At 64.9% G+C, this 51879-nt stretch carries 68 protein-coding genes and 1 pseudogene (2 of these 69 cut by a window edge); 20 read left to right on the top strand and 49 right to left on the bottom strand.

Annotation, left to right across the window (positions count from 1 at the left end; all coding sequences use genetic code 11):
- The 5 genes from tpiA to dnaN form a co-directional block, all read left to right on the top strand.
- Window positions 1–339 carry the end of a triose-phosphate isomerase gene (gene tpiA / locus T8T98_RS09670; protein ID WP_160733118.1) on the top strand. Its footprint begins 426 nt before the window's first position, so only the last 339 of its 765 coding nucleotides appear in the window; the start codon falls outside the window, past its left edge; its stop codon occupies window positions 337–339.
- Between the two features lie 75 nt (window positions 340–414).
- Window positions 415–1251: an LD-carboxypeptidase gene (locus tag T8T98_RS09665; RefSeq protein WP_251105330.1), complete on the top strand. Its 837-nt coding sequence runs from the start codon at window positions 415–417 to the stop codon at window positions 1249–1251.
- 26 nt (window positions 1252–1277) lie between these two features.
- Window positions 1278–2216, top strand: a complete 939-nt coding sequence (gene fabD / locus T8T98_RS09660; protein ID WP_251105331.1) for an ACP S-malonyltransferase — start codon at window positions 1278–1280, stop codon at window positions 2214–2216.
- Window positions 2216–2968, top strand: coding sequence for a 3-oxoacyl-[acyl-carrier-protein] reductase (fabG, locus tag T8T98_RS09655; protein ID WP_160733115.1), 753 nt, complete (start codon window positions 2216–2218; stop codon window positions 2966–2968). Before fabD ends, fabG begins: the two co-directional genes overlap by 1 nt.
- A 215-nt stretch (window positions 2969–3183) precedes the next feature.
- Window positions 3184–4311 (top strand): DNA polymerase III subunit beta, encoded by a 1128-nt coding sequence (dnaN, locus tag T8T98_RS09650; RefSeq protein WP_251105332.1) that lies wholly within the window; start codon window positions 3184–3186, stop codon window positions 4309–4311.
- A gap of 73 nt (window positions 4312–4384) precedes the next feature.
- Here dnaN and T8T98_RS09645 read toward each other — a convergent pair whose 3' ends face one another.
- Window positions 4385–5701 (bottom strand): FAD-dependent oxidoreductase, encoded by a 1317-nt coding sequence (locus T8T98_RS09645; RefSeq protein WP_251105333.1) that lies wholly within the window; start codon window positions 5699–5701, stop codon window positions 4385–4387.
- 259 nt (window positions 5702–5960) lie between these two features.
- Here T8T98_RS09645 and T8T98_RS09640 point away from each other — a divergent pair, with 259 nt between their 5' ends.
- The 6 genes from T8T98_RS09640 (at window position 5961) to T8T98_RS09615 (ending at window position 13889) form a co-directional block, all read left to right on the top strand.
- Window positions 5961–8609 carry an EAL domain-containing protein gene (locus T8T98_RS09640; RefSeq protein WP_251105334.1) on the top strand — a complete coding sequence of 883 codons (2649 nt, stop codon included), beginning with the start codon at window positions 5961–5963 and terminating at the stop codon, window positions 8607–8609.
- A 78-nt stretch (window positions 8610–8687) separates the two neighbouring features.
- The gene (gene lepA / locus T8T98_RS09635; RefSeq protein WP_251105335.1) at window positions 8688–10505 is read left to right on the top strand and encodes a translation elongation factor 4; all 1818 of its coding nucleotides are present in this window, start codon (window positions 8688–8690) and stop codon (window positions 10503–10505) included.
- 412 nt (window positions 10506–10917) lie between these two features.
- On the top strand, window positions 10918–11412 hold the full coding sequence (locus tag T8T98_RS09630; RefSeq protein WP_251105336.1) for a hypothetical protein: 495 nt from the start codon (window positions 10918–10920) through the stop codon (window positions 11410–11412).
- Window positions 11402–12100: a hypothetical protein gene (locus T8T98_RS09625; RefSeq protein WP_251105337.1), complete on the top strand. Its 699-nt coding sequence runs from the start codon at window positions 11402–11404 to the stop codon at window positions 12098–12100. Before T8T98_RS09630 ends, T8T98_RS09625 begins: the two co-directional genes overlap by 11 nt.
- A 174-nt stretch (window positions 12101–12274) precedes the next feature.
- A complete protein-coding gene (locus T8T98_RS09620; RefSeq protein WP_322295655.1) occupies window positions 12275–13336 on the top strand; it encodes a reverse transcriptase family protein in 1062 nt (353 codons plus the stop codon).
- Between the two features lie 49 nt (window positions 13337–13385).
- Window positions 13386–13889 (top strand): hypothetical protein, encoded by a 504-nt coding sequence (locus tag T8T98_RS09615; protein WP_251105339.1) that lies wholly within the window; start codon window positions 13386–13388, stop codon window positions 13887–13889.
- A 253-nt stretch (window positions 13890–14142) separates the two neighbouring features.
- Here T8T98_RS09615 and T8T98_RS09610 read toward each other — a convergent pair whose 3' ends face one another.
- Together T8T98_RS09610 and T8T98_RS09605 are read right to left on the bottom strand one after the other, a co-directional pair.
- The gene (locus T8T98_RS09610) at window positions 14143–15009 is read right to left on the bottom strand and encodes a hypothetical protein (RefSeq protein ID WP_251105340.1); all 867 of its coding nucleotides are present in this window, start codon (window positions 15007–15009) and stop codon (window positions 14143–14145) included.
- Between the two features lie 258 nt (window positions 15010–15267).
- Window positions 15268–15570, bottom strand: coding sequence for a hypothetical protein (locus T8T98_RS09605; protein ID WP_251105341.1), 303 nt, complete (start codon window positions 15568–15570; stop codon window positions 15268–15270).
- A 502-nt stretch (window positions 15571–16072) separates the two neighbouring features.
- Between T8T98_RS09605 and T8T98_RS09600 the strand changes: the two genes are divergently transcribed.
- A complete protein-coding gene (locus T8T98_RS09600; RefSeq protein WP_322295654.1) occupies window positions 16073–16432 on the top strand; it encodes a thermonuclease family protein in 360 nt (119 codons plus the stop codon).
- A complete protein-coding gene (locus tag T8T98_RS09595) occupies window positions 16422–16625 on the top strand; it encodes a hypothetical protein (RefSeq protein WP_251105342.1) in 204 nt (67 codons plus the stop codon). Before T8T98_RS09600 ends, T8T98_RS09595 begins: the two co-directional genes overlap by 11 nt.
- A gap of 55 nt (window positions 16626–16680) precedes the next feature.
- Here T8T98_RS09595 and T8T98_RS09590 read toward each other — a convergent pair whose 3' ends face one another.
- The gene (locus T8T98_RS09590) at window positions 16681–16962 is read right to left on the bottom strand and encodes a hypothetical protein (RefSeq protein WP_251105343.1); all 282 of its coding nucleotides are present in this window, start codon (window positions 16960–16962) and stop codon (window positions 16681–16683) included.
- 50 nt (window positions 16963–17012) lie between these two features.
- On the opposite strand from T8T98_RS09590, the gene T8T98_RS09585 reads away from it, so the two are divergent.
- Window positions 17013–17240, top strand: a complete 228-nt coding sequence (locus tag T8T98_RS09585; protein WP_322295653.1) for a hypothetical protein — start codon at window positions 17013–17015, stop codon at window positions 17238–17240.
- A gap of 32 nt (window positions 17241–17272) precedes the next feature.
- Window positions 17273–17878 (top strand): SOS response-associated peptidase, encoded by a 606-nt coding sequence (locus tag T8T98_RS09580; protein ID WP_322295652.1) that lies wholly within the window; start codon window positions 17273–17275, stop codon window positions 17876–17878.
- On the opposite strand, the gene T8T98_RS09575 is transcribed toward T8T98_RS09580, so the two are convergent.
- The 9 genes from T8T98_RS09575 to T8T98_RS09535 all read right to left on the bottom strand — a co-directional run bounded on the left by T8T98_RS09575 (window position 17875) and on the right by T8T98_RS09535 (window position 25808).
- Window positions 17875–18003: a hypothetical protein gene (locus T8T98_RS09575; RefSeq protein WP_322295651.1), complete on the bottom strand. Its 129-nt coding sequence runs from the start codon at window positions 18001–18003 to the stop codon at window positions 17875–17877. The two genes, T8T98_RS09580 and T8T98_RS09575, sit on opposite strands and share 4 nt — an antisense overlap.
- 73 nt (window positions 18004–18076) lie before the next feature.
- Window positions 18077–18355, bottom strand: a complete 279-nt coding sequence (gene lysC / locus T8T98_RS09570; protein ID WP_322295650.1) for an Rz1-like lysis system protein LysC — start codon at window positions 18353–18355, stop codon at window positions 18077–18079.
- Window positions 18285–18674: a hypothetical protein gene (locus T8T98_RS09565; RefSeq protein ID WP_322295649.1), complete on the bottom strand. Its 390-nt coding sequence runs from the start codon at window positions 18672–18674 to the stop codon at window positions 18285–18287. Before T8T98_RS09565 ends, lysC begins: the two co-directional genes overlap by 71 nt.
- Window positions 18671–19033, bottom strand: a complete 363-nt coding sequence (locus T8T98_RS09560) for a phage holin family protein (protein WP_251104921.1) — start codon at window positions 19031–19033, stop codon at window positions 18671–18673. Before T8T98_RS09560 ends, T8T98_RS09565 begins: the two co-directional genes overlap by 4 nt.
- 11 nt (window positions 19034–19044) lie before the next feature.
- Window positions 19045–19623, bottom strand: coding sequence for a glycoside hydrolase family 19 protein (locus tag T8T98_RS09555; protein ID WP_322295648.1), 579 nt, complete (start codon window positions 19621–19623; stop codon window positions 19045–19047).
- A 90-nt stretch (window positions 19624–19713) separates the two neighbouring features.
- A complete protein-coding gene (locus tag T8T98_RS09550) occupies window positions 19714–22329 on the bottom strand; it encodes a phage head spike fiber domain-containing protein (protein ID WP_322295647.1) in 2616 nt (871 codons plus the stop codon).
- Between the two features lie 278 nt (window positions 22330–22607).
- Complete coding sequence (locus T8T98_RS09545) at window positions 22608–24761, bottom strand: phage tail protein (RefSeq protein ID WP_322295646.1); 2154 nt, start codon at window positions 24759–24761, stop codon at window positions 22608–22610.
- The gene (locus tag T8T98_RS09540; RefSeq protein WP_322295645.1) at window positions 24748–25149 is read right to left on the bottom strand and encodes a DUF6950 family protein; all 402 of its coding nucleotides are present in this window, start codon (window positions 25147–25149) and stop codon (window positions 24748–24750) included. Before T8T98_RS09540 ends, T8T98_RS09545 begins: the two co-directional genes overlap by 14 nt.
- Window positions 25149–25808 (bottom strand): hypothetical protein, encoded by a 660-nt coding sequence (locus T8T98_RS09535; RefSeq protein WP_322295644.1) that lies wholly within the window; start codon window positions 25806–25808, stop codon window positions 25149–25151. Before T8T98_RS09535 ends, T8T98_RS09540 begins: the two co-directional genes overlap by 1 nt.
- Window positions 25809–25891: 83 nt before the next feature.
- Between T8T98_RS09535 and T8T98_RS09530 the strand changes: the two genes are divergently transcribed.
- Window positions 25892–26200 (top strand): hypothetical protein, encoded by a 309-nt coding sequence (locus T8T98_RS09530; RefSeq protein ID WP_322295643.1) that lies wholly within the window; start codon window positions 25892–25894, stop codon window positions 26198–26200.
- An 11-nt stretch (window positions 26201–26211) separates the two neighbouring features.
- Here the strand turns inward: T8T98_RS09530 and T8T98_RS09525 are convergent, their stop codons facing one another.
- The 35 genes and pseudogenes from T8T98_RS09525 to T8T98_RS09355 all read right to left on the bottom strand — a co-directional run bounded on the left by T8T98_RS09525 (window position 26212) and on the right by T8T98_RS09355 (window position 50007).
- The gene (locus T8T98_RS09525) at window positions 26212–26871 is read right to left on the bottom strand and encodes a hypothetical protein (protein WP_322295642.1); all 660 of its coding nucleotides are present in this window, start codon (window positions 26869–26871) and stop codon (window positions 26212–26214) included.
- Entirely contained in the window at window positions 26868–29618 is a 2751-nt protein-coding gene (locus T8T98_RS09520; RefSeq protein ID WP_322295641.1) for a phage tail length tape measure family protein, read from the bottom strand. The genes T8T98_RS09525 and T8T98_RS09520 overlap by 4 nt, the downstream gene beginning before the upstream one ends.
- Before the next feature lie 3 nt (window positions 29619–29621).
- Window positions 29622–29891, bottom strand: a complete 270-nt coding sequence (locus tag T8T98_RS09515; protein WP_322295640.1) for a hypothetical protein — start codon at window positions 29889–29891, stop codon at window positions 29622–29624.
- 110 nt (window positions 29892–30001) lie between these two features.
- On the bottom strand, window positions 30002–30415 hold the full coding sequence (locus tag T8T98_RS09510; RefSeq protein WP_322295639.1) for a hypothetical protein: 414 nt from the start codon (window positions 30413–30415) through the stop codon (window positions 30002–30004).
- A gap of 73 nt (window positions 30416–30488) precedes the next feature.
- Window positions 30489–31220 carry a hypothetical protein gene (locus T8T98_RS09505; RefSeq protein WP_322295638.1) on the bottom strand — a complete coding sequence of 244 codons (732 nt, stop codon included), beginning with the start codon at window positions 31218–31220 and terminating at the stop codon, window positions 30489–30491.
- Window positions 31221–31590: 370 nt separating this feature from the next.
- Window positions 31591–31965 carry a hypothetical protein gene (locus T8T98_RS09500; protein WP_322295637.1) on the bottom strand — a complete coding sequence of 125 codons (375 nt, stop codon included), beginning with the start codon at window positions 31963–31965 and terminating at the stop codon, window positions 31591–31593.
- A gap of 41 nt (window positions 31966–32006) precedes the next feature.
- The gene (locus tag T8T98_RS09495; protein ID WP_322295636.1) at window positions 32007–32237 is read right to left on the bottom strand and encodes a hypothetical protein; all 231 of its coding nucleotides are present in this window, start codon (window positions 32235–32237) and stop codon (window positions 32007–32009) included.
- 68 nt (window positions 32238–32305) lie between these two features.
- Window positions 32306–32752: a phage tail terminator-like protein gene (locus T8T98_RS09490; protein ID WP_322295635.1), complete on the bottom strand. Its 447-nt coding sequence runs from the start codon at window positions 32750–32752 to the stop codon at window positions 32306–32308.
- Window positions 32752–33195 (bottom strand): hypothetical protein, encoded by a 444-nt coding sequence (locus tag T8T98_RS09485; protein WP_322295634.1) that lies wholly within the window; start codon window positions 33193–33195, stop codon window positions 32752–32754. The genes T8T98_RS09490 and T8T98_RS09485 overlap by 1 nt, the downstream gene beginning before the upstream one ends.
- A complete protein-coding gene (locus T8T98_RS09480; RefSeq protein ID WP_322295633.1) occupies window positions 33195–33473 on the bottom strand; it encodes a hypothetical protein in 279 nt (92 codons plus the stop codon). The genes T8T98_RS09485 and T8T98_RS09480 overlap by 1 nt, the downstream gene beginning before the upstream one ends.
- 12 nt (window positions 33474–33485) lie before the next feature.
- Entirely contained in the window at window positions 33486–33713 is a 228-nt protein-coding gene (locus tag T8T98_RS09475; RefSeq protein ID WP_322295632.1) for an Acb2/Tad1 domain-containing protein, read from the bottom strand.
- Between the two features lie 137 nt (window positions 33714–33850).
- Window positions 33851–35059, bottom strand: a complete 1209-nt coding sequence (locus T8T98_RS09470) for a structural protein (RefSeq protein WP_322295631.1) — start codon at window positions 35057–35059, stop codon at window positions 33851–33853.
- Window positions 35056–35451, bottom strand: a complete 396-nt coding sequence (locus T8T98_RS09465; RefSeq protein ID WP_322295630.1) for a hypothetical protein — start codon at window positions 35449–35451, stop codon at window positions 35056–35058. Before T8T98_RS09465 ends, T8T98_RS09470 begins: the two co-directional genes overlap by 4 nt.
- The gene (locus T8T98_RS09460) at window positions 35448–35714 is read right to left on the bottom strand and encodes a hypothetical protein (RefSeq protein ID WP_322295629.1); all 267 of its coding nucleotides are present in this window, start codon (window positions 35712–35714) and stop codon (window positions 35448–35450) included. The genes T8T98_RS09465 and T8T98_RS09460 overlap by 4 nt, the downstream gene beginning before the upstream one ends.
- A complete protein-coding gene (locus tag T8T98_RS09455; RefSeq protein ID WP_322295628.1) occupies window positions 35714–36211 on the bottom strand; it encodes a DnaT-like ssDNA-binding protein in 498 nt (165 codons plus the stop codon). The genes T8T98_RS09460 and T8T98_RS09455 overlap by 1 nt, the downstream gene beginning before the upstream one ends.
- 72 nt (window positions 36212–36283) lie before the next feature.
- Window positions 36284–36571: a hypothetical protein gene (locus T8T98_RS09450; protein ID WP_322295627.1), complete on the bottom strand. Its 288-nt coding sequence runs from the start codon at window positions 36569–36571 to the stop codon at window positions 36284–36286.
- 26 nt (window positions 36572–36597) lie between these two features.
- Window positions 36598–37671 carry a major capsid protein gene (locus T8T98_RS09445; protein WP_322295626.1) on the bottom strand — a complete coding sequence of 358 codons (1074 nt, stop codon included), beginning with the start codon at window positions 37669–37671 and terminating at the stop codon, window positions 36598–36600.
- Between the two features lie 14 nt (window positions 37672–37685).
- The gene (locus tag T8T98_RS09440) at window positions 37686–38174 is read right to left on the bottom strand and encodes a hypothetical protein (RefSeq protein ID WP_322295625.1); all 489 of its coding nucleotides are present in this window, start codon (window positions 38172–38174) and stop codon (window positions 37686–37688) included.
- A gap of 3 nt (window positions 38175–38177) precedes the next feature.
- The gene (locus T8T98_RS09435) at window positions 38178–39317 is read right to left on the bottom strand and encodes a preprotein translocase subunit YajC (RefSeq protein WP_322295624.1); all 1140 of its coding nucleotides are present in this window, start codon (window positions 39315–39317) and stop codon (window positions 38178–38180) included.
- Window positions 39314–40708, bottom strand: a complete 1395-nt coding sequence (locus T8T98_RS09430) for an anti-CBASS protein Acb1 family protein (RefSeq protein ID WP_322295623.1) — start codon at window positions 40706–40708, stop codon at window positions 39314–39316. Before T8T98_RS09430 ends, T8T98_RS09435 begins: the two co-directional genes overlap by 4 nt.
- A 45-nt stretch (window positions 40709–40753) precedes the next feature.
- Complete coding sequence (gene terL, locus T8T98_RS09425) at window positions 40754–42166, bottom strand: phage terminase large subunit (protein ID WP_322295622.1); 1413 nt, start codon at window positions 42164–42166, stop codon at window positions 40754–40756.
- Complete coding sequence (locus T8T98_RS09420) at window positions 42163–43032, bottom strand: hypothetical protein (protein WP_322295621.1); 870 nt, start codon at window positions 43030–43032, stop codon at window positions 42163–42165. Before T8T98_RS09420 ends, terL begins: the two co-directional genes overlap by 4 nt.
- The gene (locus T8T98_RS09415) at window positions 43029–43496 is read right to left on the bottom strand and encodes a DUF2280 domain-containing protein (protein WP_322295620.1); all 468 of its coding nucleotides are present in this window, start codon (window positions 43494–43496) and stop codon (window positions 43029–43031) included. Before T8T98_RS09415 ends, T8T98_RS09420 begins: the two co-directional genes overlap by 4 nt.
- 22 nt (window positions 43497–43518) lie before the next feature.
- Window positions 43519–44097, bottom strand: coding sequence for a putative metallopeptidase (locus tag T8T98_RS09410; protein WP_322295619.1), 579 nt, complete (start codon window positions 44095–44097; stop codon window positions 43519–43521).
- A 47-nt stretch (window positions 44098–44144) separates the two neighbouring features.
- Complete coding sequence (locus tag T8T98_RS09405) at window positions 44145–44375, bottom strand: hypothetical protein (RefSeq protein WP_322295618.1); 231 nt, start codon at window positions 44373–44375, stop codon at window positions 44145–44147.
- On the bottom strand, window positions 44372–44554 hold the full coding sequence (locus T8T98_RS09400) for a hypothetical protein (protein WP_322295617.1): 183 nt from the start codon (window positions 44552–44554) through the stop codon (window positions 44372–44374). Before T8T98_RS09400 ends, T8T98_RS09405 begins: the two co-directional genes overlap by 4 nt.
- Window position 44555: 1 nt before the next feature.
- Window positions 44556–45305 (bottom strand): helix-turn-helix domain-containing protein, encoded by a 750-nt coding sequence (locus T8T98_RS09395; protein ID WP_322295616.1) that lies wholly within the window; start codon window positions 45303–45305, stop codon window positions 44556–44558.
- On the bottom strand, window positions 45302–46654 hold the full coding sequence (locus T8T98_RS09390; RefSeq protein WP_322295615.1) for a replicative DNA helicase: 1353 nt from the start codon (window positions 46652–46654) through the stop codon (window positions 45302–45304). Before T8T98_RS09390 ends, T8T98_RS09395 begins: the two co-directional genes overlap by 4 nt.
- Window positions 46654–46833 carry a hypothetical protein gene (locus T8T98_RS09385; protein WP_322295614.1) on the bottom strand — a complete coding sequence of 60 codons (180 nt, stop codon included), beginning with the start codon at window positions 46831–46833 and terminating at the stop codon, window positions 46654–46656. Before T8T98_RS09385 ends, T8T98_RS09390 begins: the two co-directional genes overlap by 1 nt.
- Entirely contained in the window at window positions 46830–47072 is a 243-nt protein-coding gene (locus T8T98_RS09380; protein ID WP_322295613.1) for a hypothetical protein, read from the bottom strand. Before T8T98_RS09380 ends, T8T98_RS09385 begins: the two co-directional genes overlap by 4 nt.
- A 76-nt stretch (window positions 47073–47148) precedes the next feature.
- A complete protein-coding gene (locus T8T98_RS09375; protein WP_322295612.1) occupies window positions 47149–47793 on the bottom strand; it encodes a hypothetical protein in 645 nt (214 codons plus the stop codon).
- A gap of 490 nt (window positions 47794–48283) precedes the next feature.
- Window positions 48284–48514 (bottom strand): annotated as a pseudogene (locus T8T98_RS09370) (DUF2312 domain-containing protein); the annotation flags it as partial.
- Window positions 48515–48660: 146 nt separating this feature from the next.
- On the bottom strand, window positions 48661–49035 hold the full coding sequence (locus T8T98_RS09365) for a hypothetical protein (protein ID WP_322295611.1): 375 nt from the start codon (window positions 49033–49035) through the stop codon (window positions 48661–48663).
- Window positions 49036–49037: 2 nt separating this feature from the next.
- On the bottom strand, window positions 49038–49556 hold the full coding sequence (locus T8T98_RS09360) for a hypothetical protein (RefSeq protein WP_322295610.1): 519 nt from the start codon (window positions 49554–49556) through the stop codon (window positions 49038–49040).
- 193 nt (window positions 49557–49749) lie between these two features.
- Window positions 49750–50007 (bottom strand): hypothetical protein, encoded by a 258-nt coding sequence (locus T8T98_RS09355; protein ID WP_322295609.1) that lies wholly within the window; start codon window positions 50005–50007, stop codon window positions 49750–49752.
- Window positions 50008–50165: 158 nt separating this feature from the next.
- On the opposite strand from T8T98_RS09355, the gene T8T98_RS09350 reads away from it, so the two are divergent.
- Complete coding sequence (locus T8T98_RS09350; protein ID WP_322295608.1) at window positions 50166–50453, top strand: hypothetical protein; 288 nt, start codon at window positions 50166–50168, stop codon at window positions 50451–50453.
- Window positions 50454–50525: 72 nt separating this feature from the next.
- Here T8T98_RS09350 and T8T98_RS09345 read toward each other — a convergent pair whose 3' ends face one another.
- Window positions 50526–50765 carry a hypothetical protein gene (locus T8T98_RS09345; protein ID WP_322295607.1) on the bottom strand — a complete coding sequence of 80 codons (240 nt, stop codon included), beginning with the start codon at window positions 50763–50765 and terminating at the stop codon, window positions 50526–50528.
- A 93-nt stretch (window positions 50766–50858) separates the two neighbouring features.
- On the opposite strand from T8T98_RS09345, the gene T8T98_RS09340 reads away from it, so the two are divergent.
- The 3 genes from T8T98_RS09340 to T8T98_RS09330 all read left to right on the top strand — a co-directional run.
- Window positions 50859–51197, top strand: a complete 339-nt coding sequence (locus tag T8T98_RS09340; protein WP_322295606.1) for a helix-turn-helix domain-containing protein — start codon at window positions 50859–50861, stop codon at window positions 51195–51197.
- A 29-nt stretch (window positions 51198–51226) separates the two neighbouring features.
- Window positions 51227–51709, top strand: a complete 483-nt coding sequence (locus tag T8T98_RS09335) for a hypothetical protein (protein ID WP_322295605.1) — start codon at window positions 51227–51229, stop codon at window positions 51707–51709.
- 82 nt (window positions 51710–51791) lie between these two features.
- Window positions 51792–51879: the beginning of a hypothetical protein gene (locus tag T8T98_RS09330; protein WP_322295604.1), read on the top strand. It continues 479 nt past the right edge of the window; the window shows 88 of its 567 coding nt (coding positions 1–88); the start codon lies at window positions 51792–51794; its stop codon lies off the right edge, out of view.

Here is a 51879-nt window from a genome sequence, read left to right as displayed (position 1 = left end):
GCCCAACTGCGCGCCTCGCTTCCCGACACGCTGGAGCGCGCGGGCGAGATGCTGACCGTCGCCTACGAACCGGTCTGGGCGATCGGCACGGGCCGCACCCCCACGGTGGAGGATATCGGTGCCATGCACCGCGAGATCCGCGCCCTGCTGGTCGAGCTGTTCGGCGAGGAAGACGGCGCCGCCGTGCGCATCCTCTACGGTGGCTCGGTCAAGGCGGACAACGCGCGCGAACTGCTCGGTGCCGACGAAGTGGGCGGCGCGCTGGTCGGCGGCGCCAGCCTGACGGCGGAAAGCTTCATGGGCATCGTCATCGCCGCTGCCGAAGTGCACGAGGCCTGACCGGATCCGCCGCGCGCGGCAGCCAGCCCCTGCCGGCGCTTGATGCGCGGTCCCGCTGGCCCTAGTCCGCGGGACATGACACGCATTGCCATCTGCGCGCCGGGCAAGCGGCTCGAGCGCGAACACGCCGATGCGGTGGCCGACCTCGCGGCCGACCGCGCGGGCGTCGAACTGGTGTTTCACAAGCAGTGCTTCGCCCGCCATGGCCATTTCGCCGGCGACGACGCCACGCGGCTTGCCGCGCTGACAGAATGTGCCGACGACCCGGCGTTCGACGCGGTCTGGTTCGCCCACGGCGGCTATGGCGCGAACCGGATCTCGGCCGATGCCGTCGCCCGCATGGGGCCGGCCGCGCGCGACAAGGCTTACCTCGGCTATTCCGACACCGGCTATCTCCTCGCCGCGCTCTACCGCGCGGGCATCGGCCGTCCGGCGCACGGGCCGATGGCGGCGGACATCCGCCGCGACGGGGGCGAAGGCGCAGTGATGCGCGCGCTCGACTGGCTCTGCGGCAAGGACGACGGCCTCGAAGGCGGACTGGAGCGGGGCGGCGAGGGGCCGCCCGCGGTCGCCTTCAACCTGATCACCCTCGCCATGCTGTGCGGCACCGAGCTGATGCCGGATCTTGCCGGGCACGTCGTCATGGTGGAGGAAGTGTCCGAACACCTCTACGCCGTCGATCGCCTGTTCTTCCACGTCACCCAGCACCTGGCTGGCATCGCCGGCCTGCGTCTCGGCCGGATCAGCGACGTGCCGGAGAACGATCGCCCGTTCGGTTCGAGCGAGGAGGATATCGCCCGCTACTGGTGCGACAGGGCCGGCATCCCGTATCTCGGTTTCGCCGATATCGGGCACGACGGCGGCAACAAGATCGTTCCCTTCGGGCTTGCCCGCGCGCCCGGCCGCGCATAGTTGCCCGCCGCGACAAGGAGATCGTTATGCGTGCATTCGTTTTTCCCGGGCAGGGTAGCCAGAAAGTCGGAATGGGGGCGGATCTCGCCGCGGCGAGCGGCGCCGCGCGCGAGGTTTTCGAGGAAGTCGACGAGGCGCTGTCGGAGGGCCTTTCCGCGATCATGCGCGAGGGGCCGGAAGACCAGTTGACCCTGACCGAGAATGCCCAGCCGGCGATCATGGCCAATTCGATCGCCACGCTGCGCGTTCTGGAGCGCGAGTTCGGCATCGTCCTGGCCGAGAAGGGCGACTGCGTCGCCGGCCACTCGTTGGGCGAATACTCGGCGCTCTGCGCGGTCGGGGCCTTCTCGCTTGCCGACACGGCCCGATTGCTCAAGCTGCGCGGGCGCGCGATGCAGGCCGCCGTCCCGGTCGGCGAGGGCGCGATGTGCGCGCTGCTGGGGGCGGATCTCGACAAGGCCCGGGCCCTGGCCGATGCCGCGGCCCAGGGTGAAGTGTGCCAGGTCGCGAACGACAACGATCCGGGCCAGGTCGTCCTCTCGGGCCACAAGGGTGCGATCGAGCGCGCGGTGGCCATGGTGAAGGACCACGGCATCAAGCGCGGCGTCCTGCTGCCGGTCTCGGCGCCCTTCCACTGCGATCTCATGCGCCCTGCCGCCGATGCCATGGCCGAGGCCCTGGAGAAAACCGCGCCGGGCCCGTTCGCCCTGCCGCTCTATGCCAACGTCACCGCCGGCGAGGTCAGCGATCCGGCGCAGGAACAGCGTCTGCTGGTCGAACAGGTGACCGGGCGCGTGCGCTGGCGCGAAAGCGTCCTGGCCATGCGCGCTGCCGGGGTCGACGGCTTTGTCGAGCTGGGCGGCAAGGTCCTGGGCCCGATGATCGGCCGGATCGACAAGGAAGCCCCGGCCACCAGCGTGATCACGATGGCCGATATCGAAGCCCTCGCGAAGGAGATCGGATAATGTTTTCGCTCGAAGGAAAGACGGCGCTGGTCACCGGCGCGAGCGGCGGGATCGGTTCCGCCATCGCCTATGCCTTGGCGCGGCAGGGCGCGCGCCTCGCGCTCAGCGGATCGAACAGCGGCAAGCTGCGCGCCTTCCGCGAACAGATCAACGACGAGGTCGGCGGCGACCACGTGGAAATCACCTGCGACCTGTCGAACCCCGAACAGGTCGAGGAACTGGTGCCGGCCACGGTCGACACCCTGGGCCGGATCGACATCCTGGTGAACAATGCCGGCGTCACGCGGGACAACCTGGCCATGCGGATGAAGGACGAGGAGTGGGACGCGGTCATGCGGATCAACCTCGAGGCCGCTTTCCGCCTGATGCGCGCGGCGGCGCGCCCGATGATGAAGGCGCGCGGCGGCCGGATCGTCAGCATCACCAGCGTGGTGGGCGCCACCGGCAATCCCGGCCAGATGAATTATTCCGCCGCCAAGGCGGGCCTCGTCGGCATGTCGAAGAGCCTGGCGCAGGAGCTTGCGAGCCGCGGGATCACCGTCAACTGCGTCGCGCCGGGCTTCATCCGCACCGCCATGACCGACCAGCTGCCCGACGCGCAGAAAGACGCGCTCAACGCCCGCATCCCGATGGGCCGGATGGGCGAGGGCGAGGACATCGGGGCCGCGGTGGCCTATCTCGCCAGCGACGAGGCGGCCTATGTCACCGGGCAGACGCTGCACGTCAACGGCGGCATGGCGATGCTTTCCTGACAGATTTATCCCCAAGGAATCGGGACGGCGGGGCTTTGGTCCTTGCCCCGTCCGGCCTCGGGACTAAGGATATTCGCAACATTCCGGCGCTCGCGGGCGATTCCGGCCGCGGACCCGTCCCCGGGGACCCTGGTCTCCGCCGACTTTCGCCCACCCGGGCGTCGGGCCGTCTGAGAGCGCGACGTCCGTGAGCGCAAAGGGGGAATTGATACGCGATGAAGGCCACTATCGAACGCGCAACGCTCCTCAGGTGCCTCAGCCACGTCCAGTCGGTGGTGGAGCGGCGCAACACGATCCCCATTCTCTCCAACGTGCTGATCGAGGCGGCCGACGGCGGCTCGCTGAAGGTCATGGCGACCGACCTCGACCTGCAGGTGGTGGAGAACATGGCCGCCGCCTCGGTCGAAAGCTCGGGCGCGATCACGGTTTCGGCGCACCTGCTGTTCGATATCGCGCGCAAGCTGCCCGAAGGCAGCCAGGTCAGCCTCGAGACGGCCGAGAACCGGCTGACGATCAAGGCCGGCCGCAGCCGTTTCCAGCTTCCGACCCTGCCGCGTGACGATTTCCCGGTCATCGTCGAAGGCGACTTGCCGACCAGTTTCGAGATCCCGGCCAAGACCCTGGCCGAGCTGATCGATCGCACCCGCTTCGCGATCTCGACCGAGGAAACCCGCTATTACCTCAACGGCATCTTCCTCCACGTGTCGGAGGAAGACAAGCCGGTGCTGAAGGCCGCGGCGACCGACGGGCACCGTCTCGCGCGGTTCACGATCGACCAGCCCGACGGCGCGCAGGGGATGCCGGACGTGATCGTGCCGCGCAAGGCCGTGGCCGAACTGCGCAAGCTGCTGGAGGAATCGCTGGACGGCAACGTCCAGGTGGATCTCTCCGCCAGCAAGATCCGCTTCACGCTGGGCGGCGAGGGCGGCGTGGTGCTGACCAGCAAGCTGATCGACGGGACGTTCCCCGACTACAGCCGCGTGATCCCGACCGGGAACGACAAGCTGCTCAAGCTCGATCCGCGCAGTTTCTACGAAGGCGTGGACCGCGTGGCGACCATCGCCACGGAGAAGACCCGCGCGGTCAAGATGGGGCTCGACCAGGACAAGGTGATCCTCTCGGTCACCAGCCCGGACAACGGTACCGCGGCCGAGGAAGTGCCCGCCGACTATTCGGCCGAAGGGTTCGAGATCGGCTTCAACGCCAATTACCTGAAGGACATCCTCAGCCAGATCGACAGCGACACGGTCGAACTGCACCTGGCCGACGCAGGCGCGCCGACGCTGATCCGGCAGGATGCCGGCAGCCCCGCGCTCTATGTCCTGATGCCGATGCGGGTCTGACGGCCCGCGCCCGCCCGCGGGGCGGGCGGCTCAATCGGGATTGGCGCCCGGGCAGGGCCGCGGGCAGCCGGGCCTATTCGCGGGCGCGGATCATCGCCTCTACATCGACGAATTTCTCGCGCGGGGCGCCCTCGCGCGCGGCGCGGGCCTCGGCCTCCTCGATCTTCTTCCAGTCGCGGAAGGTGACGACCTCGATCCCGCGCTCTTCGACGAGCCGGTCAAACCCGGCGCGCCCTTCCTTGCCGCGCGGTCCGAGCGCGCCGCCGTCCATGTCCTCGGCGATCTTCTCGACCACGCCGAAGCCGTCCGGGCGGTTGGTCCCGATCGTCCCGGTCGGGCCGCGCCGGGCCCAGCCCACGCAATAGAGGCCGGGCAGGATCCGCCCCTCGTCGTTCGCGAAGCGGCCCGCGCGCTCGTCGAACGGGACGCCGGGAATCGGCGAGCTGCGATAGCCGATGCAACTGATCACGAGATCGGCCGGGACGGTGTACGTCTCCCCCGTCCCGACCGCGCGCCCGGCCTCGACCCGGGTGCGCTCCAGCTCGATCGCCTCGACCCTGTCCTTGCCCAGCAGTCGCACCGGGCTTGCGAACATGTCGAAGTCAATCTCCACGCTCTTGTCCGCCCGCTCGCTCTCCGGGATCGCGGCGAAGCTGCGCAAGTGCGCGACGGACTTGCGCAGGCCGGGTTCGAGCAGCGCGTCATCGGCCTCGGGCGGAAGATCGGACGGTGCAACGCGGGGACTGGCGCGTTCCAGGTGCATCAGTTCGCCCAGTTCCTTGGGCGTCATCATGATCTGGTGCGGGCCGCGCCGCCCGACGATGGTAATCGTCGAAATCGCCGCGGCGCGCAGCGCGTCGAGCGCGTGGGCGACAATGTCGGACCCCGCGAATTCCGCCTCGGTCTTGGCGAGGATGCGCGCCACGTCGAGCGCGACGTTGCCCATGCCGATCACGACCGCGTGGCGGCCGGAAAGATCCGGCGCGAGCCCGGCAAACTGCGGGTGGCCGTTGTACCACCCGACGAAGGCCGCGCTGCCGAAGACATTGGGCAGCGCCTCGCCCTCTATCCCCAGCGCGCGATCGTTGGGCGCGCCGGTGGCGAACACGACCGCGTCGTAGAGCGATTGCAACTCGGGCACGGTGACGTCCCGCCCCACCGCGACATTGCCGACGAAGCGCACGTTCTCGGTCAGGGCCGTGGCCTCGTAACGGCGGCTGACGCCCTTGATGGACTGGTGATCGGGGGCGACGCCGGTGCGGATCAGGCCGTAGGGCACCGGCAGCATGTCGAAGATATCGACGCGGATCTCGTCGCCCCAGTGTTTCTGGGCAGCTTCCGCGGTGTAGTAGCCCGCAGGGCCCGAGCCGATGATGGCGAGGTGCCGCATCAGGTGGCGGGCCGCCCGCGGGCCGTGCGTGTCGCGTCTACCGGCTGCGCCCTGGCTGCCATGCACCCTCTTCTTCTTGCCCGTATCCGAGCGGGCGATTCATGCACGTGCCCACGCGCCTTGGCAAGCGCGCTCGCGCGGCAGGAAATTGCCGAATCCTGCCCTTCGATTAACCGTTTTTTCAAGGGGTCTGGCGCATGCGGGCGGCATGGTGGTGGCGTCAGCAAGAACCGCGAGTGAGCCCGAGGCGCCCGGTTCGATGCTTTCGGCCGGTCCCGCGACGCATGCCGATGCGCCGGACCGTGCCCAGCCGCCGCTGCGCGCCGTGCCCGAAGAACGCCGCCAGCGTCGCGACCGGCGCGAGGTCAAGCGCAACAAGGTTGCCGCCGTGGCGAAAGCGCCGCCGATCGTTCCGCCCCCCTTTGCCTGGATGAGCGTGGCGATCGCCGCCGCTTTCGCGATTTCCGGGGTGATCGCGCTCTCCGCGCCGCCTGCGGCCTGCATCGTCGCCGCGCTGCTCGGCATCGGGACCGCCGCGCTTGGCCGCCCGGTCAATGCCTGGGGCGACGGGGCGGCGCTGCCCGTTCCGGCCCGCCAGGGGCTGGCCGTCGCGCTTGTCCTCCTGTCGTCGGCCGGGGTCGGGTTCGGCCTGGCGGAGTGGATGTATTCGGGATCGCTCGACTGGCGCATCGGCGTCGCCGCGCTGGTCACGGTCAATATCCTGTTCGCCGCGCTGCTCAGCGACCGGATCGTGCTGGTCTTCATGAGCAAGCTCGGCTGCTGGGCCCCTGTGGCGCTCGTGGACGGCTCGTTCTATGCATTTTCCGGCCTGGCGATCGCCGCGATCACGAGCGGGCTCGTGGCCAGTTACCAGCTGCGTTTCGAGCGGGCGCGGGCCGAAGAGGAAGCCGCGCTCGCCCGCGTTCGCGACCGGGCGCAGAGCATTCTCCAGGACTACGAGGAAACGGGGCAGGGCTGGTTCTGGGAAACCGACCGCCGCGGACGGCTCACCTACCTCTCGCCTTCGGTCGCGCGCGCGCTCGGGCGCGCCGAAGACGAACTGGTCGGGCGCGCGTTCTCGCGCCTGTTCGATCTCGGCGACGAGAACCGCGAAGGCGAGCGGACGCTGACGTTCCACTTGTCCTCCCGCTCCTCGTTCGAAGGGCTGGCGGTCAAGGCCGCCGTTCCCGACGAAGAGCGGTGGTGGTCGATCAACGGGCGGCCGGTCTATGACGGTTTCCGCAATTTCTGCGGCTTTCGCGGTTCGGGGACCGACCTGACCGAGAAGAAGCTGAGCGAGGAAAATGCCAAGCGGCTCGCGCGGTACGACTCGCTGACCGGGCTGGCGAACCGTTTCCAGATGTCGCAAACGCTGGAAAAGATCGTCTGCAGCCCGCAGGAAAGGGAGCGCGAGTGCGCGATCTTCCTGCTCGACCTCGACCGGTTCAAGCACGTCAACGACACGCTGGGCCATCCCGCCGGCGACGCCTTGCTCAAGCAGGTCGCCCAGCGGCTGGAACGGGCCGTTGGCAAGCAGGGCCGCGTGGGGCGGCTCGGCGGCGACGAGTTCCAGGTGATCGTCCCCGGCCGGGTCGAGCACGAACAGCTCGGCCACCTGGCGCAGGAAATCATCCACGCCCTGTCGCAGCCCTATTCGATCGACGGGCAGCGCGTGGTGATCGGATCGTCCATCGGCATTGCCGTATCGCCCGATCACGGCGTGACCAGCGAGGCGCTGATCCGCAACGCCGACCTCGCGCTCTACGCCGCGAAGGACGCCGGGCGGGGCCGGTGCCATTTCTATTCGAGCGACCTCCACAGCGCGGCGGAGGAGCGCAATGCGCTCGAACAGGACCTGCGCGATGCGATCGCCCACGGCGGGCTGGAGCTGTTCTACCAGCCGGTGGTGGACGCGAGCAGCGAACGGATTGCCGGGTTCGAGGCGCTGCTGCGCTGGAACCATCCGCGGCGCGGCTGGCTCTCGCCCGACAAGTTCGTGCCGATTGCCGAGGATACCGGCCTCATCGCCGCGATCGGCGAATGGGCGATCCGCACCGCCTGCAGCGCGCTGGCCGAATGGCCGGAGGAAGTGCGCTGCGCCGTCAACGTCTCGCCGCTCCAGTTCGCCAGTCCGCAGCTCCCGGCGATCATCACGAATGCGATCGCCCAGGCCGGCATCGATCCTTCGCGCCTGGAGCTGGAGATTACCGAGAGCGTCTTCCTCAACGACGACGAGGGGACCGAGGCGATGTTCGCCGCGCTCAAGCGCATCGGGGTGCGCCTGGCGCTCGACGATTTCGGGACCGGCTATTCCTCGCTCGGCTATCTGAAGAAGGCGCCTTTCGACAAGATCAAGATCGACCAGAGCTTCGTGCGCGGCGCCACGCGGCCGGGGAGCCGGAACGGCGCGATCATCGCCTCGATCACCAGCCTCGCCCAGGCGCTGGGAATGGACGTCACGGCCGAAGGCGTCGAGACGCTCGACGAACTGGACCTCGTGCGCCAGCACGGCTGCACCCATGTCCAGGGCTATATCTACGACAAGGCGCTGAGCAGCCAGGCGGTGGAAGAACGGCTCGCGAACGGCCTCGCGATGGAAGCGGTCGGCCCGCGCGCGGCCCGCGCCCCGCGCAAGACGATGCTGCGCAAGGTCGTGCTCGAACACGCGGGGCAGCACTACGCCGGCACCGTCCGCAATGCCTCGACCGAGGGCGCGATGGTGGAGGGGCTGTGGAACGTCCCGGTCGGCACGCGCTTCCGCATTGCCCTGTCCGATACGCTGACGGTCGATGCGACGAGCCGCTGGTGCATCGACAACCGCATGGGCGTGCAGTTCGACCGCCCGATCCCGCTCGACATCGACGGCGCCCGGCCCCCGGCGGAAGAGCCGCGCAAGGCCCGCGCCTGACCGCCATTCCCGCTGCAATGGGGGCGAGCCAACGTCTCCGTCGTTGCAGCTTTCCGGCCGGGGTTATAAGGGGCCGCGATGACTGATCTTGGCCTTATTCGCAATTTCTCGATCATCGCGCATATCGACCATGGCAAGTCGACGCTCGCCGATCGGCTGATCCAGGTCTGCGGCGGGCTGACCGAGCGCGAGATGAGCGCGCAAGTCCTTGATAACATGGACATTGAGCGCGAGCGTGGGATCACGATCAAGGCCCAGACCGTGCGCCTCAACTACACCGCCCGGGACGGCAGGACCTACGAGCTCAACCTGATGGACACCCCCGGCCATGTCGACTTCGCATACGAGGTCAGCCGCAGCCTCGCCGCGTGCGAGGGCGCGCTGCTGGTGGTCGATGCCGCACAGGGGGTCGAGGCGCAGACGCTCGCCAATGTCTACCAGTCGATCGAGCACGACCACGAGATCGTCCCCGTCATCAACAAGATCGACCTGCCCGCGGCCGAGCCCGACAAGGTCAAGGCCGAGATCGAGGACATCATCGGTCTCGACGCCAGCGACGCCGTGCTCACCAGCGCGAAGTCCGGCATCGGGATCGAGGACACGCTGGAGGCGATCGTCGCCCGCATCCCGCCGCCCACCGGCGACCGCGACGCGCCGCTCAAGGCCATGCTGGTCGATAGCTGGTACGATCCCTACCTCGGCGTGGTCATCCTCGTGCGGGTGATGGACGGCGTGCTGAAGAAGGGCCTGCAGGTCCGCTTCATGCAGGGCGGCACGCAGCACCTGGTCGACCGGGTCGGCGCCTTCACCCCCAAGCGGGTGGACCTGCCGGAGATCGGCCCGGGCGAGATCGGCTTCATCACCGCGCAGATCAAGGAAGTCGAACAGGCGCGCGTGGGCGACACGATCACGACGGTGAAGGGCGGGGCGGACAAGGCGCTGCCCGGGTACAAGGAAGTCCAGCCTGTGGTCTTCTGCGGCCTCTTCCCCGTCGATGCCGCCGATTTCGAGAAGCTGCGCGAATCGATCGGCAAGCTGCGCCTCAACGATGCGAGCTTCAGCTACGAGATGGAAAGCAGCGCGGCGCTCGGCTTCGGCTTCCGCTGCGGCTTCCTCGGCCTCCTCCACCTGGAGATCATCCAGGAACGGCTGAGCCGCGAATACGATCTGGACCTGATTACCACGGCCCCCAGCGTCGTCTATCGCATCCGCCTCGGCAAGACGAAGAACGAGGAAGCGAAGACGATCGAGCTGCACAACCCGGCCGACTATCCCGATCCCAACCGGATCGAATGGATCGAGGAGCCGTGGATCAAGGCGACGATCTACACGCCCGACGAATACCTCGGCGCGATCCTGAAGCTGTGCCAGGACCGGCGCGGCATCCAGACCGACCTTACTTATGTCGGCGGCCGCGCGCAGGTGACCTACGAGCTGCCGCTGAACGAGGTCGTGTTCGATTTCTACGACCGCCTGAAATCGATCAGCCGCGGCTACGCCAGCTTCGATTACGAGCAGATCGGCCTGCGCGAGGGCGATCTCGTCAAGATGAACATCCTGGTGAACAACGAGCCGGTCGATGCCCTGTCGCTGATCGTCCACCGCTCGGTCGCCGAAGAACGCGGCCGCGGCATGTGCGAGCGCCTGAAAGACCTGATCCCGCGCCACCTGTTCAAGATCCCGATCCAGGCCGCGATCGGCGGCAAGGTGATTGCCCGCGAGACCATCGCCGCCCTGCGCAAGGACGTGACCGCCAAGTGCTACGGCGGCGACATCACGCGCAAGAAGAAGCTGCTGGAAAAGCAGAAGAAGGGCAAGGCGCGGATGAGGGAGTACGGCAATGTGAGCATCCCGCAGGAGGCGTTTATTGCGGCGCTAAGGATGGGGGAGGAGTGAAGCCCCGCGCCTAGCGCAGGCGTTTGCGCAGCAAACGGTAAGCTAGAAGCGAGAGGCTGTAACTCCGGCCAGCGGGTGCGCGTAGCGCAACCCGTATGACGTCACGTGGCGCATGGAGCGATTGCGGCAGCAATCGCGGAACGGCGCGTGACGGCGTGCTACCTTTCTGAGGCGCTGGAGCCGGCAGGCGGCCTGTCTCCGCGGAAGCGGGGAGGAATGTGAGCATTCCTTAGGAGGCGTTTGTTGCGGCGCTGAGATGGAGGTATCTTTCCCCACGTGAAGTTCTTTCTATGCGTATGACTGACTGAACGGGCTGTCCTGCGAAAGTCGAATTCCCCGTGAACCTCGCTCCCGAGATTTTATGAGAACACCACGGATTGCTCCGTCGCCCAACTGCGATTAATCCACGGGCATGGAGGTTGTGGGGAACCATCTAGAGGCCGAAGCGGCTAGGCGCGAGGCGAACCTAAATGAGTTCGACCTTTTTGGACGCTCGGCGTTCAATCGATATTATTACGCAGCCTTCTTGCTCGCTCGTGAAATGATGCGAAAGTTCAACCCTAATTGGAGGGGGAGTCATCAGGGCCTTCCGGATAATATCGTCACGTCAACTGCAAAGGTGTTAAAAGAAGCGAAGCGACGCGCTCGAAAAGTGGGTGATAAGGGTTTGGAAGATAAGTGTGGAGTCGGTGTTTACCATTCTCATGAACTTGCCGAACTCTTGAGAAATGCATATGCGATCAGAACGTTGGCGGACTACGAGCCTGAACAACTTATTCAGCGCAATGACAAAGGTGGAATTTCGTTAGGTTTGATTCGAATCAGTTCCGCCAAGCACTGGCCCTCGCAAGCACGTCGACACATCGGAGAAATCGAGGAGGCTTGGAGGGCGGCGAATGGCATTTGATGAGGCCATCATAACTGCTGCATCGAAGCAGGGGGTCATCTTGGCCGCGAGGCCATCCCTCGTTGCCGACGGGCGCACCTACCTCGCCATAGTGGATCGCGAGACGGATCGTAGGAAGCTCAACGCGTTTCTGAGACTTCTGAGAAATCAGGGCATCCCGATCGAAATCGGTTTCGCCACTGTGCGAGACAATGCTTTCGAGGCGGCGGTTCGAGAAAGCGTAGCGATGCGCTTCGGCGAGGTCATATATGACGTTAGTACCTCTAGGTCGCCTAGTGGAACATCTGTATCAATCACATACTACGAAAATGAGCGAATTTCTGCGAATGAAATTCGAGATCATGTTCAGGAATTGTCAGTACTTTTTGGCGTCAAACCGCTGAAAATAAATATAGGTGAGCGATCTGTTAAGCCCGGCGTGACAGAATTTCTACAATTAACCCGTGTATTTGCACCGGTTACCTGCGAAAGGATGCAGGAGCTAATTCATGATCGTGGTTATCCAATGCCTCCACTTGATTGGATTAATCACCAATTCGATCTCTTTCGAAAGAGGGGATTCCTGATCAGGAGAGAAGATCAATCCTACGTTCTTACGCTTCCGGGGCTTCTCGCTCTTGGTTCCGGTAAGAGCAGATACAGCCCCGACGTCCGCCGTGTCCTTGATCTCGCGCGCGCTAGGAAATAGACGGATGTCGTGGGAGCCTCAGGCGCGGGTGTGCATCACGCCCACAACGCCAAGACCATACACAGAAGGTGCCGACGGCTTCGCCGCCGCTCCTTCGAAACGTCGTCGAAGCCGTCGGCGCTCAATGAAAGCAAGCTTTGCTGTATGAGGCTCCCACAACCCTTCGTTGAGTCCTTGTGGTTCCAGCTCGATTCTTTGGACGAACTACGGCAAGCCTATCCGGCGTTGTCGAATGCTGAAGCGCAACTAATCGAAGATCTTAGCCAGCGCGGTTTGCCGCCCGCCACGTCCATTGAGGCGCTTGCTGCATTGTTCGGGTTGAATCCTGGGCTTCTCTGGGCGTTTAAGAATAAACCAAATCGCTATTATCGAACTTTCAAAATACCGAAAGGAAAAGAAAAACGAGAGATGACAGCTCCTAAAGTCGGGCTAAAAATGATTCAAAGTTGGCTAGGGTATCATCTAGCACGTCAAGAGGTTGCCGACCATGTTTTTGGCTTTGTGCCGGGGCGATCACACATTGATGCAGCTGAAAAGCACATTGGGGCTCAATGGGCGTACTCTTTTGATATATCGAACTTCTTTGTTTCCACGCCGCGTGCGGAAGTTGGCGGAGCGTTGCTCCAACTCGGATATTCTCCCGCCTCGGCTGAGTTGATCTGCGACCTTTGCACCCTGAATGGACGTTTGGTGCAGGGGTCTCCTGCCAGCCCCGCCCTTTCGAACATCTGTTTTAGGGGTGTCGACCAGGCTCTGCGAACCATTGCTCAGCAGAACGGGTTTGTCGTTACCCGATACGCCGATGACGTGGTTTTTAGTGGGCAAGGTGAACTTCCAGCCGAGCTTGAAAATCAAATTGTTCCGATTTTTGCTGCCACACCGTGGAAGGTTCACCCGAATAAGATATTGAAGCAGCCCATCAAGGGCCGCATTAAGGTTCACGGCCTTCTTGTGACCGATGATCATATCGCTCTTACGAAAGGATATCGGAACAAGATTCGGGCCTATCGGCACATCTACGCCACCAAAAAGCTTGCCGCCGAGGACAGACGGCGTCTTGCCGGTCATTTGAACTATGCTCGACAAGTAGAAATCCGTGAATCCGCTCTTAGCGAGTTTGATTGGGATGACTTTGAAATTTCGGTGGAAAAGGGCGCGAACTCGAATTGGCTCTCGCGCGTACGATCAGCGGGCTCGATATCAGCTATCCTAAGGCAATTTAGGAAGGCAACGTGAGACGCGTCTGATTATTGCGTGAGACTTGGGAGAGGGGGTGAGGGGGCTAATGCCGCACTGCGTGTTCATGCACAAAGCCGACTCGATCTACGACGACATTCCGGCTGAGCGCTATCAGTTCCCTGCAATGTATCTCAGCCGAGCCGAGCCGTGCATCGGGGACTGGATCGTCTATCTCGAGCCGCGCAAGGTCACGAACTCGCGCGGGTACTTTGCCGTCGCCAAGGTCGAGAAGATCATCCCCGATCCCACCGCGCCGGGCATGTTCCTCGCGCTGATCGAGCCGGGGACTTATCTCGACTTCGTCAATCCCGTTCCCTTCAGCGGCCCCGAAGGGCCGATCGAGCGCGGGGTGCTCAACGAGGCGGGGGCGATCTCGGGGCGGGCGCGGGCGGCGGTGCGGCCGCCGTTGCGGGCGGACTTCGCGCGGATCGTTAACGCGAAGGTGTCAGGCGATCATCAATCCGACGGGGAAGCTCAAGGCGCGGGAGATCGAGTCCTACCGGCCGCATCCCAGGTTCCTGTCGTGGCATCGCCAGTTCCACGGGTTTGATGCGTAGCGGCTGCGCTGCTTCGCGAGGTCTTTCCAAGTTTGGTTTTTTGTTTGCGCCCTCAAACGCCGGGCGGGGCGCATCCGCGCCCCTTGGGTTGGCGCTTCGCGCCGTCTCCGCCTTCGGCTTCGACTCCCTCCGCGCAGAGCGCTCCGGGCGCGCGGTCGCGCTTGCGGTCCGCTGGGCGCGGACCGGGGCGTTTCAGACCTGTGGGGTGGCGGCGGAGCGAGCCCTCCCGCTAGCGGATGGGGTGGGTCACCAATCGCCGTCCTTTAGTGTCCTGATGCGGGGGCCGGCTTCGGGGGGCGGGGGTTCGGCTTCGCTGTTCTCGTCGCCCGCCTCCTCCGCCGGGGGTGGGAGTTCGGGGAGCGGGGTGGGGGCTTGTGCGTTTCGCTCGATATAGGCCGGGTGTTCCGGGTCTTCGTAGGGGTTGTAGCCGTTGGCCTCGTCTTCGCGGTGGGCGGCTTCGTAGGCTTCGAGCAGGGCGCGGGTGCGGGGGCTCATGTGGAACAGGCGACGTTCGCGCATCTGGCCCAGCTTGCGGTCGATGCTGGCGAGCACCTCGTCCTCGTGCTCGTAAGTGCCCTCGCGCCGCTTCTCCTCCTCCCACTCGGCGCGCCACTGCTTCTTCAGCCGCTCCAGCTCCATCTTGCCGATCGCGTTCAGGCCTTTCGCCTTGCCTTCCGCAAAGCGGCCGGGGGCGCGGTTTCGCAGCATGAACATCAGCAGCCGGTCGTTGTAACTGCGCCGGGTGCCGACCAGCTTGCCGTAGGAATAGACCGGCACTTCCACCCCGTGCAGCGCGCGCTGCATCGCGACGTCCTCGATCCGCCGGACGCCGAGGTCGAGCGCGGCCTCCCACGCCTTGCGGAAGCTCTCGGCGCCGGGCTGGCGGCGCAAGTGATAGGCGCCGACCGTGCTCATGTTCACCGCGCGGCAGGCGGCATCGACGCTGCCGGTATCGGCCAGGGCCTCGATGAAGCGGCGCTGCCGCGCCTCGGTCCAGCCGTCGTGGCGGCGGCACTTGCGCGGAACGGGGGTGAAGGCGGGCAGCTCGCCCCCGCCGGCGACGATCTCGTCCAGCGGCAGGCGCGTCTCGCGGTTGTCGGTGCGGCGGGTCATCCGGCAGGGTGGAGCAAAATTCCGCCGTGTAGGAAAATGAATTTTTGCCCGCGCGGGGCAGGAGGGGGGGAGCGCCGGGGGGAGGGCTATGGTGCCCAGGGACGGAGTGAAGCAATGCCGGAATTTCAGGTGGATAGGATTGCCGAACCGCCTTGCGCGACCCACGCATTCCTGCGGCATCCGGCAAGATGATTGCCGAACCTTTTCGCGCGACTACCCGCGAGAATTGGGGGCTGCTGGCGCAGCCCCCAACGCGAGTTAAGCGGCGACAGTCGGATACCCGTTTGCGGCCATTCGAGCCAGGAGATCGGGATCGATCCATGCAGCGCTATCAGTTCGGGCGACCATCAATCGATCGTTGGGGTCGATGTACTGGCGGAGCCAGTTCCGAAGTTCCACTGCACTACCGGGCCATCGAACAAACCAGCATGACTGCTGAAATTTCGTGGCCCCTGGCAAAAGCAGCAGCGCGTCGTACAAGGCGTCATAGCTCTGGCCGGGAAGCCGCAGGTCGCACGTTACGATGAAGGTTTCCGTGGGAGGTTGGTCGAAGTACGACATTTGTCGTTCCTTTCGGTCGTACACTGACCGGAGCCCGGTCAGCATCAAGGGTCCGAAGCTTGTTGACGCGTCGCCCAGGCAGGCGCCATAACGGCACCTGCCCCTACTGCAGGAGCGACCTGTTCGAGGCAGCTTCAGTTGGCCCCGATCCAGGAGCGGGATGGTCGGGCCGCTAACCCGGCCATCCCCCTTGGTCTTTCGCACCCAGCGCACACGAAAAGGAATTCTGTGCACTGGGCTTGCCAAGCATAGTGAATCACGCGCCCCGCACTCGCAAGGTGCGTTTCCCCGATTTCGTCGCCAGATTTACCGTGATCTTGCCTTGTAGTTGCGACTCGCGCAAATCCGGCACTCAAGTCGTCGTCAAGAGCAGAAATATTCTTGGGGAGAACTAGCGGAGATCGGGGAGTCAGCCGAAATATCTAGTCAGTTCGATGTTCGCGAATCGTTCTTGAATAGATCGGGTTGACACCGTCCGGCATTTGCAGTGCACCTCACCGCAATGATCTTCGCCGCCATCGCCCTGACAATCTGCGCCCCCGGCCCGCGCGACAACTGCGTCGTCGACGGCGACACCTTCTGGCTCGCCGGCGAGAAGATCCGCATTGCTGATATCGACGCGCCGGAGATTTCGCGGCCGAAGTGTGCGGAGGAGCGGGCGACGGGTGAACGCGCAACGCGCCGGCTTCTGGTTCTGCTGAATTCGGGTCCGTTCGAGCTCCACCGGCGCGGCGAAGACCGATATGGGCGGACCCTGGCGGTTGTCGTGAACGACCGAGGCTCGGTTGGCGACCAACTGGTTTCCGAGGGCTTGGCGAGGACCTGGACAGGCCGTAGAGAGAGCTGGTGCGATGCGTCCTGATCTGCCCGAGCGGCTGAGTGCCGCGATCGGCGCCGACACGCCGCCTAAGCTGCGTCGTCTCCTCGAACGCGAAGTCGTCCCAGCGCTCCTCGAGTTGCGCGCGATCGACGACGACACCGTCATGATACCGCGCGTGTCGCTGGACCGGCCGGCGAGCGAGCAGGGGCTGGGAAGCGATGCGGACGCGGGTTGAGTTCGCGCTGCTGCTCGCGCTCAGCCTGATCGGCCTGCTATCGTTCCTGGTCTACCTAGCCCGCCTCGTGCTCGAATAACGTCGGCACCTCGGCCGCGGTCGGCCGATCATCTGTGAACAGCGGCAGGATCGAGCGGGCCACCTCTTCTGCGCGCGGCTCCCGCATCAACTCGTACCGGCGCAGCGCCGCGAACACGCGCTGCACGATCGTCTCGACCGCGCGCTCGCGATCGAACTTCCCGGCAAACACCTCGCGCAGCACATAGTTGGGCGCGGTGGTCACCGCGATGTGCAGGGCGGTCTCGATTTCCTCGTCACTGGCGCGAATCATTTCCATGCGCCATGGAGAACAGACACGGAACAAAACCGCAAGCCCGACAGTGCGATATGGCCGACTACTCCAGCCCCAAGCCGATCGATCCGATCGCGTTCCAGCCGCATGCGTTCCTGCGCATCCGCTGCCGGTGCGGCCGGCGCGCAACCTATCCGGTAGGCGAATTCACGCGCTTCCACCGCCTGCCCGGCGCGTTGAAATTCTACGAGCTGATCGCCCGGCTACGCTGCGAGATCTGCGGCCAGCGGCCGGTGAACGCCGACGTCGTGCGGCACCCGTAGCGCCGGGCAGGCGATCACGGTAAGCTGTGGCCATGTGCAATCTCTACCGGATCAAGAGCTCGAACGACGAGATCGCCCGGCTCTTCGACGTCGAAAACTCCGCCGGCAACGCGGCCGAGGAAGTCTATCCCGGTTACCCCGGGCTGGTGGTGGCCGAGGGCCAGCTGCGCTCGATGGTCTGGGGCTTTCCGCTGGTGCTCAAGAGCAAGAAGACCGGCCAGCCTCTCAAGCCCAAGCCGGTGAACAACGCGCGCACCGACAAGCTCGACAGCTTCATGTGGCGCTACAGCTTCGAGGAACGACGCTGCCTGATCCCGCTCACAGCCTGGGCCGAAGCGGAGGGGCCCAGGGGCGCCATGACCCGGACCTGGATGAGCCTGCCCGACCAGCCGGTTTTCGCCGTCGCCGGGATCTGGCGCACGAGCGAGGAGTGGGGCGATTGCTATTCGATGGTGATGACCGACGCCGCCGGTGGGGCGGCCGAGGTGCACAACCGGATGCCGGTGATCCTGCGCGCCGAGGAGCGGGATGTATGGCAGAACGCAGCGGCAAGCGAGGCGCGGCAGTTATGCCAGCCCTATTCAGGCGACATCGAGATCGAGCGCACAAGCGAGAGTTGGAGACGGAGCCGGGCCTAGCCGCCCATCGCGAGTAGGCCGATCAGCGCAAGCGCGCCAAGCGAGATCACCAGCAGGCCGATCAGGGCGAATTCTCCGCGGAACCAGCCCGCGCCCTCGCTGGGATTGCCATCTCGCTTGTCCATCGAGCGCTCCTTCCAGTGGGTTGAACGACGCAACGCCCGGAAGGGGGATAAGGTCCGCGGCGCGCCGACAATCTCAGTCATCCGCCGTTGTCGCCCGCGCCTCCGCATCATGCTTCCGGATTGCGTCGACCTTCGCCGCACAGGCCTCGAACCCTGCCTTGTACAGCTCGCGGCTCGCAACGAGATCGCCGACCGTATCGAGCGCGATATCGACCACCACACAGGGCGCCATCAGCCCCGCCGGGATGCCCCGGTAGGCCTCCCGCGGCGCGGACTCGACATCACCTCTGTTCGAGCACGCGCCTAAGATCAGCAGGCAGCCTGCGGCCCAGCAGCTCTTTGACTTCGGCATTCGACGCCTCCAGTTCCCTTAGTTGTTCGGATTGCGCGGCAGAGGCCTGCTCGATTGCGGCGAGCTGATCCTGCAGCAGGCGGGTGTTGCGCTGCTCCAGATCGCGCAGCTTCTGCTGCTGCGCGGCCCAGGCGGCCCATCGATTGTTGACCGAAACCAGATCGCCGATCCGCGCGTCTTTCGCCTCGATCGTCCGGTTCTGCGCCTGGATGTGCTGCCAGGCGATGATCGCGGCGCCGATGCCGCAGACGGCGAGGACGCCGACCATCGCGATGATGTGCGAGCGGAACGGCGCGAGTGCGTTGAAGATCATGCTCATAGGTCTGTCTCCCGGGCCTTGGCGGCCTCGACACGCTTGTCGGTATTCTCCCGCAGCTTGATCCCGAGTTTTTCGTAGACGAACCGCTCCAGCAGGCGGATCGAGACGTTCGCGCCCAGCCAGCCGAAGACGCCGACGATGAACCCGCTCCACAGCGGATCGAAGCCCATCGCGAAGCACAGCAGCATGACGAGGAAGCCGACGAACCCGGAGCCGGCCGTCTCGGCCGCCATCCGCCAGCCGTTCAGCGGATTGCCCTTGTCGTGCTCGCGCATGATGTAGCCGAGCAGCCCGCCCAGCGCGGCCAGCAGCGTATAGCCGGCCGAGGTCAGCCAATCGGACCAGTTGAAGTTTTCCATGCGTGCGCCCCCTACGTCAGCCAGCCCTTGAGCTTCGCCAGGTGCGCCCTGCGATCGGCGAGGCCGTTGGTGCCCCCGTTGATTTTTCGCGTGATCGCCACGACGTCATCGGCATCGGCCAATGCGTTCAGGTCACGGTCGCGCCAGTATTCGAGCGCGGTGTGCAAACCGATCGAAGGGATAGCCGCGATCTCTGGATGGCGCTCCAGGTCGATCCCGATGCGCCGGCCGAACTTGCGATAGTTCGCCCGGCCGGTCAGCTGGATCGGGCCGCGGCCCTTGAAGCGCTTGCCATCGCCGGGCTCGGTGTTGCCGAGATCCTCGCGACCTTCGTAGGCCTGCCCGCTGGCCAGCTCCTCCATGTACCGAAACGACGCGCTCTCGTGCATGAGCTGGGCCATGAAGTGAGCGAGGCGCAGCGCGCTGCCCATTATGTCGTAGGAGGGGAACAGGACGTTGGCCGCCAGCGCCAGTTCCTGTGCGCGATCGAGCGATGCGCCACACTTGCGGAACAGGGCGGTCAGGGTGCCGCGCCCGACAATGCCGTCGACCGGGACGCCAAGGGTGGCCTGCAGCTTACGGACGTCCATGGCATCGCCTCCAGACGAAGAACACTGACGCAGCGCTGCTGGCGACGGAGAGCGCCACCATCGCGAGCAGGGCGAGGGATTGACGGGTGCTCATGCCGGTAGCACCCGAGCCTTCGTCGGCTCGTTCAGCAGCCCGACCACGGCGACAATCTCCGGCTCCCAGGTGTCGGTCTCGCGCGCCACGATCACCCGGCTGTTGTCGGTGTCCGTGATGGCATAGAGGCCCTGCGAGATGACCGTCACACCGTTGGGGGCGTAGAGACCGGGCAGGCCGCGATACTCGACCGCGGCGGCCTCGATGATGCTCCCCGCCACGCGCCGCGCCAGCACATTGCTGCTGATGTGCCCGACGGGCGGCTCGTAGTTCGCGCAGACCTCCAGCCCGGCCATGATCGTCCGCACCGTACCGGTGGCCGGCATCACGCCGCGAATGCGATCGAGGTGTTCGTCAGCCCAGACGATTTCGCCGTTCGGGGCCTTGTCGAGGTCGTTCGGATAGTGCCCGTAATAGGTCTGGTCGGCAGGCCCGCCGGCCAGCGGATGTCGCTGCACCTGCCCGACGCAGCCCTGCGGGTTCGCCCCGGTCATCTTGGCGATCCACAGGTAGGAGCCGTCGATCAGCATGGAACGGGCAATCATGCCGGCGCCGGTGAAGTCCGCGAACGCCGTCCCCGCGCCGGTCGGCACGCCATTGGCGTCGAGGTCGAATATCCACGTCTCGCCGCTGGCCCCCCCGCCAATAATGGTGTTGACCACCATCTTCGTCCCGTTCGTTCGCAGGCCATAGATGTCGCCCGTCACACCGCCCGGCAGCGACCATTGGTGCTGAACCCGCCACTGGCGATCGACCCAGCGGATCGTGCGGAGGTCCGCCGCCCCGATCAGCGAATAGCCGGTCAGCGGGTCCACGTCGCACCAGCGCCCCTGGTGCGTGGTGTCGCGCCAGACGGTCGAGCCGTCCGGGTTCACGAGAAGCGCGCTGATGCCGCGGTTCTCCGCGATCAGCAGCGAGCAGGGCAGTTCGCCATAGACCACCACTGCCTGCCGCCCGGTCGGGCCGGTCGGCGTATTGCTGGTGTTCGGATTGAACCGGCCCTGTAGCGGATGGGCGGTCAGCGGCGCATCGGCCAGCGCCCGCGGCTGTTGCAGCGCGGCATACTTCTGCAAGTCTGCATCGCTCGCCGCGCTGTTCTGCACCATGATGCGCCGGACCTCGCCGTCGAGGTGCCCGCCGTTGAAGTCCTGGCCGAGCATGACGCGATTGAGACCCGAAGGACGGGCGAGCAGGGGGCCGCTCGCCGGCCCACCGTCCACCGAAACCCGGACGCTGCCTTCGTGCGCGGCCATCGCGATGCGGCACTGCCGCTCACCCGCCTTGTGGGCCGCGATGGTGAAACTGGACGCGTTGCCGTTGTCGATCAGTTCGAGCACGATGGCCCCGGTCGCATCGCGCAGGACCGTCAGGCGGTTGAGCGAGGCCCCGTCATCGACGCTGGCGACCACCTGCCGCCCGATCCGGTCGCGGAATTGCGCCTCGGCAACCAGCGTGAAATCGCCGGTGGCGGGCAGCGTGAAGCGCGCCACCTCGGCCTTGCGATCGAATGCAGCACCATTCGTCGTGACGATCGGGCTGGTCGCATTGCCGGTGCTTTCGATCTGCGCGTGGCTGATGAGGAAGTTGTCGCCTGCCGTCGCAGACAGTCCGACAAAGCCCACGAATGCGCGAAGCCCATCGTTCGCACTGACGCCGCTGGGCGGGGTCAGCTCCACGCGCCACCATCCGTTCGACAGGGGGACGGCTCGCGCCCCCTTCGTGCCCACGTAATAGGTGATTTGCCCGGTGTCGTAGTTGAGGCCGATGTTGAGCAGCGGCTGCCCGGTGGTCGAGTTGTTGAGCGCAAAGCGGTTGCCGATCGTCGCGCCGTTGCCCTTCTTGACCAGGAACCACGCCGTGTCGCCGTTGCCCGAGGCGGTGCCGGTGCCGTTGATCTGCAAGGTCGTTGCGCCCGTCGAAGCGGCAGTGACCCTTGTGGACGTGATGCCGTAGGGATCGAGCGGTCCGTCCGCGAAACTGGCGTTGGTGCTCGGCAGGTTCTCCACGTCGGTCGAATAGCCGACAGATTGGAACGCCTGCCGTTCGATCAGGAACCCGGCGTCGCTGATCCGCATGATGTTGGTGCTGACCTGCGCCCGGTCGCCGTTGACGATGTGCCAGGCGAGCGAATTGCGCGTGAAGGTGAACCCCGGCACGATCGGCGTGATGTTGTCCGGCTCGCGCAGGTCGGCGTAGCGCTCCAGGCCGTTGCGGTAATACCGTTCGGTGAAGTCGAGTTCGAAGGTATTGTAGGCGAACTGCTCGGCAGCGGGTGGGTCAAGAACGCCGTAAATGGCGGCCCGGCCGACGGCGGCAGTGATCCGCTCCATGGTGTCCGCTGCGGTCTCGGCCTCGTCAGCCAGCTGCTGCATCTCGTCCAGCATCGGTTGAACGACGCCAGCGACGGCATCGAAGTACCATGTGGCTTCGGCCCAGGTGCCCCCTGTGGACTGATAGACCGTATTGAGCGCCGCCGTCGCGTCGCCGTAGACATATGCCAGAGTGCCGTCAGGTTCCGTAATATCGGCGTCGAGAAGAGCCTTGGTTTCGAACCGAAGGAGGTTGTTGGCCGCGGCACTGATATCGCGCTGCATCTCAGTAAATGCAGCCAACAGGCCCTCTCGCGAAGGCTCCTTCCTCGGATCAGGCGGGCTTCCGAAAAGTGCGTCCCGAAGTGTGTCGATTGAGCTCACGCGGTCGCTCCAAGAAAGGAAATTGCAGCGATCATACCCGCGAGGGTTATTTTCTACAAGTCCGGCGCAACATTCAGAAAGCTAGGGTTCGGACTGCTCTTTCGGCTTTGGCTCCGGAACAGCCTCGCCATCCTTGATCGGAACGAGCCTGCCGTCCTGCCTGACGGCGCCTGCTATGCGCTTCGGACGGAGTGCCATCAGGTCACCTCCACGCTAACGCTGCCCAGCGGTGTCGAGGGTGTATCGTGCGCGTCGAACGCGACGACCCAGTAAAAGTAGTCGCCGGCCGCAAGGCTGTCGTCAGTCACGCTCATGACCTGGCCGAGGCCGCCGACAAGCTCGCCGGAAATGTCCGCAGCGGTCCCGAAGTCATCGACCGTGTTGCGGTACAGGATGACATAGGCCAGCGCCGCATCGGTCGGGTTGCGCCATGTGACTTCCGCTTCGCCCGCACCCCCGACTGCCGATATCTCGGACGGCGGCGACATCGGGTTCTCAGGCGTGATGACGGCATATTCCCACGCCGGCCCACGTCCGGACCCTGTGACGTAGCGATAGCGCACGGTGTAGCTGATACCGCCCAGGACGCTGCCGCTGACCGCCACGTTGATGTTGACCGTCATCGGCGCCCACGGATCGTTCTCGCCGCCCGTAATCTCATCGCTCGGGATGTACTCGGCAACATAGGATGCATCGCCGCGACTGAGCGCAGGGAAGTCGATCTTGATCGTGCCCTCGCTGTAATAGACATTCTCGCCCGTGATCGCGGGATAGGTGACCGTTCCGCCGAGGCCGTCGACCACGGGCTTGGGCTGCTCCTCGCCCGGCAGCAGCGTCCACCGGCTCGGCTCGATCGGTACGGCGCCGAACCCGGTGAAGATGCCGGCGCCGTCCATCTCGACCGGCGTGGCGATCTCGTAGTCGCCTGCGAAGGTGTTGTCGTAGTTGATCGTCACGATGCGCTCGTGGCGCGCCCGGAGCCCGCGCAGGTTCACAGTCGGGCCGATCTTGTGCCGCGGCTGCGAGCGCATGCCGATGCCCTTGGCGAGCCGCATGGCCTGGTTGTGGTTCTGGCAGGCTTGGATTGGGACCTTGAGAAACTTCGGCGTCGTCAGCGGATCGTAGTAGAGCGGGTTGATCCACGCCGCTGACGGTTGTTTCGTGTAGTTGGCCGCGGGCTCGATGTACTCGACGATCACGCCCTGCGTTTCGCTCTCGCCGTCCTGCGCCTCCATCGACGCCATCGCCATGATGTCGCGGTTGCGCGAGAACGACAGTGTCGGGTCGTACCAGTGGCCGACACGCACCCAAGACTTGCCGTCCTCGTCGAACACGATCTGCCCGTCGCAGGCGAGCAGGATTTCCTTCTCGGCATCGGCGCGGCGCTTGCTGTCGACGATCGCCACGCCGGCCTCGTAGCGCTTTTGTGTGCCCTCGATGCCCTCCACGTCCTGATCGCAGATGTCCGCCTGCTCGGCGATGCGATCCCAGTTGATGCTGCTCTCCGCCTTGTTGCGGCCGAACGGATGCGTGCGGAACCACGCCCAGACGATCGCGGCGTTCCGGCTCGGCTTGTAGGTCGTGCGGTCGCCGAGCACTTGGCTCGGGTCGCGCGGGTCGTACATGTTGTCCCAGTCGCCGACGACGCTCACGGCCGGCTCGCCCAGTCCGAACGGGCCGCGCCAGCGGTAGATCTTGAAGCGATGCTCGATCTCAAGCGCATCCATGCAGACGACGCTGAACGTCGTGCCCACAAGGCGGTGATCGCTGGTCCACTTCGTCGGGAACTCGGAGTCGAGCGCGGGAATGCGGGGCGGGGTAGGGTCCGTCTCGCTGTAGGTCGTGGTCCAGATGCGGACGTAGCCCTTGCCTTCGCCGTCGCTCTCGGCCGGGTCCTTGTCCTTGTTCGTCTTGAGCCGGAACTCCTTCTGAACAACGTAGCGCGAAGCATCGACGGTGACCGGCTCGTCGTCGAGGAAGTACTGGTACGGCGAGTGCAGGATGGAATCGCTGTGGACGATCAGCATCCACCAGCGGCCTTTGTCGTCAAATTCGCCGAAGAGGGCTCCGCCGCCTTGGCGGGCACGGCCGCCGTTGATCCAGCGCGGCGGGTCGGGGATCTTCACGTTGACCTTGCCGGCTTCCATGTCCGGTGCTCGGCCACCGCCGCCCAGAACGCCCATCACGGCGTATGAGCCCGCCGCGATGATGAAGGAGCCGATCAGGCTGGTGACGAACGCACTGGACGTGCCGATCGCGTTCGCGATGCCCGCGGCCCATCCACCGGGGCCCGCAAAGTAGGTCAGCGCCGCGATCGCGACCAGGCCCGCGATCTTCTTAACGACTGCCATGCCACACCCCAGCATGGCGAACGAACCGCAGGTTCAACTCAACCGTCCCGCGTTCGAGCCGAAGCGCCACGGAATCGCCGGTGCAGAGCCCGCCAATCGCAACATCGGCATCATCATCGCGGTACAGGACCTCAACGACGTCGCCGCGCACGGGCGGCCCGTCTTTCGGCACCGCTCCCGCAATTGCCATCAGGCCCGGAATGCCGCCGTGCGTGCGCATCATGGCGATCGCGCCTTCAGCCGTATCGTAGCGGCCGAGGAACTGCCCGGTCCCGTCCTCGTGGCCCGTGCGCGCCAGATATCGGCCGATCGAGAGCATGCAGTCGCTCTGGCCGTAGACGAAGGCGCCCGTACGCCACTCCCGCAGCGTCTCGTCGACGACGTCCATCAGGGCACCTGGTAGGTTCGGTTGGCGAGCAGCGCGAGGTATTCGGAGCCGCGGTCCACGGCCACGCCGAGCTGGTTCGCACGCCGCTTCTGCATTGTGTCGGCATAGGTGCGATCGGGCGTCTCGCTGCGGCCGTGATTGCTGTCCTTTGCCGTAATCGAGGCGGTATAGGTCTTGGTGATCGTTCCCGAGGACGACCGGGCGATGTTCTCCGAGAACTTCGGGCTGAACATCGTCAGCTCCTTGTAGAAGGAGATCGGCGTCCCGGGCCGCAGCCCCTCACCCTCGATGAACAAGACGATGTAGCAGGTCAGCTTTCGGCCGAAGACCTTGGACTGGTCGGCCTTCAGCGCGTTGTAGAGCTCGAGCGTGTTCTCTCCCGGTATCGACGGGATGTTGAGCGAGAAGGTGTAGGAGGCGCTCGTGCCGTCGCGGCCGTCCTGAAGCGAGGGCGTCTGGTGGATGTTGGCACCGCTGGGCGCGATCGTTCCCAGCCATTCGTTGCCGTCGCTGTCGGTGAAAGGTCCCTGTCCGTCCCACAGTCGAACAGGCTCGTCCTTGAAGTCGTAGAGCCAACACTTGCGGGCAGTGGCAACGATATCGGTAAGGTCCTCAGCGGCACCGAGCAGTTCGTCTATCTGATCGTAAAATGCGCTCATGGCCGGCTCGCTTTCCTGTCGGTCCGGATTGAACGCGCGGTCGATTCAGCATAGCGTCCCCTCTCGCTCGGTGGGGAGATGACATGAGATTGCTGGCGTTGATCTTGCCTGTCGCGTTGGCGGCCTGCGCTTCCACCCAAGACGTGCTCCACAAGGAGCCTGACAGCGTATTTCATTCGGAGAAGCCCGTGGATGAGGTGGTGAGATGCATCGCCCGGGTAAACGGGGCCCGCGTGCGCGAGGCGGCGGACGGTTCCAAATTCGTCCAGATCAAGAACGGGTGGCAGGGCATTACCCTGCTGTTTCTGGTCAAGCCGGAAGGCGAGGGGAGCAGGATCGAGCTGAAGAAATTCTACCCATTGGGCATGGCTGCGCACAAGCAGTGCTATTGACGGAAAGGCGCTCACAGGACCGCCTCCTGCAAGATGATGTTGCCGGGCTTCACATGGCCGAGGTTGTTGTAGGCGGCCCGGATATCGGCGCCGTTGCTGATCCGGCCCGTGAACCATGGCCGCAGGTAGCAATTGTCGCCGGGCGCGATGTTCCGGCGCAGGGGCGGGGTGACCGTCGCGGTCGCAACGCTGCCGGCATAGCTGACCTCGTCGATCAGGTAGCTGTCATAGTCGTGGCCGATGACGTGACCGGGCGAGACGATCGGGCCGACGCCGGCGAGGTCGAACTTGACGACAGTCGAGCCCTTCAGCGCATCTTCGGAATAGGTCGCGGTGAAATCCCCGTCCCACTCTTCCTGATTGGACCACGTCTCCTGATTGTCCCACAGGACGGCCATCATCCCGCGCTTGCGGCTGTAGGCAACCTGCGGGGATGGGGCCAGGCGGACGCGGAAAACCTGCCCGCTGATCTTCGACATGATCCACGACGCGAGCGGGAAGTCCCACTCGGTGTCTATGATGGCCGGCTGCATTTCGAGTACGCTGAAGCCCCCGGGCTCCGGCGTGATGAACTGCGCGCCGCCGGAGGTCAGGCCGCCATCGTATCCCGCCCCGGGTACGTGGAAGAGCTGCGTCTCGATGCGGAAGGTGGGGAACTGATGGATCTTCATGTCGCCACCGCTCCGCCAGTGTCCCACTCCTGAAGAAGCGCTTGCAAGTCGCGCTTCACTTGGTCGTAGGTAGCATCACCGCCCTGCTTGATCATCGCGAGGATCATGTCTGGCGTTACAGCGCCCTCGATGCGGTATTCGTTGTTGATGTTGATCTCTGCCCGGCGTGAGCCGCCACCGTGCGCCTGCACCCCGAGCGCGCCATTCGGGCCGCGCTTGAGCGGCATGATCGCCTCGGGCCCCGCCTCGCCCATCTCGCCCAGCGCAGCGCCATTAGCGAAGCGGAACAGCGTGGGCGTGCTGACGATGCTGTTCGTGAAGGCGCCGCCCTTGGCGAAGCGCTCGATGCCCCCTGGGCCGTAGGCACCACCTAGGGCGTTCGGACGCGCCGACGAGAGGTTCATCACTGCGCCGCCGAGCTCGCTCCCGCTACTGCCGCCGCCCAGAAAGCCGAGCCCGCCCGCGAACAGGTTGTCGAGGAAGCCGTCGAGCGTGCGATCGAGCAGCTTGTCGATGATGCGGTTGAGGCTGTTCACGACGCTATCGGCGAACTGTTTGAACAGATTTCCGCCCTCACGAACGCCGTTGATCCAATCGGAGAAGAACCCCCGCGTGACCTCGCGAGCGTCGGCGATGGCATCCGCCGCCTGATCGATGGCATAGCGCTGCTGCGCATACGCAGCGCCGGCTGCCTGGATCGCGGCGACTTCCTGCGGTGACAGCTCAATGCCCTCGCGTTTTGCTTCATTCAGGCGCTCGGCGATGAAGGCGTATTTGATCGCAGCGGCTCCGGTCAGGCCGAGGGCGCCGCGCTCCAGTTCCAGCGCGTAGGCGGCGTCCTCGGCGTCCTTCTTGAGATCGGCCATTCGCTGCAGTTCATCGCGGCGAGTCTCTGCATCGGAGATTTCGCCAGCTCCGGCTTTGATCGCCTGCTCGACCGCCGGGGAGAGAGTCTCACCTCTCGGCAATGCATCACGGGCGGCGTTGAGCAAGTCCTGCTCTCGCCGAGCTCGGGAGAGAGCATCGCCATACACGCCGATCAGCGCGATCTCGTCAGCGATGGCCCGTTTTTGCTCAGCCAGGTCATCGGTGACGCCCTGGATCGCCTTGGCGGTGTCGGCCGCAATCTTCGCGTCGGCGTACGCCTTCGATAGCCGATCGATCTCAGTGCGAAGCGCCGCGGTGATCGGGATACCGGCCTTCTTGACCTGATTGAGGATTTTCGTGCGCTGCTCGAGCTCTGCCGCGGCGCGCGCTGACATGCCAACCGCTTTGAGGCGGTTTTGCTCTACCGCAATTTCCGCCTCGGCGTCGCGCAGGATGTCGACCAGCCGTTCAGCGTCGGTCTTACCGCCGTTTTTCTTCTTCTCATCGCTAGCGCCGAGAGCCTTTGCCCATTCCCGCAACTTGTTCGCTGCCTGCGCCGCCAGATCCCGGACTGCAGCCACACCCCTTCCGACCCAGTCGACCTGCTGTGCTGCCGCGATCGCCCCCGTGACGATGCCATTGAAGCTAGCCTCCGCGCCCGCGAAGGGATTATCGATCTGTCCGAACGAAACATCGCCGATATTAAGTGACTTGCCCAAGCCGAATGGCAGTTGAGACGTAAGGCCGTTGATGAGGCTGATCGTCCCATTGACCATGTTTTCGACCGCGCGCAGCGTCGCGTTCGCAGCGCGGATAGCGATGTCGCCCAAGGCTGCAGGGAGCTGCCCCCATGCCTGCCTGATCCCGTTGTAGCCGCCGACGAAGACGCCGACGATATGGTTCACCCCGTCCTGCGCGGTCTGCACGATGTCGAAGCCGAAATACTGGGTCAGCTCGTCACGGAAGTGCACCGCTGCCGCGACGATCGCGGTCAGGCCTGCCACGATCAGAACCGGGATGGGGATCACGGCAAGCAGGCCTGCCGCCAGGCCATAGATGATCTTGGTGAGTGTGATGATGCCGGTCATGATCGCGGGCGCGTAAATGAGCGCGAGCGCTGCCGCAGCCGCGACCGCATAAGGCGCGATGTCGACTAGGATGTTGGCGAGACCGTAGAGCGCGGATTGCGCCAGAGCCGTCCAGTCGACCATCTGAATGAGCGCCGCCACCAGCCCGACGATACCGATCGTCAGCAGCGCCGCAGGACTGGCCAGTTCCCGAAATGCAGCGCCGAGGGATTTCAAGCCGCCGCCGGCAAACGCTGCCGATAGCTGCGTGCCCTGTTGCAGCGCGATCAGCAGCGGGTTCATGCCCATCGCGGCCGTTACGCCGATGTCCTGGAACTGCGCTGCGATGTTGCCAGGCGTCGCCTGCATGGCGCTTACGTTGTCGTTAAGAGCCGCGCGAGACCGCGCCGCCGCCGCAGGGACGAGATTGAGCGCCTGCAGGTTCTTATTGATGGCGACGAAATTGCTATTCAGACTGCCGGTGAGCATGTCCCACCCGCTGGTAGATGCGCGCGCTGCAGCACCCGATGAAGATGCAGCCTGCGCCGATCGCATAGCGGCCTGAGCGGCCTGCACCGCGCTCGCAGCCGCACCGCTGGTGGCGCCCGCATATCGATCGACGGATGCTGCCGCCGTGACGGCATTCTGCGCCGAGCGCGACATGCCTCGCGACATCTTCTCCGCGCCGTCGTTCGCAGCTCTCCCCGCCGTGGCCCCAGCCTTGCTTGCGGCAGTCGAGAACTTGTCGAGCTCGGCGCTGGCCCGAACTAGGTCGGAGCTATCGATCTTGAGGGCTAGCGCGGCGACGTCCATGGCCTACTTCCCCCTGCGGTTCGTAGTCGCGCCGCGGAAGGCCTCCATGGCCGACGCCGCGATCGGTGGGTTGTCGCCGCTCTTGTTCTGCGTCCTCATGTACAGCCCATCCATTTCGCGGATGCAGAACTCGAAGACTTCCACATCGTCGTAGCTCCATCCCGCGACGTGCCGGTCGATCGCGCTTTGCGGGATGGGGCCGAGGCCGAAGCCGAACTGGCGTTCGGTCGAGAGGCTCCAGAAGTCCTCGTACCAACCGCCGTAGCCGTCCATGATCTCGGGCGGCTCGAATGTGTCCGGGACTTCGGTCCCAGTTGCCCTGGCCCACTCCTTGGCCGCTTTCCACGCCTCAGCGTTGTCCAGCGACCAAGCGAGGACATCGGTCAGTTTCCCGCCGCTTCCTTGGCGCGCTCGGCGATGCGATCGGCCACCTGGTCGCCGGCCCACTCCACGCCGCGCCGGAACTTGTTGCCGATTCCGTAGTCGTCGTCCGCCGTCAGGATCGCGAGCGCCTTCTTGCGGTCGAACTTGAGCGGCTTGCCGTTCTCGGTGACTCCATCCCAGTCGGTCAGGATATGCTCGGCGAGCGGCTTGCCGGTAGCGACGGTGAAATCCGCAACGCCCTCGTCGGTGTTCAGCTTCTTGCCGCTGCGGCGGGCGAGGCCAGCGGTCGCCGTCCGGAAGGGCTTGTAGTTCGTGCTGCGAACCTTCAGGCGGATGCCGTCCAGGTCCGGGATTTCGTCGACCCACTCGCCTTCGCTGAGGTCCACCTTCTTGCTGATGTTGCCGATATCCATGACTTCGATCTCTCTCGGGTCAGTTCGGGTCTAAGGGCGGTGACCGGACCCGACGGCCGCCGCCCTTAGCTGGTCAGACTTCGATGATGTTCGTGTTGGGCTTCACGCTGACGCCCAGCGAGCGAGGGGTGTTCGCTTCGCCCGCATTCTTTGTGCGCGACAACACCAGCCCGTAGAACATGTCCGTTTCACCGGCAGGCTGCGCAGTCGCGGTGATCGAGGTCGCGGTGCCCCCGGCGGTCGTCTCGATCGCTGCACCGCCGGGGGTCTCGGCAACGCTGAAGGTGGTCGGCGTCAGGCCGGCCTCGACCACGTAGTAGACCGTGTCCGCCTCGAGGCCGGTGGGGAGGTCGCCGCCCTCGGGGGTGAACATGACCGGCGCGCCCGGCTCGAGGCCGTGGCCGCCCGGCCAAGTGACGACGCCGGGCGCTGCAACACTGATGGTCACAACGTCCTCGGCAGCGCAACCCGCGCCCCATTCGATCTTGAAGGCATAGTTGGCGCAGTCGCTGAGCGCCTGACGCAACCGCTGCTGGCCGGGATCGTTCGCGATCGGCGAAAAGCTGTTGTCGAGCGCCGGTGCGTTGGCCGTGCCCTTGATGCTCACATCGCGGCCCGCACCGATGAACGACTGCGTGATCTCCGCGCGCTGATCGCCCACGGCGCCAGCATTGGTCCAGCCTTGGATTTCGAGCCACTCGGGCTCCTGCGCGGCGAAATCCGCCAGCGTGACAGTGAGGTCCGAGGGAAGCGCAACTCGCGTCCCGATGTAGATCTTCGACCCTGCGACAGCCTGCAATGCCATGGTCCGGCTCTCCTGTTGCCCATAGCCGGGCGGTTCCGATGGGACAGAACATTACAGAGAAGATCGACAGGGCGCAACATTCATGCGGCTAGAAGAATTATTCGATCATCGCGCGGGGCGTCACCGCAGCGATCATTGCTCACGTTAGAGGCGGGGACGCGATCGGCGCCTTCGTGCTGGGCTTTCTGTTAGGACCATTTGGCGTCGTCTGGGCGTACTTCCTGCTCGCGGATGAGGACTCTCACGACTCGCGAATGATCGAGACCGGATACCGGAAGCTATGCCCGTCCTGTCAGGAGGTGGCGCGGCCGAAGGCGGAAGTTTGCCCGCACTGCCGGCGTGACTTCACGGCGCTGGACTTGCGGCAGGCCTAGGCGGCCACCTTCAGGCACCGCTTCTCCGCATTCCTCAAGACCCGTGCGATCCACCGCTTGTTGACCGGGTGGCGGTACAGCGCGCTCAGTGTAGTCGCGTCGTCATCCTCGCGGATCTGGAAACGTATCCACGGCTCACCCACGGCGCCGCCGAACATCGCATCGGAACTGAAATCGATGTCGCTTCCGCCCTCGGCCGGGACAATCAGTGCCTCACCCTGCCGATCGAGCTCGCGCGCCATGCATGCGGTCGCCTCGGTCGCCGTCATATCGAGCGCGAGGGTCTGGCCCCAATCGCGGTGAGGATAGTCGGGACCGGCGATTGCAGCTGTGGAGGTGAGGGCGGCGAGTAGGGTCAGGGCGCGGGTCATGGGGCGAGAAGTTGCCATCGAATGACCAGCTTGGCCAGCATCTATCCGAACATGGATCGGTGGGCTTCCTTTTCGCTTAGGCCGAGCCGACGCTGCACGAAGTCGAGCAACTGCTGACCCGCGGCAGTCGGCGCGACCTTGTGACCCTTGCAAGTGGCGCAGTTGAGGCTGGTCTGCATCTCGCCAGGCCTTGCGGGCGGCGCGTCGCCAGTGCCTCCGCAAGCCGTGCATGGCTCCTCTAAGGGCGGCAATTGTGAGTTGTGGCCATGCATTCGTCGTCTCCTGACGGATTTCACAGTGGCCGCATACTAGAGGCGAAGGGCCGGGTCTTCTACGGACATTACATCGACGACCAAAACGCCCGCACCACCGCCACTCGGTAAGCCCCGTCGATGTAGGGCTGCAACGCCGCCGCATCCTGCGTCACCCGCAGCCGGGAAGGTCCGAAGCTCATGCACGTATCGGCGGGGAAATGCGCTGCGATCTGGCCCGCGATCTCCTTGAGCTGGGTGTGGGAGACAGCCCGTGCAATCGGCCATTGCACCGTCAGTATGAGGGTGCCGGTGCGGATGTGGTCGACGCCGGCAGCGCCGCGCCGCGAGATGCCGACACGCTCCGGATCATTCGCGGTGTCCGATAGCAGGATAAACGGCAGCGGATTGTTGCTGCCATCCTTCGGCGGCGTGACGATCGCGCCCGGTTCGAACACCGGCATGGCGGGGTCTGTAACGAGCGTGTCGACGCGGCTCTTGAGCGCGAGCCAATCTGTGGTCTCGATCGATGGCATCACCTGCCTCCCAGCTTGGCGGCCTGCGCCTTCACTATGCCATCCCACTTGCTGGCCGCGGCCTCCGCAAAGCCGAACCCGCTCTGATTGTAGGTCCGGCCGAGGCTGTCATCGCCGACGAAGCCGTAATTCATTCGGCGCGCGTAAATCGCGGTCCAACCGATATATATCGTGTCGCCCGGCTTCAGGCCTGCAACGCCAAGTGAGAAGTCGGCCGACATCGTGTGAACGACGCCTTCTGCGTCCCGCACCGGGGGCTTGTTATCCACCACCACAGACCGCGCGAGGTTGCCTGTCCTGACCGGCACGCGCCCGCCGTTGGGGATCGTGCTCCCGGCTTCCTTCGCCAGCTCCTGCACACTGTTGCGCAGCAGCGCGGTCAGGAGCTTGTCCTTGTTCTCCGCCCACCTGGACGGGTCCACTCCTGACCACCCGGTGGCCATTACGCCGCGACGAGCTCGCGCTTCGCCTCGATGGCTGTGACGATCTCAGCGTTGGTGGCCCCATCTTCGACTTCGACGCCTTCTGCGGACGCGATGGCGAGCAGCTCGGCCTTCGTCTTGCCTGAGAGCGAAGGGAGTTCAGTTGCATCGACCAGCGGCTCTCCCGCGGTCAACAGCCCCACCTTCTCGCGCAGCACCCCAACGGTCAGCCCGGCCGCCTCGGCCATCTTGCCGTGCAAGATCGCGCTGCGGATCTTCCTGCAGTTTACGCACGCCATTGTCGTTCTCCTCTAGGCAGTGATGTGCTTGACGGCCCACATGACCGCCTCTTCAGTCTTGGTCCGCGCAATCGAAAGCTCGCGGCTGTTGCCGGCGGCGGCGATCAGGTTGAGCAGTTCGGCGCCAGCATCCTTGATCGCGACCATCTGCGCTTTCTCGGCATCGCTCAGCACGCGATACTGGTGGCGGACAGCATTGTTGGCGGTGCGGTTGTCGGATGCGCTGTCGACCTGTGCCATTACGAGCCCCTCCTGATTCCGTAGACGATGACGCAGCCTAGAATGGCGGCGACGAGAACGGTCGCGAACGGCCATCCCATGTGGAGAATTTCGGTCATCTGTCGGCTCCTGAATCATCGGTCATCGTCGTTCTCCTTCTACAACCCGTAGGCCCAGTCGATGTCCTGATCGCCCCGGCATCGGCACGAGACGTTGTGCTTGGCGCCGCCGGCCGGGTCGTGCGGGTGCAGCATCAGCGTGCCATCCGGCAGGATGAAATGGGTATCGATGCCGATCACTTCCTTGCCGTGCATGGCCAGATGCTGTGCGCGCGCGTTCTCGATCCCGCCGCTGTGATACCAACCCTTGGTGACCGCCTCGCCGGGCAGTCCGGCCCTGTTGAGCGCCTGCTTGGTCGCTTCGGCCCGTGCCATTTCGACGCCGCTTGCCGTCTCGGTGCGCGCGATGTCCTCAGCCCGGCGCGCCAGTAGCCGATCGGAGTACCTCGCTGTCATTTCGTCGACCTTGGCGCGGGTCAGCGGGTTGCGCTTGCCGGCAGCAACGTCGCGGATTGCACGCTTGATCTGCGCATCGAAGCGCCGGTCGCGCAGGGTCAGGCCCGTGCCTTCGATCCACTCCCCGTCGTCGCCGAAGCGGCCGAGCACCTTCATCATTTCCTCTGGATCGTCCGATAGGAGCCGCGCGCGCATGCTCTCGACGTAGCCTGCCTGCGGGTCAGACAGGCCGATGATCCCGCCCTCGCGCCGCTTGCTGATCGGGTTGATGCGACCTGCGATGTCGGTGGCGATGTTCTGCGGGCCTTCGCCGCGAGCGAAACCATCGGCGATGACGCGGCGCGCGGTCTCGATCTGCTCTTCGACATAGCCCGCCACGCGCGCAGCTGCCTCGGTCCTGATCTTCTGCTCGGCGCGCGGGTTCGTCATGTCGAAGCGGAAGATGACCTTGCCGCCGCCCGGTGCGTCGAGCGTCGGAGGGTTCCGCGGCGGTTCGCCCGGGCCAGAGGGTCCGGTGGCGTCAGGATCGGCAGGCGGCGTCAGAACAGGCGAGCGCAGGGCAGGGTAGGAAGTATCGCGCTTGGGCCGCGCTCTTGCCCGGCTCTCGGTGAGCAGCTCGGCCGTCTTCTCACCGGCCTTCGCGAACCCGTTCTGCTTTTCCATGACGTAGACCGTGAAGGCGCCGCGCTCGATGTTGAGGGCGTCGATGGCCGTCTCGATGTCACCCTCGCGCAGAGCGGCAACGAGCAGCGGGAAGTTGATGCCAGAGCGCAGGATAGCAATCGCAGCGAGGAACGCGGCGGCAAGCGCCGGCTCCAGTTCGTCGATCAGCGATTGCAGGTCGTCGTTCATCGCCGCACCAGGAAGCGCACCGCGCAGACCGTGCCGACAGCGGGGATGTTCTCGATCTTGAGGACTGTGACGGGCGCGCCATCGAGCTCGAGCACGTCAGCGGGCTCGTAGGCACCGCCCCATGGCGCGACGATCACCTGCAGGTCGGTGGCGACGATCTGGCCTCCCGTTTCGACGGGGAGGCCGACAAGGTCCTTGCTGACGCCTCGCGCGGCGCCGTCGAGCGCGGTTCGCGTGTAGGTCGGGGGCAGGGGAGGGTCCCATGGATTCGGCCCCGGTCCTCCGGGTACTTCGCGCACGATCTCGATCTTGCCCTGACCCAAGCCACCTTCGTCGGTGGGTGCGAGCAGCTCGCGGGCCATCTGGGCCATATCGGCGTAGAAGTCGCTCACGGCAGCCTCACCAGAGGCGAAGTCTCGATCAGATGGCGATCGGCGCCGACGAGATAGGTGTTCTCGATCGTCGTCTCGACCCCATAGGAGGTATAGCCGTCCGGCGCGGCTGCCTCGGCCTCTTCTCGGGTGAGATAGATCGAGCCGCCGGGATACTCCTCGCCGGGGTTGCGTGGATGCGGGCCGCGTCCGAGCTTCATCGGCTGCCGTTGCTCGCGGAAGAAGCGCTCGTAGTTCTCGCGGTGGCCGATGGTGTAGAGCATCAGCAGTTCCCCAACGTCCACATGAACGCGCCATCCTTGGCGTCGCAGATGAACTGTGAGAGCAGGCCGTCGATCGTGCTGTCGATGAATGACGGGCCGCCGCCGACCTCTGCCTTGCCGTCGTCGAAGAACTCTCTTTCGATGACGTCAACCTTCTGCCGCTTCACGCGCGATCCTGCGGTGCTGGTCGAACCAGCGAGGATCCCGGGCGTCTCGGCGTCGAGCCACGCGGCGCGGTAGGAGGCATGCACCACGGCCGGCGGGATCACGTCATCGGGAATCTTCACGGTGCATTTCATGGTCGCGCCGGTGCGGGGCCATGCAAGCTCCTGCACCACGCCGCTTGCGCGGGTGCCGGTCCAGAATGCCTCGTAGCCGTCGACGTAGGCACTGCCCCGAGCGCGCAGGACGGCGGGTGTGGGTGCGCCATCGGGCAGGGTATAGCCCTGCTCGGCGAGCCAGGTCGTAAAGCCTTCGTCGGTGCCGTACGCTGCCATATCGGTCCTTACGAAAAGGGCCGCCGCCCGGTGTGAGCAGCGGCCCCGATATCTGTCTCAAACCCTCGCGGTTCAGGCCTTGGCGGCTTCCTCGCGGGCAAGCTCGATCGCCGAGACAATGTCCGCGTTGGTCGCGCCTTCCTCGATCTCGACATCCTCGGCCTTGGCGATCTCCAGCAACTCGGCCTTGTTCTTGCCGGTCAGGGCGACCGCTTCGGGTTTGGCGGCTTCCTGCACGACCTGGTAGCGGCCAGCCCAGCCTGCGGGCGGATCGCCATCCATATCAAACTCGGTGCCAACCGGGAGTTCACCCTTGGCGCCGTAGATGCCGCCTGCGATGATACGGATGCGTTGCTTCATGGGTCTTCTCCTTCGCTACCCGATGATCAGGCGTTCACGACCACCGAGTAGAACACCCCGGACTTGCCGTTCACGTCCGCGCGGATATCGAGACCCAGCGCGCCCATGATCAGGAAGTTGTAGTCGTCGACCGGGTTGAGGCGGACGGCAGCGGTCGTCGAAACGGCCATGCCGATCAGCGGGCGAATGTAGTCGGCGCGCGGCACGAACCCGAAGAACTCGTTGCCGCTGAGTTTGTAAGTCACCTTGATCTGCTTGATCCGGCGATTGGTCAGCAGGAAGTCCCAGATACGGCCGCCCTTGAAGCCCGCCGAACCGCTGTACTGGCGATCCCAGTTCCGGGCAATCTCCGGCGAGATGTACAGGTTAACCGGCTCGGTGATGAGGTTCGCATCCAGCATTGCGCCGAACGGCCCGGTGAAGAACGCGTCGATCTCGTCCGCCGTGGTGGTCGGATCGGTGAGATCGATATTCGCACCGCCGACTGCCGAGCCGAGGTTGATCGACTTGGCGTAGGGGTGGTTCTTGATGCCGTAGCCGGTCGCACCCTCGAAGGTGAGCGAGGTATCGCCGTCGAGGACGTAGTCGGCCATGTCCTCGCGGATCGCGGCGGCATGCGCTTCCTGGTCGTCCGCCAGCGCGTCGAAGTTCTCCGACTGCAGGCTGTTCCACTCGCGCCACGAACGCCCGTAGCCGGTGTTGAAGATCGGAACGAGCGTGTTGCGGTAGTCGTAGTCGACCTTGCCGAGAACTTCCGGCACCTTGCCGCTGATCGAACGGCGGACCAGGCCCGCGTCGCCGCTGACACGGTGGCCGAACACGATCTTGCCGATGTGGATCGGCCGGGCGAGCGGCATCAGGTCGGCCATGTAGGCCTGACCCTCGTCGTCGCGCATCACACGGCAGGTGATGGTGTCCATCTCCAGCCATGCATCACGCGGCAGGACGGCCGCGGCGTTCGTGACGCCAGCGGCGCTGCCCATCAGCGGCGCGAGGTTGTCCTCGGTCGCGTGGAAGGCATCGCGCTGGGCGTTGACCTCACCCCACCACGCCTGATGCGGGCGGCTGTGGGTGAGGAGGTTCTGAGAGAAGTAGCGCATGTTCGTGGCCCCCGTTATGCCGCTGCGGTCAGGTAGCTTGCCGAAGCCGCGGGGCGGATACGGACGAGCTGGGCGCTGCCGGTGTCGTTGTTGTAGATCTCGTCCGAGTAGGCGACGACGAGGTCACCAAGCGCGGCGATAGCGAGAGTGCCGTTGGCGCCGGGGGTCAGGGCGGTGCCGACAGCGTCGATGTTCACGCCCGTCGCGACGCGCGCGGCGTAGTGCGTGTCGTCCTCCATCTCGAGGCCGAGAACGGTGTCGCCGCGCACCTCGGGAGGTCCGGCCGCATAGGCGGTATAGGCCGCGTCGACGCTCTTCTGCGCGAGATAGTTCTCCTGCGCGAGCCAGACCTTACCGACCGTGGTGGCACCGGCCAGCGTGAACCGGCCGGCAGTGAGGACCATCAGCGAGCCCGGCGTGATCGCCGCACCGGCTTCGGCTTCACGAACCTGCGGATCGTTGCGGCGGGCGGGACCGAGATGGATGCGAGTGTAGCGTGCCATGAATCAGTCCCCCTCGGGCGCGGTGTAGGTCGGCTTGCCGCCGTCCTGCTTGAACGCGCGGTTGACGCGGTACGCCGCGGCGGGCGTCTTGTGCTTTTCGAGCAGCGCATTGAGCACCGAAGCAGTCGCTTCCTTGGCGACGGTCTCCTCGAGCAGACCCGCTTCGATGACCTTGTTGGCCAGTTCGAGGCGATCGGCTTCGGCCTTGTCGGCGGCATCCTTGGCCTGCGCTTCGAGCGCATCGGTCAGCGGCTTCACCGCGTTCGCGACTGCGGTGGCGATCGTCTCGGGAATGGCGGCGACGGTGTCGGACAGTGCCTTCACCTCCCCCGACAGTGCATCGAACTGAGCTTTGTCCATGGCGTCCTCGTTCGTGGTCAGGGCGTCGCCCTTGTTGATTTCGGGCGTCGGGTCGCCCTGGATGAGCCGAGTGATATAATTTTTAGCTTGTTCAATCAAGCCTAGACGTTCTTTTCTTTCAACCGCACGCAACATGCTTTCGATGGACCAGCCCATATCACGGTCGATGTCATCCTCGAGCGAGCAGTTGATGACGTCGATCTTCTCGCCGTCCGGGGCGGCCGCGGCGTTCACCAGCAGGCCCACGCCCTGCTCAGGAGTGGCAGCACCTTCCTCGCCGAGAAGGATGGCGTCGTGGTCGAACACGATGTCACTAGCCTCCCAGTCGGCTTCGTCGTCGTTCTGCACCGCGGTCAAGATGGCATAGAGGCCGGTCGAGGAATGGATCGGGTCGCCCTCCTCGATCGCCTCCAGCACCGCCTTGCCGCCGTCGAGCTGGTTGGCAGTGGCGACGTCGATCACCTTGTCGAGCCAGACCCGGCCGTTCTCGCGGCGGACGTTCTTGTTCCATGCGCCGATCCACCCGCGCGCGAGGCCTTCGGGGTCCTTGGCCGACACGAAAGCGCCCTCGATCGTCGGGTGGCCGAGTGGGGCGGGGGTGTTCTCCAGCGACCCGAACGCCTTGGCGATTTCGTCCGCGGGGTAGCGCACCCGGTTCATCACAATTCCGTCCGGCATGGTTGCGCTCGGGACGACGATGTAGTCGCGACCATCGCGGCGTTCGCGGCGGATGGCCGCGTTGTTGATCGCGTGACGGACGTTGATGCGGACTTGCTTGGTCATGGTTCTACCTCATCGTCGGGCACGATCTCGGTCTGCCCATCCTCGGCCGTCTGCCGCTTCCGCTCCTCGCGCTCGGCAAGGAACTCGTCGAAGCCCTCGACCTCATCGGCCGGCGCATACCCCGCCTCTTCCCGGATCTCGTCGGGCAGGAACACGGGCTCGCTGCCCTGCTCCTTGTTGATCTTCGACATCTTCTCGGCGCGGGCGAGCTTGTCGTCGGGCGAAGCCTCCAGCAGCGAGGCCCACCCCACGGTCCAATCGCGCTTCTCCAGCACGCCCCATTCGACCAGACGATCGATGAACTCGTTGAGGATCGGCAGGACGCGGTTCTCGCGGCGCGACATGCACGTCTCGGCCCACTCGACCTTGTCCTCTGTGCTCGCGCGCTCCCCGGTAATGTTGCCGACGAGGATCTTGAACGGGATGCTCATGGACGCCGCGAACGACTGCACGCACGGCTCCCAGAATTCCTTGGGTTGCGGCAGGGTGATCGTCATCGGCTTGGCCGAGAAGCCGCCGAGCATGAGCGCGTTGTCGAAGCCGGCCTGGAACTGCTCGACCTTGTCGTTGAGTTTGTCCTTCACGTCGTCGACCGAGGCTGCGTTCATGCCTCGGCGCAGGTCATCGGGTGTGACGCCTTGCGGTGCCTCGATGATCGGCGCGCCCCGTGCCGACTTCCAGAACCCTTCCCCGCCAGCACCCTTGATCTTCTCGGCGTCTGAAACGTCGTTGTAGCCCGGCTCCAGCGCGGATCGGCAATTCAGCGTGCCATCGTCCGACCAGATGAGCATGCGGTCGCGGTGGACCCGAACGTGGCTCTTCTTCGCGTTCAGCGGGTCGCCAACGGCCTGCTCGTCGAACTGGAACCAGAGCGGCTCGCCATAGGTCTCGCTAAGCTCGTCATCGTCCCACTCGGCCACGGTGAGCTGCCCCTGCCAGGCCGGAATAATGCCGGCGACGTTCTCGATCCCGCGCGCCACGCGGTCGACCGGCTCGTCGAGCTTCCTGCCGTCCCGCAGGAGGATGATGGCACCGGCGTACTCGCCGACCATGCTGCGGCGATCGGCGTCCATGAACGCGCGCCAGATGTTGCGCTTGGCGAAGTGCCGTCGGATCGCTTCCTCGGCTGCGCTCTCGGCCGGCTTCTCGCTCTCCCACAGCGCAGGTATCGTCTGCCACGTCTTCGCGATAGTCTTGTCGACGGCAGCGGCGGCGAGACCGGAGCGGCAGTACATGCGGTAGAAGTCGTCGAACCCAAGATGCTCGGGCCAGCCATAGTCTTTCGCGTAGTTGTGTTTGGTGCTGAACCCGTAGGCGTACGGGAAGAAGCGCTGGAGTACATCGCGCGCCCGGTCGTAGGCATTGGCCATAAGGGAACGTTGTGCCGCCATGGCATATCGTTACCGGATGCTGCGCAGATGCGCAATAATGTTGCGCTAGAGGAACCAGCCAGTCTTTTGGTTGAGCGACACGACTTCGAAGGCGCGCGACGTGCTGTCCGCCGTGTCGTCGTGCTTCGCGGTCGGAAATCCTTCGAGGTTCGTGAACCAGCGTTCGTTCCAGTCGCCGCGCAGCACGTCGACATTACCCGCCTCGCATTGTGCCGAGAACGGCCCGAAGCGCGTCACCTTGTCGCCCGTCTCGGTCGATGACCGCACATTGTAGCCAGCGAGCATCTTGACCATCTGCGCGACCTGGCTCTTGCCTGCCTGGCCGGGATCCTGCGGGAGCGAGATTTCGACGTCGTAGCCATCCTGCGATGCGGTGTTCTGAATGAAGCGCTCCACACCGGCAGGGGTCGACTGCGTGTAGTCGTTGTCGACCACGATGTAGCGGCCCTCCGGGGTCCGCCCGATCTTGGTCGTGTCGGTCGCGTCCGGATCCGGGTTCTCGGCAGTGGGCGGCGTGGCAGCAAGGTCGTAGCCGCGACCGAACACCGTCCCGGCCGGAACAGCATCTACCACGCGGCACCATGAGCGCTGGAAGTAGAGCCCAGCGGCCGGCCTGATCTTCCAGTTGCCACCGAGAAGCCGCTCGCGCTCGACCAGCGGCAGGGCAAGCAGCGAGGCCATGTAGCCGGGATCAGCCGCCATGAGCGCCTTGTTGTCGGTCAGCTTGGCCGGGATGAACGTCAGCGACTTGGGCGGGATCGGAACGCGGTTTCCGGCCTCGTCGAGCATGGTGTATTCGGCGAGGTCCTGAGGCTGATCCGCCCACTTCAGGTCTTCACCAACACGAACGAACCAGCGAAGCACGCCCGACCGTTCGGGAATCGGCAGGCCGGTGTCCTGGTCGATCCACCACGCGATGAGGTCCGCGACCCAGCTATCCGCGTCCGGGTTGCAGGTCGCGCGGATGTAGGGCCGCACGCCGCACATCGAGCGATTGCGGCTGACCATGTACCAGAACTGCGTCGGCGTGAAATGCGTCAGCTCGTCGAACTTGATGAGCGGGATCTGCGATCCCTGCCAGTGCAGCCGGGTCTTATCGTGCTCCAGGTGGGCGAAGCTGGACGTGGCACCGCTCGGCCACTTCCACGTCAGGACGTGCTCTTTCGGCTCCCCTCCCGCGAGCGGGTAGAGCCCCATGCTCTCGTCCCAGAGGCCGCCCTCGTTGCGAATCTGGACAGTGGAGCGGCGGAACGTGACCGAGCCGAAGCCGGGGTTGCCGATGTGGCGCAGGTCTTCGAGCAGCAGCGCCCATGTCTTCCCGCCGCCTGCCGAGCCGCCGTAGATGGCGATGTCGGCCGGCGAGGCGAGGAAGGCGGTTTGCGGGCCGGGCTGGGGCTTGATCGTCTCGGCGGTGATTGCCGGGCCGCCATTGTGGCCGATCTTGGCGGGGGCGTTCATGCTGCCTTGTCGTGCGTCATCGGCTCCAAAGTGGCCGCAGCAGCGCGCACCGACCGCAGGGCATTCGCAAGTGCCTGTTCGACACGCTGCACACGCTCGTCGGCGCTGCAATCCGCTTTGAGCTCCGCGATACGGCGGCGGATAGCGAAGACGCTGACGCCATCATCCAAGCCGAGCCATTCGATCAGTTCGCGCTTGGCCGTCTCGTACTCGGCAGCCTGCTGCTTTGCCTGCTGAATGAGGGATTCGCGGTGCGCGGCGGCCTCTCTCTCGATCCGTGCCCAACGTTCACGACGCGCATCAGCGGCCAGCCTCGCGTCATCCTCGGCGGCGGCAAGGTCGCGAGCCGCCTTCGCTACCGCGTCACCGAACTTCTTGCGGACGGCCTCATGCTCGCGCCACAATTCGGCACGCCTGGGCTGAGGAACGGGCGCGGTCACTGTCCGATTCACCCCATCGATGAGCAGCTTCATGCAGGCATCCATCGGAAGGCTCACCGGGTTGCGCGTGGCCTTCCGAACATGCCGCCATGTCGCCGCCTTCCGCACGATCAGCCCGCAGCTAGGCGGGATGTCGGCGGCGGTACAAAGGCCATCAGGGACGGCGAACACGACGGCACCAGCGAACTGCAGGTACTTCTGCCACTTGCCCGACGTCGTGTCGCTGCGGAGGTCCGATCGGCTGATCTTGCACTCGTAGGCGGTCGGCAGAGGTCTGCTGTAGCTGCGATCGAGCGTGTAGACGTCGGGACGGGGCGAGCCGCTCGGACCAAGTTGCATGTCGGTCCAGACCATGCGCTTGTCCGAACGGAGGTGCTGCGCCAGGTCGGCCGCGAGCTCGTCGTGCTTCCATCCGTGGTCGCTCACCCATCCCTCCCATTATCCGGCAGCGCAAAGATCGCGACCGGCGCGGCAGGCGCCGGCAAGTCCTTCCCATCCTTGCCCGTCAGCTCACGCCGGTTCGTATAGGCGTTGCCCATCTCCTCGGCGGCCTGCTTGTGAAGCTGCGCGGCGAGCGGGAAGTTGCCCTTGGCTTCGGCCTTCGCCGCCATGCGCTGGAGCGCGCGCAGGCGGGTGCTGCGATGCGCGATGGCGATCTGTGACGAGTCCTCGATGAACGACTTGCGCGCCTGCTCGAACATCGCCCGCCACTTCGGCGCAAGGTTCTTGCCCGCCACCTTCGTCGGGTCGTACTTCTCGACGTTCTGGCGGGTGACGGTCACGCCGAATTCCTGGTTGACCGCGTCGACGACCTGCGACGGCGTGTCGAAGCACGCAAGTGCTTGCACGATGAAGGTTTTCACGTCGTCGGTCAGTTTCGATCTGGCCATGTTATCGTCTCTCCAAGGTCAACTAGGCCGCGGCGCGCAGGCAAGTGCCGCAGACGCCATCGAGGTCGGCACCATCGATCAGAGGCTTTGCGTTCGCGGCGTCGACGAGCGTCCTCACCCCGGCAGCGTCAGCGCCGTACCTGCGGACGACACCGGTGAACTCCTCGACGTCATGCCCGCGGATGGCGAAGATCGGCTTGCCCGTCTCGCGGTGGAATGCCGGCATGCCATACTGATCGAGCTTCTGCGCAGCGTGGTAGAGTTCATGCTCGACGAGCGCGCAGAACGTCGCATCGTTCATCCCGTCGCATGCGGGCGCGGAGAAGGTGATCAGGAAGTCGGGCATGGCACCGAACCATTCTTCGATCTGCTGAATTGCTCGGGCCCGCTGCCATTTACCCATGGCCATCGGCGGCATCAACTCGGTCTGGCCGAGGACTTGGCGCATGTTCCGGGTGTTGTCGCAGTTGGTCCACAGGATTCCGAGATGCGCCTCGGCGAGGTGTGCGTGCTCCTCGTTCACGAGCGGGCCGTCACCGGTGATGAAGGTCTCGGCGATCCAGTCGCGCAGGTCGGGCGCGGGCTCGAAGCGGTCGAGCATCTCGAGGTTCGACAGGTCGACCAGGTGGCGGGGCGGGAGAGGTCGCGTCACAACCCTGGCCCCTCAACATCCGCCCAGTGCGTCGCACCCGCGACGACACGCCCCACGGCGTCGAGCCATGTGCCGCACCACGAGCACAGCGCGGGATAGCTGCCCACCCAGAGCAGCACATCGCGGCCATCTTTCCGATCATCAGGAACGGCCTCGATCGACCGCCACGCGATTGGAGTGCTGCTGGCCGGGGCGTTGTCCTGCTCAATCGTGGCTACGGCGTTCATGGCGTTGCCTCCTCGGGGCTGATGCTGGCGATGTTGTCGAGATAGCGCTGGCGGCGTTCGGGCGAGAACTGAGCCAGGCGGCGATCGCGATATTCCGGGTCAGGCCGCAGCGTGGCGCGGAGGGCGCGTTCGGTGCGGGCCTTGCGGATCCGGGCGATGAGGTCGGTGAGGATGGGCATGTCAGGCTCGGTGCTGTTGCAGCTGGTGATCGAGGAAAGATGGTCCGGTCACGCTCGGCGGCGCGCGCTGGTGGTGATCGTCGACGACCCAGGCGGCCTTGAAGCCCCGCCATGAGCGGGCCACGCACTCGGTGAGCGCGTCGTTCATCCGCCATCCCGCTTTCCCGGCCTCCTTGCGGATCGCGTTGAGCGCGGTTTCGGTGATCGGGGCCTTCTGGCGTTCGCGGAGCTTGCGGAAATCTCGCCACACCGTCGGATCAACGTCCTCCGGACATTCGATGGGCGCGCGCTCGCGCGCGCTAGAACCTTTAGGTTCTTTGTTCCCTTGTTCTTCTTTGCCCCGCTGTTGCCCCGCTGTTGCCCCGGACGTTGCCCCGCTGTTGCCCCGCGCGCCGTTTTCGGGGTCTTGATATTTCTCGTAGTTACAAATGGTTATGATGCTTTGGCCTTGCCCCGCTTTGTGTCCGGCGGTTGCCCCGTTTTTTGAACGCGTCGCGATCATGCCTTCGGCGCGCAAATCGGCGAGGAAACGGTCTACCCGGCTCTTCGACATGCCCCATTTCTCGGCCAGAAATCGCTGTGAGAACGACAACTCGCCGCGCTGCAGCGTGATCGTTTCGCCCTTAATGCGTGTCGTCGTCGGTTTCCATGCCGCGTTGGCGATGAGCCAGAACCACGCGCGGAACCGCTCCGCGTCCTGCAGGAGCGGGTGGTCGAGCGCTTCGCGCTGCATGGCGATGAAGCCGCTCATCCACGCACCGCCTGATAGGCGCCATGGAACTCTCCATGGGCACTGCCCTCAACCCCATTCCGGCGCTTGGCGACGATGAACTCGATCTTGTTCCGAGCCTTCTCCATCGCCTCTTCCCAGGCAATGCGCTTCGGGTCGGTTACCAGCGGCTCCTCCTTGCGCAGGTAGTACTCGGCCCGCATCAGGAACATGACCGCGTCGGCGTCCTGTTCGATCTGACCGCTGTCGCGCAGATCCGATAGCTGGGGGCGTTTGTCGGGGCGCTTCTCGACCTCGCGGCTGAGCTGAGCGAGCGCAAGGATTGGCACCCCGTGGTCTTTCGCCATGGCCTTGAGCGCGCGCGACACCTCCGAGACGGCCTCGTAGTTCGATCGCGGCCGGGCGTCGGGAGAGAGAAGCTGGAGATAGTCGATCACGACCAGTTCCAGCTGCTGCCCCTTGGCTTCCATGCGGCGCGCGTGACGGCGGATGAGGGACGAAAGCCGCCCGGTGGTGAGGCTGCCGGCGTCGATCACTTGGAACGGCAATTCGCGCATGTAGTCGCGTGCTTCGTGCAGCAGTTTGTGCTGATCGGCCGTCAGCCGAGCGTCGCGGATCGCGGCGAAGGGGATAGGGTCGCGGTCGAAACAGAGGTCGGATGCGAGACGCTGCGCCAGTTCACGGCTCGACATTTCGAGCGAGACAAACAGCACGCCGTGGCCATTCCTGGCCGCACCGAGCGCGTAGGAAAGCGCCACGGCCGTTTTGCCCATACCGGGGCGACCGGCGCCGATGACGAGCTGCTTGGGCCTCAGGGGGCCGAGAACGTCGTCCAGAGACGGGATGGACCGGCAGGTGACGCCAATCGACTTCTCGGAGAAGCCGCTGATCAACTCGTCGAAGCACTCTCCACCAGTGGGCTGGTGGAGGCTGTCCTTGCCGTTCTCGGTCAGCGCCTCGTCGGCGTGGGCAATGATCTGCGCGTGCGTCGCATCCATGTCGCCGCAAAGCGCTTGCGCTTCGGCGAGACCGTCCCTGATGCGCCGACGACGCGAGAGATCTGCAATCGAGTGCGCCAGGTCTCGAGCCGAAACTGCAAGACTCGCGCCTCCCGTGAGCTCGGCAAGATAGCGCGCGCCGCCGAGTTGCTGCAGATCCTCGTCGCGTTCGAGGTAGGGTTTCAGAGTGACCGGGTTTGCGGCGCGGCCTGCCGAAAATTCTGATACCGCCAGGTCGAATATTCGCCCGTGAACCGCATGCGAGAAATCGCCCGCGGTCAGCCTGTCCGCGATCGCGTCGATCACGCTGTTCTCGAACAGCATCTGGCCGAGCAGTTCAGTCTCGGCCTCGAGGTTCTCCAGCGCTGCCATTACGCGACCACAAAATGCTTGTGCCATCGGGCATAGGCTTCATCGCGAAGCCGCCCCCAGGCGCGGTTGTCGAAAAGGGCGGGGTTCGCGCGCTGCTGCTCGAGCATCGCGCGGTACGCATCCCACGCCTCACGCTCAGCGCGCGCGTGCACGTGGATGACGGGGACCGCCTGCCTCATTGGCGCTCACCTGCAGCCGCGACGTCGCTGCCGACTGAGGAACTGGCGCGATCATCATTCGCGTTCGTGCAATCGGCACGCGATACCGCGTGGTAGAGGCGCCGGCTCTCGAGAAGATCGGCCATCCCATACCGCCGAGCCTCGCGATAGAGCCCTAGCAGCTTGCGCTCGGTTGCCTCGATCATTTCAGGCATTCGACGCATGCGCTGGTAGGCGTACTGCTGCTCGGACGTCGTCATTGCGACCTCCGATCCGCAAGCTGTCGGGGGTGACAAGCAGTAGGCGCTACGGTTTTGAGGAGGCGGACGGCCGAGCTCATGCCGCGGCGACCTCCGGATAGTCGCTGGGGCGCTCCAGGCGCTTTCGGCAGGGCGGGATCCACTCGCAGTAGGTCTCGCCGTTATCGCCTGCGCCGCCGTCAAGCCACACAAGCCATGCATAGGCGGTCGCCGTCGAGCCTTCAGGCGCGAGACGGCCTTTGTGCATGACGACGCGCTCGGAGAACTGAAGAACATGGGAAGGTGGGTTCTTCGAGAACAGCCGCTCGAATCGGCCTTGGCCTTCGAGAAATGCCGCGCGCACGAGGACCGCGAAGCCGAATTCGCTCGTGGCCGCCATGCGCTCGATGAACTGCTCTGCGAGGCGGAACGGCGGGTTGGTGATCGTGTAGTGGATCAGCTCAGGTTCTGGACCGAACAGGTAGTCTCCGACCGGAAACCCCACGCCATAGTCATGGACATCGCTCGCCTCGACGCGCCGGAAATACTCTCGCAGCGGCGCGACCATGTGGCCCCGGTTTGCGGTAGGTTCCCGCACGTTGAAGTGCGCCGTCTCTTCGCCACGCGCATTGAGCCATTCGCACAGCGCCCGCGTCGCCCAAGGAGGGGTGGGGAAGTCGTCTAGGCTGTCGTGCGGCTCGCTGCGCTGCTGCATCACAGCCGAGGAGCGATTCTGGCTCATCCCGACACCTCCACAAACGTGATCTCGATCCGTCCAGGCGGCTCTGGCGCAGCGAATTCGTATGAGGGCAAAAAGCGCCGGTCGTTGACCTTCAAGGCGTCGGCAATGCCGTCGGCTATTGGTTTGATCCGATTAGGGAAATTTAGACGGTCGGAACGCCTGTCGGGCGGCACGAACCGAAAATGGACTGGGATGTCGCCTCCCGCAGGAACGCACGGCCTTGCGGCCAATGTCGCTAGCCGTGCGTCTTCGCGCCACCTGCGCGTCACGGCGGACCTACCGCGCCACCCGCCCTTCGCATGGCCGGAAAGGCTTGCAGGAGGGAACCCCATTACGATCATGCCGCCGCCTGTCGGCGAGCTGTTTCATTAAGCGGGTGCATCGGGCCATCGCCAACGCCCATCGAAACACCGATGCCCTTGGCGTCCATCGCGCTGAGATGCTCGTCGTACTCGCTGGCCGCACGGCCAAGCGGAGTGCTGTCGAAGCCCATCCCGAGCGCGCATTTATAGCTCTCGAGGATGGCTTCCATCTCGGCGCGATCGTCCGGCGTCATCTTCCGAAGACGCACGACCTGGCGCATGATCTTGGTGTCGTAGCCGACAGCCTTGGCCTCGGCGTAGACATCGCGAATATCGTCGGCGATACCCTTCTTCTCTTCCTCGAGGCGTTCGATCCGCTCGATCAAAAGGCGGAGCCTGTCATCGGTCACTTCGGCCATATTCAGTTCCTTTCGAATGCTGTGTGGCGGGGGAGGATTCACGCCGGCGGCTCAGGTCGAAGGAGCGGCGACCACCGCCCGGGCGGCGCGACAGGCATGAACGACCCATCCTCCCTCTCTCGCGGCCGCCACGTCCCGCGCCGGGATCACTGTGCGGCGACCTTGGCCTTGCGGCGCTTCTGCGCAGCGGCCTGCGAAGCGCGGAGACGCTGCTGCTGGGCGGCGATGGCCTTGTCGGCGAGGGGCTGGAGCTTGGCGATCTTGTCGCGCAGCGTGTTCCGCTCGGTGGTCAGCTCGGCGTTCCTGACGCGGAGCTCGCTGAGGCGATTGCCGTCACTTGCCGCCTGGTTCTCGAGGCGGTCGATCTGCGAAGCCCGCCGGTCGGCGAGCTGCACCGCCTGTCGCATGAAGCGCTTCGATTTCCGGTGGCGGCTACGCTCGCGAAGCCAGAGGATTGTGGTGGCAAGTGCCACACCGCTCGACAGAATGATGACGAGCGCGGCGATGATGTGCGTATTCATGGTCAGTTCCTCTCGGCTTTCGTGGGGGAAGGGCGGTGGATCGGAAGCGTCACCACGCCGCGCATCGCGTCGAGGCGATGAAGCCAGCCGCCGATGATGCCGTGCACCCGGCGCAGACGAGGCTCGTCCTTCTGGCGAAGTTCGTGATCGGTGGTTTTCGACCCGCCGTGGCTGGTCGGGCACTCGTGCTCAGCGACCTCCTGCGCGACCGAGATCATGTCGAGCGTCAGCGGATCGGTGGTGCAGACCGCGGCCTCGTCGACGTTCTTCACGCCGAACGCAGCATCCAGTTCGTCATGTGCCGAGGCGTCGTAAGCCAGCAGGTTCCAGATCTTGTCGGCGCTCGGGAGGGACTGGCCGCTCTTGAGGTTTCGCAGGTGACGCTCGGACACGCCAAGCCAGAGCGCGACCTGGTCGTCGCCATGCGCGCGGCAAAGTCGCGCGAGGGCCACGAGCCAGTTGGCGCGGAACTGCGTTTCCGACAGCGGAGTGCGGTTCGGAACGACAGGGCTATCGGTCACGGGCGATACTCCGATCATGCAAGGAGGAAGGACCAGCCGCGTCGCTCAGCTCGATCGGAGGCACGACGCCGTGAAAAACGAGATCACTGTGGGCGCAGGTGTTCTGTCCGCAGGCCGCGCAGCGCGGACCCTCGGGGTTGCGCGCGTTGCGCCAGGAGCCGGGCGGGGACGTGTCGATGGTGACGGTGGGCATTCAGGTGGGCTCCCGGATTTCGATGTCGATCGCTCGCGCGTCCGGCAGTTGGATGCGCATCGTGTTGCTGACGATCATGCCTTCGCCGACGAACTGACGGCGGGATCGCACGTCATGGATTGCGGCGATGACCCGCGAGCCAAACGCGTGTTCAAGGGTCGGCTTGGGACGACGAGCGCCGCGGCCGATGGCGAGACCGAGGAGGAACGGCACCGCAAGAACCATGCAGGCGTAGATGGCGGTTGCGACGTCCTCCACGGCTCACGCCCTCCCGTCGTTCGCGGGACGCGCGAGGCGCGACCACTGGAAGAAATAGCGGCGGCCGGCGAGAATGAGGGTCGCGCGGATCATGCTGCTTCATCCCGGTGGTGGGGGGAGGGCCGGCTTGCTATCGATCCGTCGAAAGGAGAACCGGAATGGCAACGCCGGAAGATTTTGCGACCACAGATCAGATTTTCGGCAGTCTCGCCGCGCAGAATGCCGCGACCGCGCACCTTTGGGCGTTCGTCGTCATTCAGGCCGGTTACTCGGAAGCGCAGGCCCGAGAACTGTTCGATGCGATCTTGCGTCAAACCGAGAAGTCCGACGCCATGCCAAACACGATCGGGGCAGACCGCGTGTATGCGATCAAGCAGCATTGTCAGATTTTCCTTGAGAAGATTTTTGACGACGCGATGGCGCATCTACGGACGAACCGTCGCTGAGCAGGATGTGGCCCGCCGTCTCAGGGACGAAGAGGCTCGGGGCACCCGTGCCGACGACGTAGCGAGGCCCGCTCATGCCGCCTCGTCCCGCTGGTCGGGGGATTTACCGCGATACGGCTCGACCTCTTCGAGCACGTCGATCTGCTCGTCGCTCAAGTCGGCGAGGATCGGATGCCGCCAGCCCGTCTTGCGGAGGATGTGGATCGCGAGAGGGCGCGCAGGCACCCGCGCGCCACTGAGGATCATGCTCGCATACGACGGACTGATGCCAGTGGCTTCCGTCAGCGCTTTTGGTGAAGGTGTGTTCGACATGCCGTCTTGTCACATATTGTGACTATAATGGCAAGCGCGATTTGTCACAGTCTGTGCGGAGACGAGATTTGTCCGTCATGGCATATTGTGAACATGCCCGACGACCTCAGCGAACAGCCAAAAAATGGCGGCCCAAATCACCTCCGGGCGTGGCGTGAATATCGCGGTTTGACGCAGGCGAAGCTGGCTGAGCTGGTCGGGACCAACGCGAACATGATTGGTTATCTGGAATCGGGTGAGCGGGGGCTATCAGCCAAGTGGCTGCGGAAGCTGGCACCAGCGCTTAATCTGACGCCCGGCCACTTGCTTGACCATAATCCGAACGATTTGCCGAGCGACATTCTGGAAATTTGGATGAGCGCCGATAGCTCGGTGCGGCGACAGATTTCGGAGGTTGCCAAAGCACTTTCGCGAACGGGCACTGACGACTGATCATTTTAGGGGCAACAACAGGGGGAACTATGAAGAACGTTATCATCTCGATCGCTGCGGCGATCGTGCTTTCCGCGTGCGCAAACAGCGCGCTCACGGTCGAATCCGCGGATCGGTCCAACTATCGGTCGAGCACTGCAAAAGTGGAGCGCGACCGTGAGATGATCGTGCCCGTCGATGCAGAGAACCTGGCCTACACGCAGGAGCAGCTTGAAGAAGCGCTATTCTCTGGTGATGCACCGATCTTCGCACGCGGCGACGGGCTGACGGTGCGCTACCGCTACGTCGGCTTCAATGAGGGTAGCCGCGTGGGTCGCTATCTAACCGCCGGAATCACAGGCGGGTCCAAGGTCGTGCTCGAGGTCGATTTCGTCGGTCCGGACGGCACCGTGCTTTCGACAGTGCGCGGTGAGGGCAGCGTCAGCGGCGGCTTGTTCGGCGGGTCGAACAAGAGTGGCATCGACAAGGCGGTTGATCGCGTCGCTGAATACGCCGCGATGCACTACCGTTGAGGAAGTATCGGCGGGTGGGCCTGGAACAGCGACCCGCCCGCCTTTGCCGCCCACCCCGATAATTAGCTGCCAGAGCTGATCGATGCCCCTACCGGATAATGAGCGCGCCCGCATGTCGTCCCCGCACGATCTTGTCTATCGCGAGGTCGGCGAGTGCCTGCACGCCTGGT

Origin of the sequence: Pelagerythrobacter marinus (assembly GCF_034375205.1) — a bacterium.
In the GTDB taxonomy this organism is placed as follows: domain Bacteria; phylum Pseudomonadota; class Alphaproteobacteria; order Sphingomonadales; family Sphingomonadaceae; genus Pelagerythrobacter; species Pelagerythrobacter marinus.
This window is presented reverse-complemented; position numbering and strand designations above follow the sequence as displayed.

What these genes read in the sequence shown, in the direction of transcription:
- T8T98_RS09665 (WP_251105330.1), top strand. Translation starts at nt 415, where the DNA reads ATGACACGCATTGCCATCTGCGCGCCGGGCAAGCGGCTCGAGCGCGAA.
- fabD (WP_251105331.1), top strand. Translation starts at nt 1,278, where the DNA reads ATGCGTGCATTCGTTTTTCCCGGGCAGGGTAGCCAGAAAGTCGGAATG.
- fabG (WP_160733115.1), top strand. Translation starts at nt 2,216, where the DNA reads ATGTTTTCGCTCGAAGGAAAGACGGCGCTGGTCACCGGCGCGAGCGGC.
- dnaN (WP_251105332.1), top strand. Translation starts at nt 3,184, where the DNA reads ATGAAGGCCACTATCGAACGCGCAACGCTCCTCAGGTGCCTCAGCCAC.
- T8T98_RS09645 (WP_251105333.1), bottom strand. Translation starts at nt 5,701, where the DNA reads ATGCGGCACCTCGCCATCATCGGCTCGGGCCCTGCGGGCTACTACACC.
- T8T98_RS09640 (WP_251105334.1), top strand. Translation starts at nt 5,961, where the DNA reads ATGCTTTCGGCCGGTCCCGCGACGCATGCCGATGCGCCGGACCGTGCC.
- lepA (WP_251105335.1), top strand. Translation starts at nt 8,688, where the DNA reads ATGACTGATCTTGGCCTTATTCGCAATTTCTCGATCATCGCGCATATC.
- T8T98_RS09630 (WP_251105336.1), top strand. Translation starts at nt 10,918, where the DNA reads ATGGAGGTTGTGGGGAACCATCTAGAGGCCGAAGCGGCTAGGCGCGAG.
- T8T98_RS09625 (WP_251105337.1), top strand. Translation starts at nt 11,402, where the DNA reads ATGGCATTTGATGAGGCCATCATAACTGCTGCATCGAAGCAGGGGGTC.
- T8T98_RS09615 (WP_251105339.1), top strand. Translation starts at nt 13,386, where the DNA reads ATGCCGCACTGCGTGTTCATGCACAAAGCCGACTCGATCTACGACGAC.
- T8T98_RS09610 (WP_251105340.1), bottom strand. Translation starts at nt 15,009, where the DNA reads ATGACCCGCCGCACCGACAACCGCGAGACGCGCCTGCCGCTGGACGAG.
- T8T98_RS09605 (WP_251105341.1), bottom strand. Translation starts at nt 15,570, where the DNA reads ATGTCGTACTTCGACCAACCTCCCACGGAAACCTTCATCGTAACGTGC.
- T8T98_RS09600 (WP_322295654.1), top strand. Translation starts at nt 16,073, where the DNA reads ATGATCTTCGCCGCCATCGCCCTGACAATCTGCGCCCCCGGCCCGCGC.
- T8T98_RS09595 (WP_251105342.1), top strand. Translation starts at nt 16,422, where the DNA reads ATGCGTCCTGATCTGCCCGAGCGGCTGAGTGCCGCGATCGGCGCCGAC.
- T8T98_RS09590 (WP_251105343.1), bottom strand. Translation starts at nt 16,962, where the DNA reads ATGGAAATGATTCGCGCCAGTGACGAGGAAATCGAGACCGCCCTGCAC.
- T8T98_RS09585 (WP_322295653.1), top strand. Translation starts at nt 17,013, where the DNA reads ATGGCCGACTACTCCAGCCCCAAGCCGATCGATCCGATCGCGTTCCAG.
- T8T98_RS09580 (WP_322295652.1), top strand. Translation starts at nt 17,273, where the DNA reads ATGTGCAATCTCTACCGGATCAAGAGCTCGAACGACGAGATCGCCCGG.
- T8T98_RS09575 (WP_322295651.1), bottom strand. Translation starts at nt 18,003, where the DNA reads ATGGACAAGCGAGATGGCAATCCCAGCGAGGGCGCGGGCTGGTTCCGC.
- lysC (WP_322295650.1), bottom strand. Translation starts at nt 18,355, where the DNA reads ATGCCGAAGTCAAAGAGCTGCTGGGCCGCAGGCTGCCTGCTGATCTTA.
- T8T98_RS09565 (WP_322295649.1), bottom strand. Translation starts at nt 18,674, where the DNA reads ATGAGCATGATCTTCAACGCACTCGCGCCGTTCCGCTCGCACATCATC.
- T8T98_RS09560 (WP_251104921.1), bottom strand. Translation starts at nt 19,033, where the DNA reads ATGGAAAACTTCAACTGGTCCGATTGGCTGACCTCGGCCGGCTATACG.
- T8T98_RS09555 (WP_322295648.1), bottom strand. Translation starts at nt 19,623, where the DNA reads ATGGACGTCCGTAAGCTGCAGGCCACCCTTGGCGTCCCGGTCGACGGC.
- T8T98_RS09545 (WP_322295646.1), bottom strand. Translation starts at nt 24,761, where the DNA reads ATGGCAGTCGTTAAGAAGATCGCGGGCCTGGTCGCGATCGCGGCGCTG.
- T8T98_RS09540 (WP_322295645.1), bottom strand. Translation starts at nt 25,149, where the DNA reads ATGGACGTCGTCGACGAGACGCTGCGGGAGTGGCGTACGGGCGCCTTC.
- T8T98_RS09535 (WP_322295644.1), bottom strand. Translation starts at nt 25,808, where the DNA reads ATGAGCGCATTTTACGATCAGATAGACGAACTGCTCGGTGCCGCTGAG.
- T8T98_RS09530 (WP_322295643.1), top strand. Translation starts at nt 25,892, where the DNA reads ATGAGATTGCTGGCGTTGATCTTGCCTGTCGCGTTGGCGGCCTGCGCT.
- T8T98_RS09525 (WP_322295642.1), bottom strand. Translation starts at nt 26,871, where the DNA reads ATGAAGATCCATCAGTTCCCCACCTTCCGCATCGAGACGCAGCTCTTC.
- T8T98_RS09520 (WP_322295641.1), bottom strand. Translation starts at nt 29,618, where the DNA reads ATGGACGTCGCCGCGCTAGCCCTCAAGATCGATAGCTCCGACCTAGTT.
- T8T98_RS09515 (WP_322295640.1), bottom strand. Translation starts at nt 29,891, where the DNA reads ATGGACGGCTACGGCGGTTGGTACGAGGACTTCTGGAGCCTCTCGACC.
- T8T98_RS09510 (WP_322295639.1), bottom strand. Translation starts at nt 30,415, where the DNA reads ATGGATATCGGCAACATCAGCAAGAAGGTGGACCTCAGCGAAGGCGAG.
- T8T98_RS09505 (WP_322295638.1), bottom strand. Translation starts at nt 31,220, where the DNA reads ATGGCATTGCAGGCTGTCGCAGGGTCGAAGATCTACATCGGGACGCGA.
- T8T98_RS09500 (WP_322295637.1), bottom strand. Translation starts at nt 31,965, where the DNA reads ATGACCCGCGCCCTGACCCTACTCGCCGCCCTCACCTCCACAGCTGCA.
- T8T98_RS09495 (WP_322295636.1), bottom strand. Translation starts at nt 32,237, where the DNA reads ATGCATGGCCACAACTCACAATTGCCGCCCTTAGAGGAGCCATGCACG.
- T8T98_RS09490 (WP_322295635.1), bottom strand. Translation starts at nt 32,752, where the DNA reads ATGCCATCGATCGAGACCACAGATTGGCTCGCGCTCAAGAGCCGCGTC.
- T8T98_RS09485 (WP_322295634.1), bottom strand. Translation starts at nt 33,195, where the DNA reads ATGGCCACCGGGTGGTCAGGAGTGGACCCGTCCAGGTGGGCGGAGAAC.
- T8T98_RS09480 (WP_322295633.1), bottom strand. Translation starts at nt 33,473, where the DNA reads ATGGCGTGCGTAAACTGCAGGAAGATCCGCAGCGCGATCTTGCACGGC.
- T8T98_RS09475 (WP_322295632.1), bottom strand. Translation starts at nt 33,713, where the DNA reads ATGGCACAGGTCGACAGCGCATCCGACAACCGCACCGCCAACAATGCT.
- T8T98_RS09470 (WP_322295631.1), bottom strand. Translation starts at nt 35,059, where the DNA reads ATGAACGACGACCTGCAATCGCTGATCGACGAACTGGAGCCGGCGCTT.
- T8T98_RS09460 (WP_322295629.1), bottom strand. Translation starts at nt 35,714, where the DNA reads ATGCTCTACACCATCGGCCACCGCGAGAACTACGAGCGCTTCTTCCGC.
- T8T98_RS09455 (WP_322295628.1), bottom strand. Translation starts at nt 36,211, where the DNA reads ATGGCAGCGTACGGCACCGACGAAGGCTTTACGACCTGGCTCGCCGAG.
- T8T98_RS09450 (WP_322295627.1), bottom strand. Translation starts at nt 36,571, where the DNA reads ATGAAGCAACGCATCCGTATCATCGCAGGCGGCATCTACGGCGCCAAG.
- T8T98_RS09445 (WP_322295626.1), bottom strand. Translation starts at nt 37,671, where the DNA reads ATGCGCTACTTCTCTCAGAACCTCCTCACCCACAGCCGCCCGCATCAG.
- T8T98_RS09440 (WP_322295625.1), bottom strand. Translation starts at nt 38,174, where the DNA reads ATGGCACGCTACACTCGCATCCATCTCGGTCCCGCCCGCCGCAACGAT.
- T8T98_RS09435 (WP_322295624.1), bottom strand. Translation starts at nt 39,317, where the DNA reads ATGACCAAGCAAGTCCGCATCAACGTCCGTCACGCGATCAACAACGCG.
- T8T98_RS09430 (WP_322295623.1), bottom strand. Translation starts at nt 40,708, where the DNA reads ATGGCGGCACAACGTTCCCTTATGGCCAATGCCTACGACCGGGCGCGC.
- terL (WP_322295622.1), bottom strand. Translation starts at nt 42,166, where the DNA reads ATGAACGCCCCCGCCAAGATCGGCCACAATGGCGGCCCGGCAATCACC.
- T8T98_RS09415 (WP_322295620.1), bottom strand. Translation starts at nt 43,496, where the DNA reads ATGGCCAGATCGAAACTGACCGACGACGTGAAAACCTTCATCGTGCAA.
- T8T98_RS09410 (WP_322295619.1), bottom strand. Translation starts at nt 44,097, where the DNA reads ATGCTCGACCGCTTCGAGCCCGCGCCCGACCTGCGCGACTGGATCGCC.
- T8T98_RS09405 (WP_322295618.1), bottom strand. Translation starts at nt 44,375, where the DNA reads ATGAACGCCGTAGCCACGATTGAGCAGGACAACGCCCCGGCCAGCAGC.
- T8T98_RS09400 (WP_322295617.1), bottom strand. Translation starts at nt 44,554, where the DNA reads ATGCCCATCCTCACCGACCTCATCGCCCGGATCCGCAAGGCCCGCACC.
- T8T98_RS09395 (WP_322295616.1), bottom strand. Translation starts at nt 45,305, where the DNA reads ATGAGCGGCTTCATCGCCATGCAGCGCGAAGCGCTCGACCACCCGCTC.
- T8T98_RS09390 (WP_322295615.1), bottom strand. Translation starts at nt 46,654, where the DNA reads ATGGCAGCGCTGGAGAACCTCGAGGCCGAGACTGAACTGCTCGGCCAG.
- T8T98_RS09385 (WP_322295614.1), bottom strand. Translation starts at nt 46,833, where the DNA reads ATGAGGCAGGCGGTCCCCGTCATCCACGTGCACGCGCGCGCTGAGCGT.
- T8T98_RS09380 (WP_322295613.1), bottom strand. Translation starts at nt 47,072, where the DNA reads ATGACGACGTCCGAGCAGCAGTACGCCTACCAGCGCATGCGTCGAATG.
- T8T98_RS09375 (WP_322295612.1), bottom strand. Translation starts at nt 47,793, where the DNA reads ATGAGCCAGAATCGCTCCTCGGCTGTGATGCAGCAGCGCAGCGAGCCG.
- T8T98_RS09365 (WP_322295611.1), bottom strand. Translation starts at nt 49,035, where the DNA reads ATGAATACGCACATCATCGCCGCGCTCGTCATCATTCTGTCGAGCGGT.
- T8T98_RS09350 (WP_322295608.1), top strand. Translation starts at nt 50,166, where the DNA reads ATGGCAACGCCGGAAGATTTTGCGACCACAGATCAGATTTTCGGCAGT.
- T8T98_RS09345 (WP_322295607.1), bottom strand. Translation starts at nt 50,765, where the DNA reads ATGTCGAACACACCTTCACCAAAAGCGCTGACGGAAGCCACTGGCATC.
- T8T98_RS09340 (WP_322295606.1), top strand. Translation starts at nt 50,859, where the DNA reads ATGCCCGACGACCTCAGCGAACAGCCAAAAAATGGCGGCCCAAATCAC.
- T8T98_RS09335 (WP_322295605.1), top strand. Translation starts at nt 51,227, where the DNA reads ATGAAGAACGTTATCATCTCGATCGCTGCGGCGATCGTGCTTTCCGCG.